This window comes from Bifidobacterium sp. LH_730, assembly GCF_056355835.1.
In genome coordinates this window covers 1-57,671 of sequence record NZ_JBKETB010000009.1, presented here as the reverse complement: position 1 = coordinate 57,671, position 57,671 = coordinate 1, and the positions used below count along the sequence as shown (strand labels likewise).

Sequence of the window (57,671 nt, the reverse complement as noted above, 5' to 3'; positions counted from 1 at the left end):
CGTCATTGCTGAAGGTGAAGCTGCCGAAAGCGGCCGTACCGTCAGTATCAGCACCGACAATGGCCACACCATCTTTATTGAGCGTGAGCATGCCGGGAAGAGGCATATTCTCAACCGCATCCGCAGAGCTATCGTTATCAACGCTTACAGGCTTGAGTGAGAACTGGAACTTATCTTTTTCGTTCTCGTTGGTGCCCGACGCGTTGTTGTATACCTTCGTCACATTGAGAGGTTCCGATGCGGTCTTCTCGGTGAATGTGTTCGTGATAGTGGCGGTCAGAGTACCCGTGGTCGTGGGGGTGTCCAGCACGGAACCGTTCTCACCAATAAACACAACGCTGCCGGTATTCACAGGCGTGAACGAACCACCAGTAGTATCACCAGCCGTCTGCCGCATGACAACGCTCTTCACTGCCAGCTGGCTCTTACCAAGGTCCACAACTGTGACTGTGACTTTATAATGCGCGTCGGAATAAGCCATACCAGGAACGCGGTCGCCCGTATCCGGTGTGCGCTCGAAGATGTTGTACACGTAGGTGCCAGGCTTGGAATATTCCAAACCGGAGAACGTCACCTTGTGGTCGTTGGTGCCGGACGTAATGGTCGTCGTGTACTCATGCTTTGAGAAGTCGTACCCATTGCCAGCAGGCAACGGCACTTCGTCCTTAGCGTCCTCCGAATTGTTGTAGCTCACAGCCTGAAGCACCATTGTGAAGCTATCCGCATCCGTCCAAGTGCCACCAGTGCGCCCAGTCAGTTCCTTCTTCACCGAGAAGTTCGCAGCGGAAGGAAGCGTCACGGATGAAGCCTCATAGGTATTCACGAACTCAAGCTGGTTGGCCGAGGCCACCGCCTCCTGACCCGTCTGATCGGCAATGATAGTGCCAGAGATGGTGTCATTCGCAACGTCAGCCGCTTCGTACTTCTGACCGCCAACCTTACGCTCAGTAAGCTTGAACCCGGCAGGCATCACCGAGGTTTCGCCAGCAAGCAATCCAAAGAGATTGGACAGACGCGGAGTTTCGGCCTGCGTGCTCACTTCCTGAACAGAATATGCGGCACCATTCTTAAGACCGTAGACGCGGATGGTCTGGCCATCCTTGATCTTGACCTCACTGCCATTCGCAATCGGCCACTCGGTCTCGCCATTAAGCGTCACAAGCTGTTCGCTACCGCTCTCGCCTTTTTCATAGATGCGATAGGAATACTTGCCGTCCGCAGGCAGCGTGAACTTGAAAGTGAACTCGGCATCCGGGTCAGGGATCAATCCCTCCGCATGCTTGACCGTCTTGGTCACCTGCAAACGTGCGGTGGGCTCATCCGTGACACGCACGCAAGTGGAGCCGGAGAACAGCGGATTGAGATTCCTGCCTCCAAGATCGGTGTAGACACCTTCAGTATCCGCTTCCGGTCGATCATCCTGCTGAATGCCCAAGCGCAGCCAACCAGTGTCCGTTTCAAGTGAGACCGGCTCTCCTGCCGTGCGCGGACCGTATTCCAGCAACGCATCATTCGCGCCGTAGCTGAGATGCAGGGTCTTGATAGCGGCGTCCGCCGCGTCTTCCCACTGCAGTCCGTTCGAAACCTCAGTGCCAGTCTGCGCCGTGCCCTTGATGTAGCTAAGCGTCGCGTTGATTTCGTTCTGCGCGGCGAACTGGGCCATCGTCTTCACCAGACGACCGACACCCACCATCGTGGACACGCCATCATCCGTCGAACCGGCGTCCGCGTACACGCCAGTATCATCCACGATGACTTTAACCAAGGTGTCGTTGATCTCGTAGCCGTCCGGTGCTTTAGTCTCCTTAAGCCAGTAGGTACCTTTATCAAGCCTCTTACCCTCGGAGGGGAACTGCGCGGCACCTTCCAGATCAGGCTGATTCTCACCGTCAAGCTTTGCCACAGTCGTGGCAGTATCAATGGGCTGAGTGTTCTTATTGAGAGTAGCCTTACCGTCATCATTAACAGTCACGCTATTCTCATCGTAGAGCCCAAACTCAGCTCCGGCGATATAGTTGCCAGCCCCATCATCCTTCTGCACATACAGATAGTTGTAGGTGTTCGGCACATACAGGCGCGAGGAGAACTGTCGCGTGAAGTTATCGCCCCAGAGACGGTGAGTATCGTTCAGCTGGGCCGAGGCTAGAGAATCAGCTTCTGTGTAATAGAAACCGACGGCATACTCAGTCTGGTCTTTCTCGTTATTTCCAAGGATGTAGTAATACTTCTGAATGTCGCCAGGAAGTTGGGCAATCTCCGTCTGATACTGTCCGCTGGTGTTGAGCTGAAGCACGTAGTTGCTTGTCTTAGCGGCGTTGAGGACATCCGCCATGTCAACGCCATTCTCGACTTTATATCCTTTCAGAGGATCGCCGGAAATGGCATGCCAAGCAGCACTGTCATTCAACCCCTTAGACATGTCTCGCTTGAGAATGACGGCAAAAATGATCCCTACTTTATCCTCATCGACCTTCTCACCGTGGGCCGTACCATCTCCGGGAAGATATAGCTCTTTCATGGACGGAGCAGTCAAGGTCTCACGCGTGGCAGTGAAAGCGCCATTTTGCCAGACAAAGCCATTGTCAGTCGTGCCACCAGCATCAGTGATGATGCCGCTCTCGCCCGCACGCGGCGTGTAAAGCAAGTGCATCGACATATCGGTGTTACTCAGACCAGTTCGGTACCCCTTGGGAACCTTAGTTTCCTTGAGCAGGTAATGCGTGGAACCATTATCTTCGGCGTAAAGATCGTCAAAGTTGATGATCGAGTTGTCGATGACACTGGTCAGATCCAGTTGACCATTCGCGTCCGTCGTGCCTTTGGCGATAGCCTCGCCTTGGGCCTTGTAAACACCATCGGCCTTGTACAGTTCGAAGGACGCCCCTTCAACCGCTTCGCCATTCTGATTAACCTTGAGAATATCGCTGGCCGGAATCGTCACGAGGTTGTACTTAAGCCTCATGTTGGAATCGACATTGCCGCGTTCAAGGTAGAAGAAGTCAAGCTTATGCTGTGTGCCGTCGGCGAAGGTGTTCGGACGATCAGCGTCCCAAGAAGAGCTGACACCGGCAGCGTCAAAGCATTCTTTCAAAGTCGCGCGCGTCACCTGATCTGTATTCTCATTAATGACGATATTGCCATTCTGGAAGTCGATCTTGAGGCTGGCAGCGCTGTGGTTACCGCCCAAATCGCCAACCAACACGCCGTCCACAAACACCCACACGTCATCGTCACCGGAGAACTCGAAAGTCATCGGCTTCTTATCGTTTGTCAGACCATTTTCTGGCTGCACGAAACGAGACGACATCGTAAGGCCAAAATAATGGTTCGTGGGATCGATGATTTGATCGTTGGCTTCGTTACGTCCACCTGCATCGATTTCTTTAGCCGTCAGCTGTCCACGACTTTCGTCAAACACCTGATCCGCCGAATAGAAGGGGAAGAACTGTCCCACTTGCCCGCGGAAATTGTTGTTCTGATAGATGGCAGGTTTGTCATACACGGAGAACGCCTTGGTCTCTGTATTGAATGACGCAAAGTTCTCAGTGCTGTTGTATTCGTAATATCCATCCTTGACTTGCAACAGACCAGTTGCGCCAAGATACGAGGCCTTACCAGCCTGCGAACTGGAATCAAACAGATATGCAAGGGATTCGTCCCGACTGATGCCAAAATTCGCATCCTCATTACGCTGCAGCTCCGGATAACCATCAACCAGCGTGTTCTTCACCATGCCGGAACGAGGCTTAATACCCAGCGCAGGATGCGATTGTCCGTCCACGAATCCCGTCCACTGATTAATAAGCGAGCTTCCGCCTGGGGTAAATTGCAGTTGATGGTCCGTATTGATCCCCGTCGTTCCATCAACAGCCGGGGGATAATTCTCAGCGCCATTCTTGAAGGCAGCGTCATTGGCATCCTGCTGCGTAATCCAGTAATCGAACATATTGATGGTCGTGCCCGCAGGCGACACAGTATCAACTGTGTGGCCATCTCCCACTGCCGCCACCGCGGCGGGCGCGGCGACGCCGGAGACGAGGGCAGCGGCCAGGATCATGGCCATGCTGACCAGTGTGGCGGCGAGTTTCGTCTGGAGGCTCTTGAGGCCCTTCTTCGCACTGCTCATTGCGTTATGCATCGGTATTCCGTCCTTCTCGGGGCATGGTTGCCCCTGCATACCGACGAATCGTAGGGACGGGAAACGCGGCTTCACCCCCGTCTCGACCCTCGAAAAGACGTGCCCAAAAGACACCGCATATGCCCGATTCAAGGGGAATGAGACACTTCCCATACCCTCATCGCACGCCCGTTACCCCCTAAAGTGGCGAGTTCATATTCACCCGCCGAACGCAAGGAACCGGCCCCGGGAACATCCCGGAAGCCGGTTCCTATCAAACCTTCGCGTCGAGCCTCGGATCCGCGCCCAATGCTTGCCATCAGCGCAATAGTTTCTGCACCAGTCGCTCAAGCTCATCGATGCGCAGCGCCTGACGGGCGATGAGCATATCGCGGCTGTCCGCGCCAAGCTGCGCCTCGGCCGCCTCCGACAGCGAACGACCACCCTCGGCCAGCAGCATCTCGGAAGGCGAGGGCGTATCTTTCGCATTGACCAAAGCATCGGAGCCGTCATCGGCAAGCCCCGCGCCAATACCGGAGCCGTCATCGGCACCGCCGACATCGCCGACGCCACTGCCGACGCCCGCTCCAACGGGCGCCATGACCCTCTTCGCCAAGCCGCGCATCGCCGCATCATCGCCACCGACGGCCGCACCACCACGCCGACGCCCCACAGGCAAGCCCTTGCTGTTTTTCTTCCAGCGCGCGATGCACCGTTCGATGCGCTTGTATCCGATCAACCTCGGGTCCAGCCCGGCTCCGCGGAAGATCGCCGCCGGCGATTCGCCGTCCGCATACCGCACCATGCATTCGATGCGGAACTGGTCCGTGTAGCGGATGCGTTGCGCGCTGACCTCCGCCACCGCGGGCAGGCTCATCAGATACGCACGTTCCTTCGCGGTGAATTTGCCATCCCTCATCGCGACCACGCTCCCCGGCCGAGTGAGGAACAATCATCCCCGCTATTCGCGCTCACGGAGGAAAGGCCTAGAATGCAAGCCCCCCCCCCATCGACAAAACGCTAGGAGCATCCATGGCACACCCCTTCATCACCGATAGAGAATGTGCTCTAGTTTATGTTCTCCGTGAGCGAAAACACCCCCGTTGCTCACCCCACGAATCCCTCGTCATGCCCCTTTCGCATGCATGCGCGCGGAATTCGGGGATGATGGATGAAAGTCAAAAATGAAGATTACGCCATGCCGGCGCACACATTACCTGCGAATCCCCTCCATCCCCCCTGACGGTTCGGCGTGTCATATCGCCGAACGAGAAAACGGGGGCGGCGACACCCCCACGGCACCAAGAAATATGAGCAATCGGGAGCAGGCGGCCTCATCGGCACGCCAAAAATGACGATGCCGACGAAGCCCCCAATCCCCTGCCCGCGCAGACGACGACCCCGCCGTCAACGCGCCAATTGCGCGGCGAACCAGCCGGTGATCGTCGTCGGATGCGTGATGGCCGTGCCGACCACCGCGGCCCAGGCGCCCTCTTCCATGACCTGCCGCAATTGCTCCGGCCGATGGATGCGCCCCTCGCAGAGAACGGGAACATCGGGGAACGCCCGAACCATTTCACGCAGCAGCGCGAGATCCGGCCCATCGGTTGTGGGACGTTCGCCGGTGTATCCGGCCAAGGTCGTGGAGATCAGGTCGCTGCCCGCGGCGACCGCCTGTTCCGCGTCGCCCATGCTGCCGCAATCGGCCATCACCATGATGCCGTCCTCATGCAACGCGGCGACGGTGTCGGCGTAGGACAGTCCGTCCGGCCGCGGCCGCCGCGTGGCGTCCAATGCCACGATATCCGCGCCGGCGTTCGCGCAGCATCGCGCATGCCGCAACGTCGGCGTGATATACACGCCCGCGTCGCCCTCCTTCCAAATGCCGATCACCGGCACGCTCACACGCCCCTTGATCGCCGCGATATCGGCAAGTCCTTGGCATCGTATGGCGCAGGCGCCGCCCCGCTCTACTGCCGCCGCCATCTGCGCCATGGTTTCCGGGGTGCGCAGGGGCTCCCCCGGATACGCCTGACAGCTGACGATCAGACCGCCTTTGATGGATTCCACTATCGGATGCATGGCATGCTCACTCTCTATTCGTTTCTCGATTCGTTGCTTTCCGACGTGCGCCGATCCGCGCCGCTTCTCCGGAAGGAGTCGACGGCGACGGCGGCGCCGATCAACGGGGCGTCGCCGCCCAGCGCGCCCGCAAGCAGAGGTGTGGCCCGCACCAGCGGCAACGCTCCGTCGGCAAAACCGTCGCGCAGCGCCTGCCACCACAACTCGCCGCTGTGCGCGACGGATCCGGAAAGCACCACGGCCGCGGGGTCCAGAAGATTGCAGGCACCGGCCAAGCACTCGCCAAGCGCATGCGCGCTGGCTTGCAAAGTCGAAACGGCCACGTCGTCTCCGGACCGGGCGAGGGCGCTGACCGCGGCACCATCCGCGGCAATCCGCCGATTCCCAGCAGCCCCTTCGCCTCCGCCCAGGCGGACGTAGAGCGCGCCCAGGCCGCTTCCCGACGCCACCGCCTCGATATGTCCCTCGACCGCGCCGCACGAACAATGGAAGCCCGACGCAAGGCCATGCGGCATATGCCCCACATGGCCGGCGACATTATGAGCGCCCGCCAAGGGAACGCCATGGTCGATGATCGCGCCTCCGATGCCGGTGCCGACGCCGACGCACAGCACCAGGCCGTATCCGCGCCCCGCTCCGAAATGCGCCTCGCCCAAGCCGTGCGCCACCACGTCTCCGACCATGCGCAACGGCAGATCGCAGAACTCACCGAAGGCCTCCGCCACGCGCTGCCCGGACCACCCCGGAATCAGATCGGTGGCGGAGAGAATCATTCCCCACTCGCTATCCACGACTCCGGCGGCGCCAATGCCGATGCCCGCCACGGGGCGGCCGTTCCGGGAACACTCGTCCAAACGCTCCCATCCCAGCCGCGCCAATCGGGCGAGCACATCGGCGCCACCCCGCTGGGGCTCGGTGGGAATGGTCCGCATATCCTCCACCACGGCACGCCGGCCTCCACATCCCTCCGACAGACAGACCAAGCCCGAGGCGATCTTGGTGCCTCCGACGTCGAAGGTCAGGTATCGGGTCTTCGTCTCATCGACCATGGGCGTTTCCTCCCGATGCCTCAGACGCTGGCCGACAGAGACCGCCGGACCCGCATATGCTCGCGGAAGAAGGCCGCCATGGAGTCATTGGCCAAGGCGCTCTCCGGATCCCATGTCATCAGCGGATAGTCATGTGGCTTGCGCCGCCCATTGACGGCGCGCCAGTCGACGAGTTCATGGTCGCGGTTCATCCGGCGCAGGGCCACGGCGGTCAGCAACGTGTCGGTCTCCAGGAAATCGTCCGTGCTGGTCGACAGCCATGTGGGCGGGACCGTGATCGAGGAGAGCAATCCCTCGCTGGTGTCGAACGCGCTCCCCTCGAACCGCTCCACCAGGCGGAGGAACGCCGGACGGAGGATGTCAAGCATGCCGCTTGCATCGGGCTTCGCGCAATCGAACAGATGATCGTAGACCAGCATGCCCGACACGAATCCAACGGATTGGAACGCCGTGCCGAGGGATTCGACGCCCAGCCGCGACGCCACCTCGGCGTTGGCCTGCGCGGCAAGCAGCAGCAACCCAAGCAAGGCGCCGGCAGAATCGCAGGCCAGGAACAGCTGTTCGTCGGACAACTGATATCGGGCGCCCTGCCCGCGCAGCCATCCCAACGCACCGTTGACGTCCTCCAGCATCGTCAGCACGTCGCCGCCCGGCGCCAGCGTGTAGTTGGGCACGACCACGGCGAAGCCGCGCCGCGCCAGACCCGCGGCATAGGCGTTCTGAATCTCCTTGAAGGAATAGAAGAACGCTCCGCCGTGGATGTTGAATATCGTGGGGATATCCACATCGCCGCGCAGATACGCGGACTTCGGCAGAAACACATCAAGCCGGTGCGCGCGGCAACGGTCCGCGTCCTCGCGATAGGAGATGTCCGAGAACCGCACGACATCCTCCGGAAGCGCGCTGCGGAAGTCATATCGCCTCACATCGCTGGCGGCATAGCTGGCGCGATGGCGGCGGATATAGCCGACGAATTCGCGGTAGGCATCGTCGCGCTCGCGCAGGGCCTCCTCCCCGGGCAGATCCTCGTCCAAGTAAGTCCAGGTGCGCGCGAGACGTTCCTGAATATCGGTAAGGCCTCCGTCCGGGGCCTTCTCATACAGATCGGCCAAGGTATAGCCGTATTCCATGGATTCGTTCATCAGTTCAGCTCCGCTTTCATATCCTCGAGCTCGACGCCGCTGGTCTCCGGCAGGAACTTCACGACGAACACGAAGCCCAGGAACGCCATGACGGTGTAGAACCCATAGGTGAGCCCCAATCCCATGCCGTCGCGCATCGGCGGATAGGCGGTGGTGATCAGGAAATTGAACAGCCAGTTGGCGGCCGTGGCGACGGCGACGCCGCGGGCACGGATGCGGTTGGGGAAGATCTCGCTGATGATGACCCAGACCGCAACATTGGTCGTGGCGCAGCACACCAGGAAGAACGCATACGTGCAGACGATGCAGATCCAGGTCCACGCGATCGACAGGCTCAATGTGCCGTTGTCCAGCAGCTGGCCCTGGCTGAAGCCCACCGCCGTCACGCCAAGGAAGACGGTCATGATCAGCGCGCCGTATTTCATCAGATTGCGCCGGCCGACACGGTCGATCAGCACCATGCCCACGACGGTGGCGACGGCCGCCAGCACGGCGCGCACCACGGCGATGCCCAGGGAAGCCTGCTCGCTGAAGCCCAGCATGTTCCACAGGCTGGAATCGTAGAGCATGATGATGTTCTGGCCATTGGCCTGCGCCAGCAGCACGAAGATGATCGCGACCCAGACGACGCCCTTGAGTCCGAAGGTGCGCCCACGCAGCTCCCTGAAGCTCACCTTCTCCTCGCCGCGGAAGGTGTCGCGGATCTTCGCGATGGTGGCGTCCGGATCCTCGTCGCCAATGACATCCACCAATATGGCGCGCGCCTTCTGCTCATTGCCCTTCATCACCAGATATCGAGGCGTCTCCGGCAGGGAGAAGCACAGGAAGAACATGATGACGCCCGGCAGCGCGGTGGTGACCAGCATCCAACGCCACGCGTCGAGACCGAACCAGAGCGGCATCGCGGCACCGCCGGCGATCGAGGTGTAGATGGCGTTCACCACCAGCGAGGCGATGATGCCCAGCGCGATGGCCATCTGCTGGAAACTGGTGAAGAATCCCCTTCGCGCCGCCGGGGATATCTCGGAGATATAGGCCGGGCCGATGGCCGAGGTGAAGCCGACGCCCAGGCCTCCGACGACACGGAAGACGATGAACAGCGGGAAGCTGGTGGTCAGGCCGACAAACAGCGAGGAAACCACGAACAGCACGGCCGCCATCTCCAGCACGCGGATGCGGCCCATTTTGTCTGCCAAGGCACCGGCGAACCACGCGCCCAGCACGCATCCCAGCAGGGCGCTGGACACGGAGAATCCGCTCATCGTGCTGGTCAGGCCGAATCCCGAATCGGCGTCGGCGATGGCCGTCACCGCGCCGTTGATCACCGATGTGTCATAGCCGAATAGGAAACCACCCACAGCGCCGATTGTGCAGACCGCGATAAGCCGTCCTTTGAGCCTGGGGTTCAGGGCCGCCTGCCCTGTCGATTTCGCAACGCTCATAGCTCTTCCTCCTTTGTAAGACCGCCGACAGCCATTGTCGACGGCCCGCTCATTCTATGGGCGCGGGCCATGGCCCCGCATTCCCGAACGGCATCACCGTGTGATGGGAAAGCACGGATATGTGATGAAGGCAATGAGGGCTGCGACCACTCGCCGCATTCATCGGCGATGATGGAGATGCGTCCCGCTGCTGTTTGGAGGAGAGCATATGCGATATGTGGATGACAGCTATCAGGAAATGCTGACGCCTTCCCCGCAATTCCCTGCCTTGGTCATCGCGCACCAAGGATTCGACAGAGCGCGCATACATTGGCATGAGGGACTCGAGGTGCTTTATGTCCGACGCGGCCAGGCAAGCATAGTCCGCAATGGACGAAGATCGATGCGGCAGCGAGGCGATGTGACCATCATCCGTCCGAAAGTTCTGCATAGCATCGAATTACTGGCGTCCGCCGACGGCTCCGAGATTCCGCAGGCGTTGTCCGTCACCCTGGATCCCATGCAATTGCTGGCCATATGCCCCGATATCTTCCGCATGCAGCAGTCGGTGGATTATGGATCCTTGGAAACCGAGGGCATCGCGAGGCTGGCGCAATGCTGCGAGCATATGTTCGCAGCCATCACCAGTGGGAAGGGCAATCGTTTCTTCGAGGCGAACGCATGGTTCTATTCCATGCTGGCACACCTATTCGCCTCGGCGCCATCCTCCCTGAGGAACAGCCCGACCGCCGGGATACCCACCGGAATATCTGCCGACGACGAACGCATGGCATATCGTCTGGAGGCCTATGTCAAAACCCACTATCTCGAACCACTGACGGCGACGCAAGCGGCGGCGGCATTCGGCTATTCGCGCGAACACTTCTCGCGCCTCTTCCGCCATTATTTCAACACTTCGTTCACCGAATATCTCAGCCGCATGCGTGTGCAGGCCGCTTGCGAGCTATTGTCCGACACCGATCGCAATGTCTCGCGGATCGCGCGGGACGCCGGTTTCGCGAACACCCAAGCGCTGCGTCATGCCTTCAGACGGGACCTGGATTGCACGCCGCTGGAATATCGTGCCAACCTAGCCAAGTCGTAGAATGGTCCGCCGGATATGGACGGATAGTTCGCCGGATCATCGGACGGACAAGCCGTCTCACAGCCCCCATACGACGACGGATTTGGAGCGGGAGTCGGGCGTGGTTTCCCTTCCATCCGTCCGCCCTGGCAGGGCCAGGGACTGGGTGCGGATGGCGCGGCGCCACATGCGCGCACTGTTGGAACGGCGCATTTCGACGATGTCGCCGTCGCGCCCAGCAGCGAAGACGCTGTCCTCGGACGCGCTCTGCAAGCGGCGCACCTGCCGCCGCAGCTGGCGGTTCTCCTCCTGCAAGTCGAGGATGCGGGTCACGCCGGAAAGATTGATGCCCTCCCCTTGGCTGAGTCGCTGCGCCTCGGCCAACCGTTCGACATCGCGCAGGGAATATCGCCGCGCGCCGCCTTCGGTGCGCTGTGGGCTGACCAATCCCAAGCGGTCGTATTGCCGCAGGGTCTGGGGATGGATGTCGGCGAGTTCGCCGACCTGCCCGACGGTGAAGACGGGCAGGTCGATGTCGAAGCCGGCTTCGTCGGCCCCGTCGAGGTCGGCGCGGCCGAGGACCAGCGCCGTCGCGCACATCGCATAAAGCTGCCGCATCTGCTGGGCCACCCGTGCCATGTCCGCCTCCCTCGATTGCATCGGGCCGTCATGCTCGCCATGCCGGCCGCTAGTTCAACTACTCAATCACCGTTCCGCGGCGAGATCGCCGGGGAACGAGCCGGATTCCTTGTCGAAATCCTTCGCCGCGCGCTTCAAGCCCAAACCCGGCTTGGCGGGCACACGAATCTCGACGCGACCAACCAGATCGCCCGGTTCGTTGCCGACCTGCACGCCGCGGCCCGCGACTTTCACCTCGGCGCCACACGACGAGCCGGCGGGCACTTTGAACACGACGGGATTGCCGTCGATATCCTTCGTCTCAACCTTCGCGCCGGCCACGGCCTCGCCGACGGTGACCGGCAGCGGCATCACCAGGTCACGCCCGCGCATCTCGAAGCGCGGATCAGCCTCGACGGACACCTGCAGATACAGGTCGCCCGCCTTGCCGCCGTTCTTGCCGGGCTTGCCCTTGCCGGCGAGACGGATTTTCTGCCCGTCGCGCACGCCCGCGGGGATATGGGTTTTGAACTTGGTGCCGCCGGCGCTCAGCGACACGGTCGCGCCCTTGACCGCCTGACGGAAGGTCAGGGCGATCTTCGAGGTGCGGTCCTCGCCGTCCTCGGGGCGCGGCGAGGCCTGCCGATGGTCGGCATAGTCGCTGTAATAGCCTCCGCCGGGCCGGCCGCCGGCCGCGCCACCGAACATCGAGAAGATGTCGTTGATATTCTGCGGTCCGCCCGCGCCGCCGGTTTGGAAGCGGATGCGCGAGCCGCCGGGCCCGCCCATGCCGCCGCCGAACATCGATCCGAAGATATCGGAGAAGCCGGAGGCGTCGAATCCGCCCGGGCCTGCGCCGCCGGCGAAACGTGCGCCGCCCATGCCGAATTGGCGGATGGCGTCGTATTTCTGCCGGTTCTCCTTGTTGCTCAGCACATCGTAGGCCTCGGAGATATCCTTGAATTTCTCCTCGGCTTCCTTGGTTTTGTTGACATCGGGATGATATTTGCGTGCCAGCTTGCGGTACGCTTTCTTGATCTCGTCATCCGATGCGTCCTTGGAGACACCAAGGACCTGATAGAAATCCTTGTTCAGCCACTCATTTTCAGCCATATGCGTGTCTCATTCCTTGATGTAAAAGTCGTCAGCCATCCTAAACGGAAGGAACAGCCCCTCCCCCTGTCATCCTGAGCGAATGGCGCAGCTTCCCTTGTCATCCTGAGCGGAGGGCGAAGCCCGGAGTCGAAGGATCTCCACAGCTTGTCCGCAGAGATCCTTCGACTCCGCTGCGCTCCGCTCAGGATGACAGTAAGGGGCTCGTGACCTCAGCCCGCGTCAGGCCTGCGGGGAGGCGACGACCACACGGGCGGCGCGGATCACGCGTTCGCCGATGCGGTATCCGGCCTCCACCACGGTGTCGACGGTTTCCTTTTCGGCCTCGCTATCCGGCTTGTGCAGGATTGCGTCATGCTTGGTCGGGTCGAAGTCCTCGCCGGCCTCGCCGAACTTCTCGACGCCGAACTTCTCGAAGGCCTTGTCGATCTTCGTGGCGACGGCCTTGAAGGAGTCATCCATCTCGGAGTTGGCGCGGATACGGTCGATATCGTCGAGGGCGGGCAGCAGGGCCGTCAGCACATCGATGATGCCGTGCTGGCGGAAGCGCTCTTGTTCCTTCTGCGCGCGGTTGCGGTAGTTGATGAACTCCGCGCGTTCGCGCTGCAGGGCCTCGAGATAGTCGGCGGCCTCTTTCTTCGCCTTGCCCAGCGGGGTGAGGGTGTCGTCGGTGCTGTCGGCGGCATCCGCAGCCCCCTCCTTGTCATGCTGAGCGGAGGCATCAGCCGGAGTCGAAGCATCTTCCCCGGCGGCTTCGCCGCCGAGATCCTTCGGCTCCGCTTCGCTCTGCTCAGGATGACCGGAAGCGGAAGCAGAGGCTTCGGCTCCAGCCTGGGCCATCCCAGCCGCTTCGTCCGCGTCAGGCAGGTCGTTGAGGTAGTCGTCCTTGTTGAACTCAGCCATGGCGGGTGACCTTACTTGTTGTCCTTGTCGTCATCGTCCACGACCTCGGCGTCCACCACGTCGTCATCGTCGCCATTGGAGGCGGCACCCGACGCATTGGAAGCGCCCGCACCAGCGGCACCGGCAGCGCCGGCCGCATCCGCGGCGCCCTGCTGGGCGTAGAGAGCCTGGCCGATCTTCTGCGCGGAGGTCATCAGCTCGGTCTGGGCGGTCTTGACCTTCTCGATGTCGTCGCCCTTGAGGGCTTCCTTCAGCGCGTTCACCTTCTCGGTGACCTCGGTGGCCACCTCGTCGGAGAGCTTGTCCTTGTTGTCGTTGACAAGCTTCTCGGTCTGATAGGCGAAGGACTCGGCCTGGTTGCGGGTCTCGGCGTCCTCGCGGCGCTTCTTGTCGTCCGCCTCGTGGGCCTCGGCCTCCTTGACCATGCGGTCGATCTCGTCCTTCGGCAGGCCGGAGCCGCCGGTGATGGTCATCGACTGCTCCTTGCCGGTGCCCTTGTCCTTGGCGGAGACGTGCACGATGCCGTTGGCGTCGATGTCGAAGGTGACCTCGATCTGCGGCACGCCACGCGGGGCCGGCGCGATGCCGGTCAGCTCGAAGGTGCCCAGCGGCTTGTTGTCGCGCGCGAACTCACGCTCGCCCTGGTAGACCTGGATCAGCACGGAGGGCTGGTTGTCCTCGGCGGTGGAGAACACCTCGGAGCGCTTGGTCGGGATGGCGGTGTTGCGGTCGATGAGCTTGGTCATGATGCCGCCCTTGGTCTCGATGCCGAGCGACAGCGGGGTGACGTCGATGAGCAGGACATCCTTGCGGTCGCCCTTGATGACGCCGGACTGCACGGCGGCGCCCACGGCCACGACCTCGTCCGGGTTCACGGACTGGTTCGGTTCCTTGCCGCCGGTGAGCTCCTTGACGAGCTCCTTGACAGCGGGCATACGGGTGGAGCCGCCGACCAGCACCACGTGGTCGATCTCGGACACGGAGATGTTGGCGTCGGCCAGCACGTTGTTGAACGGCGTGCGGCAACGGCCCAGCAGATCGGAGGTCATCTCCTCGAACTTCGCGCGGGTCAGTGTCTCGTCGAGATGCACCGGGGTGCCGTCGGGGGTCATGGCCAGATACTGCATCGAGATGGAGGTGCTCATGGAGGAGCTCAGCTCCTTCTTGGCCTGCTCGGCGGCTTCCTTCAGACGCTGCAGAGCGATCTTATCCTTCGCCAGATCGACGCCGTACTTGTTCTTGACCTCGCCGACCAGCCAGTCGATGACCTTCTGATCCCAGTCGTCGCCGCCCAGGTGGTTGTCGCCGTTGGTGGCCTGCACCTGGATGGTGGAGAAGCCGTCGTCGTCCTTGCCGATCTCCAGCAGGGACACGTCGAAGGTGCCGCCGCCGAGGTCGAAGACCAGGATGCGCTCGTCTTCCTTGCCCTTCTCCAGGCCGTAGGCGAGGGCCGCGGCGGTGGGCTCGTTGATGATGCGCAGCACGTTGAGGCCGGCGATCTTGCCGGCGTCCTTCGTGGCCTGGCGCTGGGCGTCGTTGAAGTACGCCGGGCAGGTGATGACCGCGTCGGTGACGGGCTCGCCAAGGTAGGCCTCGGCGTCGCGCTTGAGCTTCATCAGGATCTGCGCGGAGATCTCCTGCGGGGTCCACTTCTTGCCGTCGATGTCGACGGTCCAGTCGGTGCCCATATGACGCTTGACGGAGGAGATGGTGCGGTCGACGTTGGTGACGGCCTGACGCTTGGCCACCTCGCCGACGAGGATCTCGCCGGACTTCGAGAACGCGACCACGGACGGGGTGGTGCGCATGCCCTCGGCGTTGACGATGACGGTGGGCTCGCCGCCTTCCAGCGTCGCGATGCAGGAGTTGGTGGTTCCCAGATCGATGCCAACTGCACGTGCCATGTTATGTGCTCCTTCTTTGTCTATGTTCGGTTACGTTGTCCGCCCGAGTTTCTTCAGTGTCCCTCGGACCTTCCAAAACCTGAGCCTACATCACTCAACTTTGCTTCGTCAACTTTTATTCCCGATTTCGCCACAAAAAGTTGAGTTATTTCGACTCAAGTTCTCTCCGACGCCCTCTTTTGATATTTTTGAAAATTTTGATATTTTTGATTTCACCAGCGGACGCACTCGACAAGGAGGGAATATGCCGCGTATCAATCCCTTCAAACCCACGGCGGGCGGCGAACCGCCGTTGCTCATCGGACGCAGCCGCGTCATCCGCAACTTTGAAAAAGGACTCGACAACGGCGTGGGCGCCCCAGGGCGCATCATGATCATCACCGGCGCACGCGGCACGGGGAAAACCGTCATGCTCACCGTGCTCGGAGACAAGGCCCGGGCGCGCAAATGGGGCGTCATCGAGGAAACCGCCTCAGCCGGGCTGTGCGAACGGCTTGTGAGCGAATTGCGCGCACCGCAACGAATGCTGGACCGATTCACACTCAAACCCGAGCTGAACATCGCAGGCACCGGCGTGAGCCTCGGCGAAGCCGAGCTCTCCCCCAAGCGCATGCCGGAGACCCTGCGTAATGCTATGGCCGATCGACTCACCGCGCTGGCGAAGCACGATGCCGGTCTGCTCATCTCCATCGACGAAACCCAGGCCGCTGACCGTTCCGATCTCATCGCCATCGCCACCGCCGTGCAGCACCAGATCCGCGAGCGCCGCAACCTCGCCATTGTGTTCGCAGGACTCCCCCAGATGCTGTCCGACCTGTTCGACGATGAGGTCATCACCTTCCTGCGCCGCGCCCAGACCAACACGCTGGGGGACGTGCCCATCGCCGATGTGCGCAACGCTTTCGCCAAGACTTTCCGGGATTCCGGCATGGCCATCAGCGAAACGCAACTTGGACGCGCGGCCGAGGCGACCTATGGCTACCCCTACATGATCCAGCTGGTCGGCTATTACATCTGGGATGCCGCCGACATGCGCGATTCCTCGACCATCAGCGACGCGGATGTCGAGGACGGCCTCGCCGAAGCGCGCCACGATCTGGAGAACGCGGTCTGCGCACCGGAACTGCACTCGTTGTCGCGCAACGACAAGGCGTATCTCAAAGCCATGGCGCAATCGGACGGTCCGGTCGCCACTGCCGAAGTCGCGCAACGCATGGAACAGGAGGAGTCATACGCGGCCGTATACCGCAAGCGCCTGCTGGACGCCTACATCATCCGCCAAACGAAACGCGGCGAGGTCGATTTCGCCGTGCCGTTCCTACGCGAATACCTGCGCTCGCACTGACGTCATCCTCCCCGCCATCCGAACAGATAGGCGCCGGGAACGGGAGGGATGACGACAAGTGGATAAGATATGCGTGGCATAAACGTCAAAACACCCAAACAGTGCCATAAGTGTCATATGGAAAAACGAGAAGGAGCCACCATGACGCAACCATTCACCCCGCCCGAAGTCACGATCGACACGACCGCCGACGACGATGTGCTGCTGGTCATCCACGCCGGCGCCGGCAGCCGCGGCAAGCGCAGCACGCCGGAACGCATCGCGCAGGTCGAGGCCGACCTCAACCGCGCCCTCGACGCCGGCTACGCGCTGCTCAAGGCCGGCGCCCCCGCCGCCGACGCGGTGTGCGCGGCCATCCATGTGATGGAGGACGCCCCCGAATTCAACGCCGGCCGCGGAGCCGCCCTGACCAGCGCAGGCACCGCCTCGACCGACTCCTGCCTGATGACCGGCGACGGCGAAGTCGGCGCCGCCGCGGGCCTGACCACCGTGAAGAACCCGATCGACGCGGCGCGCGCCATCAAGGAGCGCACCAAGCACGTCCTCTTCGCCGATCCCGACGGCTCGTTGCTCGAGGACTGGGGTCTGGAGACCGTCGACAATTCGTATTTCGTCACCCCCGATCGGCAGCGGTCGCTGGCCGACGCGCAGGCCAACGGCGACGAGTGGGAGAAGCACGGCACCATCGGCGCCGTCGCCCGCGACGCACAGGGCCATATCGCGGCCGGCACCTCCACCGGCGGCATCACCAACCAGATGGTCGGACGCGTCGGAGACTCCCCGCTGCCCGGCTGCGGCACCTACGCGAACGACGAGACAGTGGCCGTCTCCTGCACCGGCATCGGCGAGGCCTTCATCCGCGAGGTCGCCGCCCACGAGGTCTCCGAACTCGTGCGCCTTGGTGGCCGCACGACCGAGCGGGCCGCCACGGAGGCGTTGGACGGCGTCGCCCGCCATCGCGGCGACGGCGGCATGATCGTCGTGCCGGCGCACGGCCACGGCGTCATCGCCTACAACAGCGAGATGATGAACTACGGCTATATCTCGGACTCGGGCCGCCACGCGCAGGGCTGAGCCGCGACCCCGCATACGCATACATACGCAGACATATGAAAAGGCCTGCGGTCTCACCGGATCGGATTCCGGAGGAACCGCAGGCCTTCCTTATGAAGCCGCGTCAGCGCATCACTTCGTGATGGTGTAATACGTGGGCATATTCGTGTAGTCGAAATCGACGTTCTTCACGTTCTTCGCCGAAACCGCCGCGACGTTGCTGCACCACAGCGGAATCGACGGCATGTCCTTGAACAGCTGCTCCTGGGCCTTCTGGAAGCCGGCGGTGCGCTTGGCCTCGTCGGTCTGGGAGAGGGCGTCGGCCAGCAGCGCGTCGAATTCGGAGCTCTTGTAGTCGCCGTCGTTCGAACCGTGGCCATCGGCCGCGCTCGAGGCATACAACGGCGTCAGATAGTCCTCGGCCGAGGGATAGTCGAGCATCCAGCCGTTGCGGAAGGAAGTCTCGATGGTGCGGTCGGTGATGCGGTCGCGCACATCGGCGAAGGTCGGATACGGATCGCCCGCCGCATCGATGCCCAACGTGTTCTTGATCTGGTTGCACACCGCGTCGACCCACTCCTTGTGGCTGCCGTCGGCGTTGTAGGCGATCTTGAAGGAACCGGACCACGGCGAGATCTTATCCGCCTTCGCCCACAGCTCCTTGGCCTTCGCCGCATTGTGCTCGAGCACCTCCGAGCCGGGCAGGCCCTTGGCGTATTCGGAGACGACCGGCGAAGTGAAGTCGGTGGAGGGCGTCACGGTGCCGGAGTAGACCTTGTCGGCGATCTGCTTGCGGTTGATGGCCATGGAGATGGCCTGGCGGCGCAGACGGCCTTCGTCGTCATTGCCGAAGTGCGCGAGGCGCTCGGGGATGATGACGTTCTGATAGGTCGAGCCGGTCTTGGTGTAGGCCGTCACGCTCGGCTCGTTGCGGAAGGTCTTGCGCACGGAGGCAGGCACCTCGTCGAGCAGATCGAGGTTTCCGGAGACGACGTCACGGTAGGCGGAGTCATCCTGCGTGTAGACGCGGTATTCGATGCCGCCGTTGCGCACCTTGCGCGAACCCTTGTAGTCGGGGTTCTTCACCACGGTGATGGACTGGTTGTGCTTCCATTCCTTGAACTTATAGGGGCCGTTGCCGACGGGCGCCTGCCCGAAGGCCTTCATGTCCTTGAATGCCGCGGAGGGCAGGGGGAAGAACGACTGGTGCGCGACCTGCACGGGGAACACGGAGTCGGGCTGGTTGAGGGTGACCACGAAGGTGTGGTCGTCCTTGACCTCCAGACCGCTCAGCTGCGCGTCGTCGGCGACATTCGGGTCCTGCAGCTCGTCATAGCCCTTGATGACGGACATGCGGCTGCCCTGCTTCTGCGCGTGCTTCACGTTCGCCGCGTAGCTCCACGCCTTGGTGAAGGATTCGGCCGTGACAGGCTCGCCGTTGGTGAACTTCCAGCCGTCCTTGAGCTTGACGGTGAACTGGGTGGCGTCGGCGTTCGGCGTGATGGATTCGGCAACCTCGTAGTGCTGCTTGCCGTCCGCGTCGTAGCTCACAAGACCTTCGAAAATGAAGCGGATCACACGCCCGCCGCCCATTTCGTTGGTGTCGGCCGGCACGAGGCCGCTTTGCGGCTCGTTGTTGTTCACGGTGATGATCTGATCGGCCGGGTCGGTCTGCTGCGCGCTGTCATTATTGCTGCCGCCGCACGCCGCCAGCGACATGGCCATCGCTCCGGCCAGGCAGGCCGCAAGCGCCTTGCCCGCCATGGAACGTCCCATATGCATGGCTTTCTCCTCTGCTCATGTGATGACGCGGGGTCTCGGACTCGCCGAAACCGCCTTGACGCGCCCCACACCCCGCAGATATACGAAGGGCAGAATATCCGCCCCATGTCACATTCCGCCGCGCAATCTCACTCTGCAAACGTTTCGCCGGGCCGGCGCTCAGCAATTCCAGTGGACGATGACGTTGTCGCCCTTGTATCGGCCGAGGACGGAGTAGTGGGCGGTGTCGAGGCGCAGCAGACGCGCGAAATGCGGGTCGAGGCCCAGCCATTGCGAGGTCAGGATGCGCAGCACATGCGCATGGGCGACGAGCAGCACGTTCTGCCCGGCATCGAGCAGCGGGCGCACCTCCCCGATCGCGCGGCGCGTGCGGGCGGCGACATCCTCGACGCTTTCGCCGGGACCGGCGTGCACATCCACCTGATCGCCGGAGGGCAGCGTCTCGACCCAGTCGCCCTCCAACGAGGGCGTCAGCGCGGCCGGCCCGTCGCGCCACACATCCCATGCGAAGCCGCTGGCCTCGCTCACCTGCCGGCGCGTGCGCCCCTCGGCGCGGCCATAGTCCCACTCGGCGATCTCATCGAGCGTGCCATGCGCGCCATATCCGGCGAGCGCGGCGGTCTGCTGGGCGCGCTTCAACGGACTGACGAAGATATGCGCGGGATCGAAGCCGTCCGGGAACGCGGCGCGCAGGCGTTCACCCGCGGCCTTCGCCTGCCGCTCGCCCTCCTCGGTCAGCGGAATGTTCGTGCGCCCGGTGTGCTGCCCGGACTCGCTCCATGCGGTCTGGCCGTGGCGCAGCAGCACCAGGCGGCCGGCGGCCTCTTCGCCGCCCGTCATCGTATGTTCCATAGTGCATACTGTAGTACCACTACACTGGGTGGCATGACCGACAGCGACACTCACGGATACGACGGGGCATCGTCGGCGGACCGAACCGTCGCGATGTTCCGCCGCATCGACGGAAAGGTGGACGCCATGCGCGAACGGCGGCTCAACGACCCGGATTCGCTCGGGGACAAAATACTCAAGGCGGCATTGCCCGCGCTGACCGGACTGGTCGTCGGCAAGATCTTCTCCGGCGCATGGAACCGCGGCGCGGCCCGGCGCAACATCCGGCTTGGCCGCGAAGCCGACGCCGACCAGGGCCTGTTCATGTCCCTGGCCTTCGCCGCCGCCTCGGCCGCCATCGGCGCCGTCGCATCCAAGCTCTCCGACCGCGGCTCGCAGGCCTGGGTCAGCCGCCGTCACCGCCGCCGCTCAGGCACACGCTGATTTCCGCACGGATCACGTGAGCGGCGACCTCGGATCAGGGGCACGCCTCGAATGGCCGCGCCCCGCCGCTCACGCCTCCGGCACCAGCGGCAGCAGATCGCCGTATCCCTCGGCGGCCATGGCCGAACGCGGTACGAAGCGCAGCGCGGCGGAGTTCATGCAATAGCGCAGACCGCCGCGGTCGGCCGGGCCATCCTCGAAGACGTGTCCCAGATGGATCTTCGTGTCGGCTGTGCGCACCTCGATGCGGGGGCGGCCGGGGATGCGGTCGTCCTCGTGCTCGGTGAGCAGCCCCGGCTTGATCGGGCGTGAGAACGCGGGCCAGCCGCAGCCGGAGTCGTATTTGTCGGTGGACAGGAACAGCGGCTCGCCCGAGACGATGTCCACGTAGATGCCGGGTTCGAACTCGTGGTCGTATTCGTTGACGAACGGACGCTCGGTGGCGGCCTGCTGGGTGACGGCGAACTGTTCCAGCGTGAGGTCCCAGATCCGCTCGACATACCGCTGGCGATCGCGCACGCCCGCGATGGCCGCGAGCGGAATATGGCAATATCCGCCGGGGTTATGGATCAGATAGTCCTGATGGTTGTCCTCGGCGGGATAGAAATTGCGCAGCGGCTCGACGAGCACGGCCGGCCGGCGCGGCTCGCGGTCGACGAGCTGTTCGAGGGCGGCGATATAGACGTCGCGCTGGGCTTCGTCGAGGAAGAACATGCCGGTGCGGTATTGCCGCCCCTCGTCATTGCCCTGCCGGTCCACGGAGAACGGGTCGATCACCTCGAGGAACAGCAGCGCCAGCGTGCGCAGCGTCACCTTCTCCGGGTCGAAGACGACGCGCACGGTTTCGGCCGCGTCGGTCACCCCGGAACAGACCTGTTCGTAGGTCGGGGACGGGGTTCTGGACTGCGCGTATCCGACCGTCGTGTCGGTCACGCCGTCGACGTTCTGGAAATACCGTTCCAAGCCCCAGAAGCATCCGCCGGCGAAATATGCGGTGACGGCCGCGTCGTCGACGGAGGTTTCGGAATCCATATGCTGCGTTTCGCTCATGCCTCCAGTATGCCGCACCGGCGGCACGCCACGGACGTGCGGCGCACCGTGCGACTCACCGCACGCCCTCACCGCACAAGGAAGACCATGGCGAGGATCATCGCGAAACCGGCCAGATCGGTGGGCGCGAACACCGCGCCGGTGAGGATGACGGCGGAGATCGTGGCGGTGACGGGCTCGGAGGTGCCGAGCATCGTGGCGCGCATCGCGCCGATCCGGACCACGCCGGTCATGTAGAGCCAGTAGGCGCCGAAGGTGCCGAGCACCACGGTGAACACCATGAACGCGATGCCGGTCGCGTCCAGCTGCGGCGCGGTGGCCCATGGCCGCACGAAGGGGCACAGCAGCAGGCCGGAGATCAGGAACATCCAGCCGTTGACCGGGAAATTGCCCCAGCGGTTCATGGCCTTGACCGGCAGGAAGGACATGGTGGCGGTGGCGATCGCGTTGATGATGCCCCAGGCCAGACCGATCAACGGCAGCTTGAGCGTGGTCAGGTCGCCGCCGGTGGCCAGCAGCACCACGCCGCCGAAGGCCAGCGCCACGCCGACCGATTCGCGCGGGCCGGGCAGCCGCCGCCCCTTGAGGCACACCCAGAACAGCACGAAGAGCAGATTGAGGCTTTGCAGCACGGTGGCGGTGCCGGGATTGGTGAAATGGATCGACTTGAGATAGGCGACCTGCGTGGCCATCACGCAGACGACCGCGCCGATCAGATACACCGGGTAGGCGCGTCGGTCCTTCAGCGCGCCGACGAACATCCGCGGTTTCGTCGCGGCGGCGAGCGCCAGGAACAGCAGCCCGGCGAAGACCTCGCGCACGCAAGCGATCCACAACGGATCGACCCCGTAATTATTCATCAGCAGCTTCGATATCGTGGCGTTGATGCCCCACAGTGTGCCGCCGGCGAGCGTGATGGCCACGCCGACGGCAAGCGAACCGGGGGTGCGTTCGAACGTCGCCTTTTTCACCGCCATCATCCAGCCTTCCGTGCTTCGCCCGCGTTCCAGCCGCAGGCGATTCTACCGCAGCCCGTCCCGTTGGAGTACGTTTCTTCGCAGTCCCACGAAGGGTATGCGTAAAAACGTACGTTTGGCGCGGCTATCTGTACGTTTCTGCGCAGCCATTCCGTCGGCCTGCGAAAAAACGTACTCTCAGCAACTCCATCCGTACGATTCTGTGCAGCCCACCCGTCAGAGTGCGTAGAAACGTACGCGGATATGCAGAGAAATACGTGCAGAAGGAACGGACGGCGCGGCATGTCACGGCAGTTCAGCCCGAATATGCAAAAGCCGCGCCGCTGCGCAGGGCAGAGGCACGGCCTCAATCGCATGCCGGTCGAGTATCCGGCGTGACGTCGATCAGATGGACGGCACCGTCAGGGTGGGCGATGCGGACGGAGCGGCACCCGGAGCGGAAGCGGCGGCCTCGGCGGCGGCAACCATCTCGGCGGCAGCCGGAGCGGCGCCGGCGTTCGCCTTCTTGAGCTCGTCGCGGATCTCCTGCAGCGTGGCGAGAGTCTGCTCCTCGACGCTCGGACCGGCGGCCTCGGCCTGCGCGGCCTCCTCCTCGGCGACCAGCGCGCTCGACATATCGCGCAGCTTGTTGATCGGCAGGATGATGCAGAAGTAGACGGCCACGCCGATCAACAGGAAGTTGATGATCTCGTTGAGGATCGCGCCGAAGGACACGGTGGCGCCGTTGAAGGTGATGTTGAGCAGGTCGGACATATCCGGCTTGCCGCCGATCATGGCGATCAACGGGTTGATGAGGAATTTGACGATCGCGTTGACGACCGCGGTGACGGCGGAGCCCATGACGACGCCGACCGCCATGTCGATCATCGAACCGCGCGAGATGAATTTCTTGAAACCGCCGAGCGGCCCCTTGTCGGTGAGCGCCGCCAGCTTCTTCGCTGCCGTACCGGCCCCGTCGAGCGCCCCTCGGGCGATGTTCTTGTGGTCAGCCATAAGACTTCTCCTTAGCCCCGCCGCACGGCGCGGCGGCGTATCCTTCAATATTGCCCCTCGCGGGTAAAGTCGGCAAAAACATATCGCCGTTCCTATGCCCGAAAAGAGTACAAAACCATGACCGATTCCAGCGAGCGCAAGGATTCCGAGACCACTGCGGCGCCGCGCCCCCATCCCAATATTCCTCTGATCATCGGCGTCATCGCCGTGGCCATTATCTGCGCGCTAGCGATCGGCTTCGCCGTCAGCTGGGGACTGGCCGTGCTGTTCCTGCTCGTGCTCATTCCCGGCGGCGTCTCGCTGATCATCATCGCGCGTCACCCGGAGCGCACCGGCAACCAACAGATGTTCGGCGTCTCCGATCCCAAGACGTTGCTCGAACCGTTCACCGGCAGGCGCGGTGGCGCGAACTAAAAACGGCGGGTGGCGTTCCGCTGGGCCTTTAACCAGCTGGACGCCACCCGCCTATGTTTGTCTTTGCTGAGTAGCGATCCTTCGCTGCGCTCAGGATGACATAAAAAGGCATTCAGGATGACACGAAGAACGCTCAGTCCACGAACACGTATTCGCTGAGCCTGCGCATCGCCTCCTCGATGCGCGAGCGCGGCGACGCCAGATTCACACGGATCGAATCGGGCCACTGGAACATGGTGCCGTCCTGCCAGGCCACGCCCACATCCCAGCCGCGTTTCTCAAGCTCGGCCAGCGTCACGCCGTGCTTCCGGCACCATTCGGCGCAATCGAGGAACAGCATGTAGGTGCCCTCGGGCTTGGCCACGCGGACGCCCTCGAAATGGCTGGTGATGTAGTCATAGGCGTAATCGACGTTGCCGGTCAGCGTCTCCAGCAGCTCGCCGAGCCATTCCTGGCCCTCGGGCCGGTAGGCGCCCATCAGCGCGTGCATCGACAGCACGTTCATGTCGTTGTAATGCGCCTTCGAGCCCTTGGCGACGATGCGGTCGCGCAGATACTTGTTGTAGATGATGTGGTAGCTGCCGACGAGGCCGGCGAGGTTGAAGGTCTTGCTCGGCGCATAGAACGCGGCCGTGCGGTTGCGCGCGTCCTCGCTCACCGACTGCGTGGGGATGTGCTTGTGGCCGGAGAGGATGATGTCGGACCAGATCTCGTCGGAGATGACCAGGAAGTCGTTGGCGCGGTAGATCTCCATCGCCTGCTCGATCTCCCAGCGCTCCCACACGCGCCCGCAGGGGTTGTGGGGGCTGCAGAACACGGCGACGTGGATGTTGTGCTCCTTGATTCGCCGGTCCATATCCTCGAAATCCATGCGCCACACGCCCTGCTCGTCGCGCTTGAGCGGGCTGTGCACGATGTGGTAGCCGTTGTTTTCGATCGAATTCGTGAAGCCGATGTAGGTCGGGCTGTGCAGCAGCACCGCGTCGCCGGGCGCGGCGAAGGCGGTGAGCGCGGCGATCACGCCGCCGAGCACGCCGTTCTCGTATCCGATATGCTCGCGGCTCAGGCCGGTGACGCCATTGCGCTGCTCATGCCAGCGGATGATCGCATCGTAATACTCGTCGGGCGCTTCGAAATAGCCGTAGGCCGGGTGCTTCGCGCGTTCGATGATCGCCTCGGACACGGTCGGCACGGTCGGGAAATTCATATCGGCGATCCACATCGGGATCACGTCGAAGCCCTCGCGCGGCCCGGCGGGCGCGGTGGCGAGGACGCCGGGGCCGTCCACGGCGATGGCGTCCCGTCCATGCCGGTCCATGATGGAGGTGAAATCGTAGGTCATCGTCGCGTTCTTCCTTTCCGCACCTATGTTTTTCGTATATCGCCGATGAGACCGTTCCTTTATACCCGGCCGACGCATGGCGACGCGCCGTTATCCGTCGGGGATGGTGGAATGGCGGCATATACCGATCCGCGAGGGAGCAGAGGAGCATGATGACGCAAGCCACGGCACGCACGGCGCCGCCGAATTACAACCGCACGATGATCGCCTGTTTCAACGGATACATCACACAGGCGGTGATCAATAATTTCATGCCGCTGCTTTTCGTCACCTTCGCGGCGACGCTGGGCATCGATATGGCGCGGCTGAGCGCGCTGGTCACCGTGAATTTCGCCACCCAGCTGGTGGTGGATGTGCTGGCCGGGCGATATGTGGACCGGATCGGATACAAGCGCTGCATCATCGCCGCGCATGTGGCGGCCGCGGCCGGCCTGCTCACGCTCGGCCTGCTGCCGGGGCGCGTGGCGGATCCGTATTGGGCGATCCTCGCGGCCATCATGCTCTATGCGGTCGGCGGCGGTCTGATCGAGGTGATGATCTCACCGATCGTCGAGGCGTGCCCGAGCGAGCACAAGGCGAAGGCGATGAGCCTGTTGCATTCGTTCTACTGCTGGGGTCAGCTCGGAACCGTCATCATCTCGACGCTGTTCATGTGGGTGTTCGGGGTCGGTTCTTGGCCGGTGCTGGCCTGCCTGTGGGCGCTGGTGCCGCTGGCCGGCATCGCGATGTTCGCGGGCGCGCCGATGCCCCGCATCGTGCCGGATGGCGTGGCGACGATGCGCTTCAAGGATCTGGCACGCAAGCCGATGTTCTATGTGTTCTTCCTGATGATGCTGTGCGCGGGCGCTTCGGAGCAGGGCATGAGCCAGTGGGCAAGCGCCTTCGCCGAATCGGGCCTGGGCGTGACCAAGGTGGTGGGCGATCTGGCCGGTCCGGCGGCTTTCGCGCTGATGATGGGCCTGTCGCGCACGATCTATGGCACGCTGGGGCACCGGCTCAATCTGACGGCGTTCATCGCCGGTAGCTCGGTGCTGTGCGTGGCGATGTATCTGGTGGCGGCTCTGAGCGCCTCGCCGGTGCTGGCGCTGGCGGCCTGCGCGCTGACGGGCTTCTCTGTGGGCATCATGTGGCCGGGCACGTTCTCCCTGGCCGCGGAGGCGATGCCGGGCGGCGGCACGTTGATGTTCGCGCTCTTCGCCGTGGCCGGCGATCTGGGTTGCGCCGGCGGGCCTGCGCTGGTTGGCTTGGTGGCCTCCGCCAATGGCGACAATCTCAAGGATGGCCTGCTGTTCGGCACGCTTTTCGCGGCCGTGCTGCTGGTCTGCGTGTTCATCGCACGCCAGGTGCGTCACAAACGCGGGTGAACCACCAACAGTTGGCGGATTGAAGCAACAGTTGGCGGGTTGAGCGGCGTATGCATCTCGAAATTCCTGTGATTTCGTGGCGTATACGTCACAGCATCCGCCAACTGTTGGCCCAATCCGCCAACTGTTGCCTCCACTTAGGCACGGGATAAGGTCATCCCCGTTTCCCCTGCCATCTGAGGGCGTGTTCCTGCCAGCCTGAGAGTGTTCCTGTCATCCTGAGCGAGCGAAGCGAGTCGAAGGATCTCGATGGACAGCAGGCTGAGATCCTTCGACTCCGGGCTATGGCCCTCCGCTCAGGATGACAAAACCGCACCCGCTCGGGATGACAATGGCGGATTACAATGTGCCGACGGAAGGGTCGGCGTAGAAAGCGAGAATCTGCTCGAGATAGGGGCCGTAGACCGCGTTGGGCATGGAGAAAACCTCATGCTGGGACTCGTCGATGCGCACGAGGCGCGCGTCGCATCCGCCGTCCTGCACGCGGCGGATGAACTCATTCTGCGGGCGGTTGCGCACCCACACGTCATGGCCGGCCTGGAACAGCAGAATCGGGGTCTCGACCTCGGCGCAGGCCTTGCGGTCAAGCACGGCACGATTGAGCCGCATCGCCTGACGCACCCAGTCGAAGGTGGCGCAATAGGTCTGGTAGCCGGTCTCGCCGCAGCGCAACTGGTGATACCACCGTTCGCGCGCCTCACTGGACAGCTCGTATTGGCTCAGATCCAGTTCGCCGGTGAACGGCTTCTGCCCGAAGACGCGGCGGCGCCCCAGGCCAAGCGCGCACATGAGGTTCACCAGCACGCGTGTCAGCCACATCGGCATGCCGGTGCGCGGCGCGATCATCGGCGCGGAAAGCACGGCCTTGTCGAATAGCGTCGGATATCGCTCGAGCACAGCCGCGCCGATGCCGCCACCCATCGAGTGGCAGAACAGATTGAGCGGCTGGTCGCCGGCATAGTTCTGGCCCACGGTCTGCGCGAACGTCGCGAGGTCAATCGCGTAGCGCCGCCAATCATCGATCCACACGAGGCTCGAATCATCGACGTCGCGCGCGGAATGGCCATGCCCGCGGTGTTCGAGCACGCACACCGAATATCCGGCCATGAGGAAATAGAACACGAGTTCGTTGTATTTCTCCGCGAATTCGGTGAAGCCGTGGCTGATGACGATGGCCCCGTGGAAGCCGCCGGTGGTGCCCTCCTCCCGATGTTCGTCGAAGCGGGTGGCGTCGTAGCACAGGTAATGCAACCGACCGGGGTTCGGCAGCGCAGGCACCCCATCGATGGAGGCCGCTTCCATCCACCCCTCCTCGCGACAGGCGGCGAGCGCCGGGAGGACGCGGGCATTCATTTCCTCGGCGTATCGGGATTCGTCAAGAAGGTTCATAAGGGACACACTACATCCAACAAAGATCGCTTATTGGGCGTGGCGGAATCAAGCCATGCCCAATAAGCGATCCCTGGGGGATGCGGCGCGTTCAGATCCGATTATCAGGCAATCGCCGAATGGCGGAGCCTATGGTCGGCCGCAGAGCAATCCGATGCCGCCATGCCGGGAACGGACCTCATGACCGTCTCTCCCTGACGACATGTCACAGGTTCTCTTGCAAAAAATCGCGCTGCAGCAGCAACAGGTTCTCGGCCACCCGCTCGTCGTTGGTCATATGCGTGATGCCGACCAGCGGCAGGAAGGTGTGCGGACGGCCCGCGGCCATCAGCGCCTGCGACAGGCGCAGGGAGTGGGCGATGGTCACGTTGTCGTCGGCGAAACCGTGGATGATCATCAGCGGGCGGCGCAGCTTGGGCGCGTCGGCGACGATCGAGTCGTGCTCGTAGACGGCCGGATCGAGGCCGAGATACCGCTCGGTGTAATGCGTGTCATAAAGCGTCCAGTCGGTCGGCGGCGCGCCGGCGCAGGCGGCCTTGAACACATCGGGCGCGTCGAGCACGGCGAGCGCGGAGAGGAAGCCGCCATAGGACCAGCCAATCATCGACACACGGTCGAGGTCGGGCAGCGGCGCGCGCCGATCCTCCCCCGGCACAGGGTCCGCCGGGTCGGGGAAGGCCCCTGCGACCGGTCCATGCTCCGGACGGCCCGCGAACAGCCGCCACCAGTCGGCGCCGCCATCGCGCCCGGCCAGTGCGCGCACGCCTTCGACCGCCTCGATCTGATCGGCGAGGGTGACGTCCTTCATGTTCTCGAAGATCTCGCGGTCCCATGCCGGCCCGCGGCCGGTGGTGCCGCGGCCGTCGGCCGTCACGACGATGAAGCCCTGGTCGGCCCACCACTGCGAGTCCCAGTGCCGCGCCGCGTTGAAGACGACCTCCTGATGCCCGGGGCCGCCATAGGGCTTCATCAGCACGGGCAGCTTGTCGGCGTGCACATATGGGCTGGAAGCGCTCGGCACAGTGATGGCGGCGAGCAACCCATGCTCGCCGGGCAGCGTCACGAAACGCGTCGTCAGCGCGAAGCCGGGGGTCGCGGAATGGTCGGCGATCACGCCATGCCACTGCTTGCTGGGGTCACCGTATTCGTCCACGGCGAAGGTCACGTCGTGGATCATCACGCCGTTCGGATTGGTCATCGAATGACCGCTCATCACCACGCCCTTGCCGGCGCGCGAGGCGGTCCACACGCCCACCTTGTAGGTGACGGGCATCATGCCGCCGTCATAGTCGAAGCGCACCACGGCGAAGCAACGCGCGTCATAGAGCCGGCCCATCGAACGCCACGCGGGATGCACGCCGATTTCATCGCGCGCCGGGTCGCGCTGGATCACGCACATCACGTCCGTGTCGCTCACATCGAGCACCTGCCGCACATTCCATCCCGCCGGAGTGAACGGCTTGCCGTCGACGGTCAGACGGTTGGTGTCGGCCTCCATGTCGTTGAGCGCGCACACCAGGCGCCCGCCGGGGGCGAAGGCCGGGGTTCCGTCGATGATGTCGATCCACTGGTCGTTGGCATGCTCCTCGAGCACGCGGGTGGAGCCGTCGACCGGGTTGACGACGAGCACTTGGTCGCGGGTCTGGCGGCGGTTCTGCACCAGCAGCAGCGGGTCGTGCCCGTTGGCCCAGGAGACGCGGGCCACATATTCATAGGCCTCGCGGTCCCATTCGATCGCCCGTTCGCGGGCCTCGCCAGCGGCGTCGAGATCAAGCAAGCCCAGCGTCACCTTCGCGTTGTTGGTCAGGGCGCGGGCATACCGGCGCGCGCCGATCGACGCGGTGGCATGCGGATCGTCGGGCGCATAGGGATAGGAGAAGGGCTGCGAGGGGTCGGCGATGGTCCACAACGGCTCGTCGCAGGAGTCGAAGCGTTCGACGATGGCGTGGCGCGAATCCGGCGCCCACCAGAAGCCGTCGTATCGGTCCATCTCCTCGCCGGCCACGAACTCTGCCAGACCGATGCGCTGCGTGCGTTCGTCGCCCACGCCGGCGACCTCGCGCACCGCGCCGTCCGCGGCGTCGGCCGCGATCAGCCGGGTGCCGGTGGTGTAGAGCACGCGCTGCCCATCGGGGCTGACGCGCGGGTTGAGCACGGGGGCGCAGTCGCCGGTCAGGCGGCCCGCGGCGATTTCACGCACCGTATGCTCCGGCTCGCCGGTTCCCTCCCCCAGCTCGACCATGAACAGACGCCCACCCAAGGTGAAGACGATCCGACGACCGTCGGCGCTGACGGAATACGACACGATGCCGGCGCCGCCCTCTCGGGCGCGTTCGCGGCGGGCCCGCTCCTCGGCGGGCACATCCTCCTCGCCGCCGCCGAGCAGCGCGGCGGGGTCGGCGAGCAGGGTCTCATGGTGCGCGCCATCGGCCGAGAACCAGCTCAGCCACAGCGCGTTGGCCAGTTCCTCCGGCCCTTCGGAACGCAGGAACAGCGCGCGTGTTCCGTCCCCGAGGGCACGCGCCGAGCGCGGTGCGCCGCAGGTGAATCGCAGGGTGCGCGCCTTGGCGCGCGGATATTCGTCGATGGCCGAGACGGCCGATTGGGAGGCTTCCTTCATATCGCCATATGCTACGCGAGCCCCGCGCCACGCCGCGAACGGACCGTCACTCCTGGATGCGCATATGGAATCGTGCGGCCAGGGCCGGGACATCGGGGACGCCGTATTGCGCGACGAGGTCGAGCCAACAGCGCTTGTTGTCCTCGCCGAAGCGCGCCGCCTTGGCCGTGTAGGCGTCGACGGTGAGGAACTTCGGCGGAATCGACTTGCTGTTGTATTTGTCGGCGACCATCACCGTTTCCTGCTCAAGGTTCATCGGCACATAATCATCGGGCGGCAAAGGCAGATCCTGCCGTTCCACGGCCTCGCGCGTGAGTCCGACGCCGGTGTGGTTGCGCGCGAATTGCGCGATCGACTCGTCCACGCCTTGTTCGAGCAGCCACTCGTAGCCGAGGATGCCGTGCTTGATGTAGTTCGGGCCGTCGAATTTCAATGGCTTGCCGTCGGTGCCGTCATGCTTGAGCACGCGGTAGGTGCCGATGTCGTGCAGCAGCCCTCCGATCGTGACCATATGCTCGTCGACCAGACGCGGCGGAATCGTGCCGCCGGTCACGCCTTCGGTGGGCGGCACGACGGGTTGGGCGATCGACGGCGCAGCGGCTTCCCGTGAAACCGCGTCCCCACGCTCCGGCGCGTCGGCGGGCAATGTGCAGCGGCGCATGAACAAGGCGTTGCGACGGCGCGCCAGCTGCCGCGAGATCGTCGCCACGACCACGCAGTGCCCGTGGATGAGGTCATAGGCCGCCTGCGAGGGCGCGGCGCGATGATGCAGTTCGTCGATCTGGTCAAGGGTCGGAATGAAACCGGTCATACCGCCCATTCTAGGTGTGCCACGCCGTCCCAGCGTTACCAGCACGCCATCAACCGGCGCCGGAGTAACGCTGGGATACCCCTCAGCGTTACCAATACGCCAATTACAGGAATCTACGTAACGCTGAGGCGCGTCAGCGTTACCTCCGCGCCAGCTTGCGGTCCGCAAGTAACGTTGAGGGCACCCTCAGCGTTACTCGCATGCCATCAACCGGCATCTAGGCAACGCTCGGCAACGCCGAGCGCGCCTCAGATCCCGCGCACCGACCATTCCCCGGTGCGGTTCGAGGCGACGATCATATGGTCGTTCTCCAGCTCGCGCCACCCGTCGGCCTCCGACTGGTCGAATCCGGAGGAGGCGACGACCACACCCGCGGGCGCGCCGAAATCATCCTTGAGCCCGCGATATCGCACCACGCGATAATCGTGCGCATGCTCCGCCTGGCCGTATTCCTCGTAGACCTCGACGATGCGCGACGACACCTGCTCCCGCCCGGCCGCACGCAAGGCGATGAACTGGTCCGTGGACTGGATCATGCAGTTGTAGCTCGAGCGCGGATAGGCCTGCCGCAGCTCGCGCACGGCCTGCGCCACGGCCTCGGACAGCTCATATCCGAAGCCGATGTATTCGAGGATCACGGCGAAGAATATCGCGGAATCCGAGCGCCCGCCGGTGGCGAGGAAGGTGCTGTGCTTGACCGGATACTGCTTGTTGGTCACGATGTTGCGGCCATGCGAATCGGAGATATCGCCGTTGTGCACGAAGCTCAGCCCATTGCAATAGAACGGCTGCTGGTTCTCGAGGATCAACGGCAGATTCGAGGAGGCGAGACGCAGATGCCACAGCGCGCCGCGCGCCGGCACCGCGGCGAATCCGGGGAACAGCGCATCATGGCGCGCCGCGATGGTGGTTTTGTAGAGCGCCGTGCCGGTTTCCGGGCTGGGTGCGCCGCCGTCCTCGACATCGGATTGTTCCACCGGCTCGCGCACCGTCGCGCAACCCCAGCCATCGTTGTGGATCTCGCTGATCGCGCGGAATGCGGCCACGCGCTCGGCCCCCAGCACATCGTTGAGGCTGAGGTTGATGCCCGAGGTCGCATATCCCAGTAGTCTGCACATAGTACGCCACCGTACCGCGTCGCGGATTCGACGCGGCGGACCGGCTATAGACGCTGTCTATACCGTGTGCCGCGCGCCACGATTCCCTCAGATGCCATACACCTCACGCGTGGTGCGGCGGGTGGCGCGCGCGGCGTCGGCCAGCGGCATATCGAGCGCGTCGGCGAGCGCGCGCAGCGTGTACGGCACCATATACGGCGCGTTGGTGCGCCCGCGATACGGCATCGGCGTCAGATACGGCGCATCCGTCTCGACCATGCAACGCGAGGGCCCGACGATGCGCGCGGAGGCGCGGATGCCGTCGTTGCCCTTGTAGCTCACGGTGCCGGAGAAGCTCAGATACCAGCCGTTCTCGCGCGCGATCTCGGCCATCTCGGCGTCGCCGGAATAGGAATGGAACACGGTGCGCGCGGGCGCGCCGTCGGCCAGCATCGTTTCGATGACCTCGCGGTGCGAATCGCGATCGTGAATCTGCATCGGCAGATTCAATTCCTTGGCAAGCGAAATATGCGCGCGAAAGGCCTCGCGCTGCAGTTCCTTCGCGCCTTCGCCGGTGCGGAACAGGTCCATGCCGGTTTCGCCGATGGCGACGACCTGCTCCGGGTAGGTCGTCGCGAGGCGATGCACCTCGGCGAGCGCATCCTCGAAACTCGTGTCGTGCCAAGGCTTGTAGGTGACCGGCAGCCCGTCGGGGCCAGGCACGGCGCGATGGCCGTGGCGCACGGCTTCGTTGGGGTGGATGGCGAGCGCCGCATGGACGTTGTCGTGCTCGCGCGCCATATCGACGGCGGTCATCAGATTCGGCAGTTCGCAGCCGCAATCGATGATGCCGCTCACCCCAACGGCCGCGGCCTGCGCCAAATGCTCGTCGACGCTGTAGACCGGCACAGGCTCCTGGCCCTTCTCGACGGCCTCGTGGCTCACGGCGCGCGAGAACGGCACGACGGAGGCGACATGCGTGTGGTTGTCGATGATCTGCGCGTCCGCTGGCAGCGCCTCGGGTGCCGGCGCCCAGCTGCGGTCGCGGTGCTTGTGCTTGCTCATGCGCCCCAGCCTACCCTTTCGTACAACGCTATAACCAGGCCAACTCCAAAACCGCAATTCCCCAACAACGCCCTAGGGCGGTTGGTTATAGCGTTGTAAAAATCGACAACGCTATAACCACCCCGACTTGACTCACGTTGGAATTTCAACGATTTCGCACGTCGATATCCCATGAATGGTTATAGCGTTGCACGGATCATCGCATACTGCGACTCATAGAGCCGCCAATACGCCCCGCGCGCGGTCAGCAACGAGGCATGGTCGCCGCGCTCCACGATCTGCCCCTGGTCGATGACCATGATCTCATCCGCGTTCTCGATGGTCGAGAGCCGGTGCGCGATAATGAAGCTCGTGCGCCCCTTGAGCAGTTCGTTGAGGCCGGCTTGCAATGCCTCCTCGGTGCGCGTGTCGATATTCGAGGTCGCCTCGTCGAGCACGAGGATCCGCGGATCGGCCAGCAGCACGCGTGCGAAGGCGATGAGCTGGCGTTGCCCGGCAGACAGCGTGGAGCCGCGTTCCTCGACCACCGTGTCATAGCCATCGGGCAGGTCCATGATGAAACCATGCGCGTGCACGGCGCGCGCCGCACGTTCGATCTCGTCGTCGGTCGCGTCGAGCCGGCCGTAGCGGATATTCTCGCGCACAGTGCCGGAGAAGATGAAGGTGTCCTGCAGCATCACGCCCATCTGCCGGCGCAACGAGGCAAGCGTCACCTCCCGCACGTCGCGGCCGTCGATGGTCACCGACCCCTCGCTCACGTCATAGAACCGCGAGAGCAGGGAGACGATGGTGGTTTTGCCCGCGCCCGTCGGCCCGACCAGCGCGACCGTGCGCCCCGGTTCGATGTGGAAGTCGACGAGGTTGAGGATATTGCGCCCGTCCTGTTCATACCGGAACACGACGTCGTTGAAGTCGACCCGCCCGCGCACGGCCGGCAGCTCGCGCGCGCCGGGCGCGTCCTCGATCTCGGGGCGCACGTCCAGCGTTTCGAAGATGCGCTCCAAGTAAGCCGAGCAGGTGATGAGCTGGTTGTAGAAGTTGCCGATGTTGATGACCGGATTCCAGAAATTATTGAGATATCCGATGAACGCGATCAGCGTGCCGGTGGTCACCTCCACGCCGCCGAAGCCGGTGACGCCGAGGAAATAGATCAGGCAGATCGTCATCACGGAGATCGTCTGCACGCCGGGCCACATGAGGAACTGCACATGCACGGCGCGCATCCACGCGGCACGCACCTCGCCCTGCTGCTGTTGGAAGGTGGCGAACTGCGCGTGTTCCTGCGCGAAGGCCTGCGTGGTCTTCACTCCGGCGATCGACTCATGGATATAGGCGTTGAGATTGGATTGCTTGTTCGACAGCCGTTGGTAGGCGCGCCGCTGGAAATGCTGCAGGGTGAGCACCCAGGCGATGAGCAGCGGGAACAGCGCGAGGGAGAACAGCGCGAGCCGCCAGTCGACCGCGAACATGACCACAAGCGTGAGCAGGAAGGTGAACACGTCGGAGATCACGGTGATCAGTCCGCTGGAGAGGGTGTCGGAAAGCGTGTTCACATAGTTGACGACGCGGATGAGGATCTTGCCATGCGGACGCGAGTCGAAATACGAGAACGGCAGCGTCTGGATATGCGTGAAGATATCGCGGCGCATGTCTTTGAGCATGAGCTGGCCGACGCGCGTGATTTCGACGGTGCGATACCGCAGCGCGAATTCATAGATCACGATCAGCGCCGCCAATAGCGCGGCGAGCGCGCCCAGCAGTTTCAGATCATGGTTCGGAATGGCTTGGTCGATCATGATCTTGGTCAGATAGGGCACGGTGACCAGGATCGCGCTCATGGAGACGACGACGGAGAGGATGCGCACGACGCGCGGCAGATAGGGCTTGAGATACCGCCCCACGCGCGCGATATCCCTCAAGTTGATCCGCTCCTGGAGCTCCTCGTCCTCGCGGAAGGTGTTGCGTTGCGCCATCAGTACTCCTCCCCGAATCCGTGGGCCGCGCCGGCCGCCATGCCGAGTTGGCGCCGGTAGATGTCGTGATATCGCCCGTGGGCCGCGACGAGTTCGGCGTGCGTGCCGCGTTCGACGATGCGCCCGTGTTCCAGCACGAGGATGAGGTCCGCGTCCTTGACCGACGAGATGCGGTGGGCGATGGTGATGATGGTTTTGCGCTCGTCCATCTCGGCCAGGTGCCGCTGGATCTCGGCCTCGGTCTCCATATCGACGGCCGAGGTGGTGTCGTCCATGATGAGGATGGACGGATCGTCGGCGAGCGCGCGGGCCAGCGAGAGGCGCTGTTTCTGCCCGCCGGAGAGGCCCACGCCGCGTTCGCCCACGACGGTGTCGTAGCCCTCGGGCAGCGCGGAGATGAAGCGATCGGCGCCGGCGATGGCGGCGACGCGGCGGATATAGTCGTCGTCGAGATAGCGTCGGTTGCCATCGGCGCCATCACCGACGTCGGCTGCCGCATTGTTGTCGGCGCCGAAGGCGATGTTGCCGCCGATGGTGTCGGAGAAGAGGAAGGTGTCCTGCGCGACGATGCACACCTGCGCGCGCAATGCGGCGAGCGGCCAGTCGCGCGCGTCGCGTCCGTCGATGAGCACGCGCCCCTCGGTCGGGTCGTAGAAGCGCGAGATGAGGTTCACCAGCGTGGATTTGCCGGCGCCGGTTTCGCCGAGGATGCCGAGTTTGCCGCCGGCCGGCAGCGTGAAGTCGACGTCCGTGAGAATCGGCGTGTCCGGATCGTCGGGGAAGGCGAAGTCGACGTGTTCGAAGCGCACGTCGCCGCGCACGCGCTCGGCTTCCGGCTTGCTGGCGGCGGGCTCGGCACCGCCGCCGACAGCCTCGTCGAGATGCGATTCGGCCGTGAGCAGACGCCGGATCTTCACGCAGCTCGCGTTGAAGCGCTGCCAGTCGTTGATGAGCCAGCCGGACTGGCGCACCGGTCCGTCGAGCATCCACAGGAAGGAGTTGAAGCTCACCAGGCTGCCGAGCGTCATGCGCCCGGTGATCACCAAGTAGCCGCCCAAACCAAGTGTGATGAGTTGCAGCGAGAAACCGATGCCGTCCATCCACGGCATGTATCGGCGCGAATTGTAGGCCTGCGCCATATTGCGGGCCATATAGTCCTCGTTGTGCTCGTCGAATTTCCCGGTTTCGTAGGGCTCGCGCACGAAGGCCTTGACCACGCGGTTGCCTTCGATGTTCTCCTCGACCATCGAATTGAGCCGGGCGAGCGAGTTGCGGATCGCCAGGAACAGCGGCCGAGCATGCCGCGACAGACCGCGCGTCAGGAGGAAGAGGAACGGCGTCGTGGCCGCAAGCGCCAGGGCCAGCCGCCAGTCGATCGAGAACATCACGGCCAGCGCGCCCACGAACATGACCACGCAGTCGAGCGCGTTGTAGCTCACCCAGCTCAGCGCATGGCGGATCGCATCGGTGTCGGAGGTCATGCGGCTCATGATGTCGCCGGTGCGCGTGTGGTTGAAGTAGGTGAAGTCAAGTTTGTGGAGCTTCTCGTATTCGTCGCTGACGAGCCGATAGATGGAGTTCTGTCCGAAGCGCTCCATGAACATCACGTAGCCGTAGCGCGAGGCCACGCGGATCACAGTGAACAGGATGATCATCGCGCACAGCGTGCCGAGCAGGCTCGCCTGCCCGCCGACGATGACCTTGTCGACCACCGCGCCGTAGAGCAGCGGAATGGTCAGCGCCATCGTGTCGTTGACGACGAACAGGGCGAGCGCCCCGCCCACGCGAGGCATGTCGGGCGTGCAGTACGGCATGATCCACTTGAGGTTGCCGGCGTCGCGGTTGCGGCTCGGATCGACATACATGGGAGCACTTCCTGGGATTCACAACGGCGCGGCGCTTCCGCGCACAATAGCAGTCATTGTAGGCTCCCGGCGGGATGCCGACCGGAAGGCCCGGGACCTGTAACAACAGCGATATATGACGCGGCCGACTGACTCCGAAGAACCAGTCGGCCGTTTATATCGGTTCAGCTGTCAGTCAGTCGATCGCGCGATCAGCCGACGGACTTGCGGCTGGTCTCCGGTCCAAGCACGCCGATCACCACGGCCGCGACCGCGGCGGTGACGGAGATGGCCACGAAGATCGAGGTCGCGCCCCATGCGGTGAGCATATTGGCCACGATCAGCGGCATCAGCACGGTGAGCAGCTTCGCGAAGGCGTTGGCCACGCCGGTGCAGCGGAAGCGCACCTGGGTCGGGAACAGCTCGGGCGTGTAGACGGCGATGACGGCGCAGAAGGTCACATAGAGCGAGGTGGTGAGCACGATGCCCACGATGATGGCCCATACGGTCTGCGTCTGGGCCGCGTAGAGCAGCCCGAACACGGCGGTGACGATGAACGCCGGCACGATGGTGCGTTTGCGCCCGATGCGGTCGATGAGCACGGCGCTCAGGATGCATCCGAGCGGCGCGCCGAGCAGCATGACGGTGCTGATCCACAGCGAGCCGGACAGGTTGATGCCCTTCTTGACGAGCAGCGTCGGCACCCACGAGGTGAAGGTGTATTGGCACACATTGGTCGCGCCCACGGCGATCAGTGCGACGAAGAGATACAGCGCCACCGACTTGGCCACGCCACGGCGGCCGCCGGCGGAGGCGGCGGCATGCACGTCGGCCACGGGCGCGTCGTCCGTGCCATTGGCCTCAAGCGTCTTCACGATGGACTCGGCCTCGGCCATGCGTCCGTGCAGCGCGAGCCAGCGGGGCGACTCGGGGATGTCGCGGCGCAGCCACCACACCACGCCGGCGAGCACGCCGATCGCCACGAACATCGGGCGCCAGCTCCAGCGCGGCACGATGAACGCGCATAGCAGCATGGTCACGGGCGCGGCCGAATTGGCCAGCACGGAGATGATCGCGCACCATTTGCCGCGCGAGCGGGCGGGCGCGAATTCGTTGACCATGGCGTATCCGGTCACGATCTCGGCGCCCAGGCCGATGCCCGCGCCGAGACGGCACACGGCAAGGAAGACCATGGAGGGTGCGAAGGCACCGAGCAGCGTGAAGCCGCCGAAGAGCAGCAGGTTGAGCTGGTAGGCGACGCGACGGCCGAACAGGTCGCCGATGAAGCCGGCGAGCAGCGAGCCGATGAGCAGGCCGGCGAAACCGGCGGACATGAACCAGGAGTTCTCCTGCACGGTGGACCAGTGGCTTTCCAGCGAGCTGGAGGCGACGGTGGAGGCCATGTAGACGTCGATGCCGTCCAGCAGCATGCCGGCCGCCACCAGGGCCACGATGCGTTTGAGCGTCGGGGTCACCTTGGTGCGATCAATGCGCTTGACGATGGCCGACACATTGTCGGCGGAGGATTGCGGGGTATTCGATTCGGACATGATGACGGGGCCCCTGCCCCAGGCGTGCCGCCGGGCGTTCCCATGCGCGATGGCGGCTTATGGCCTCCCCCACGCCGCCCTCGGCCACGTCATTGCATTGCGTTGACGTGAATATGCTCGGCGTTGTGCGCCGACCGAACGGCCATTCTAGGTGCGCCGCATGCGGATACATGCCCCGTGTCACATACTGGAAACGATTCCGAGATGCGGGGCGTGCAACCGCCGCATCCGTATGGAAGCCATCACCATCCCTCACGGAATACGGAACTCCTCGGGGTTTGTACGGAACTCCGCCGGGTTTGTGACGCCAGATATCACAGACCCGGCGCAGTTCCGTACAAATCCGGCAGACATCCGTACCAGCCCAGCGGAGTTGCGTATGGAACCGGCAGCGTTACGAACAAATCCCGCGGAGTTACGAACGAACAAAGACGGTGAAAAAGAGAAACCCGGCGGGGAGAAAACCGCCGGGTGAGAGAGAAGAGAGAAGAAGGGTTCAGTTATGGGGCTCCTGATGGAACCTCGCCGGCGGGGCTTCCCGCTGACATGTTCCATATAACCGCGGCTTTCTTGGAGGAACGATGCGCATTCCTGAGAAAACGCTATGAATATCGCAAAGAATGTGCGGAATATACGCGCACCCCGCCGCGTCCGGCCATATCGCAGACCAGAGATTGCGGGCGGGGCGCGTTACACAACGAAATCCGACGGGCTCAGGCGCCAAGCTTGGCCTTCTCGGCGGCGAGACGCTCGGCCTCGGCCGCGCGACGGGCGGCAAGCGCCTCGTCGAAGCGGGCGAGCTCCTCCTCCACGGCCTCCTTGGGGATCTTGGCGAAGATCGGGGTCGGCTTGGCCACCGGCGTGCCAACCGCAATCGGTTCGCTGGCCCACGGGTGCACGGTCTCGCCGAGCTTATAGTCGCCGGTGATGATCGGATAGCTGAAGCCGGGCTTGTCGAGGTCCTCGACCTCCTCGAGGCGAGGCAGCGGCGAGAACACACCAGTGCCGCCCAGCGCCTCCCATACCTTCTGCGCCGCGTGAGGCAGGAACGGGGCGAGCAGGTGGTTCGCGTCGGAGACGGCCTGCGCGGCCACATGCAGCACGGTGCCGAGGCGCGCCGGATTGTCCTTGATCTTCCACGGCTCTTCTGCCGAGATGTATTTGTTGATATCGCCGACGATGCGCATCGCCTCGATCAGCGCGCCCTTCTGGCGGTGGGATTCGATGAGCCCGCCGACCGTGTCGAAGGCGGCGCGGGTCTCGTCAAGCAGCGCGCGGTCCTCGTCGGTGACGCAGGCTTCGTCGAGCGCGGGAATCTCGCCGAAGTTCTTGGCGATGAGGTTGGCCACACGATTGACGAGATTGCCCCACGAAGCGGCCAGCTCCTCGTTGTTATGGCGCACGAACTCGGCCCACGTGAAGTCGGCGTCGGAGGATTCCGGGCCGGCGATCGAGATGTAGTAGCGCACGGCGTCCACCGGATAGCGCTCGAGGATGTCCTTGACGTAGATCACGATGCCGCGCGAGGAGGAGAACTTCTTGCCCTCCATCGTCATGAACTCGCTGGCCACGACCTGCTCGGGCATGTTCAGCGGACCGAGCTCGCCGGCCTCGCCGCCCTTGGAGCCGGCGCCGTTGTAAGCCAGCATCTCGGAGGGCCAGATCTGCGAGTGGAAGGTGATGTTGTCCTTGCCCATGAAGTAATAGCCGGGGGTGGAAGGATCGGTCCACCATTCGCGCCACGCCTCGGGCGACGAGCCGAAGCGGCGCGCCCACTCAATCGAAGCCGACAGGTAGCCGATCACCGCGTCGAACCACACGTAGAGCTTCTTGTTCGGGTTGTCGATCCAGCCCTCGACCGGCACCGGGATGCCCCAGTCGATGTCGCGCGTGATCGCGCGCGGCTTGACCTCCTTGAACAGGCCCTTGGAGAAGTTGATGACGTTGGTGCGCCAGCCCTCGCGGGTGTCGAGCCAGGCGAGGTTGGCCTCGGCCAGCGCCGGCAGGTCGAGGAAGTAGTGCTCGGTCTCCTCGAAGCGCGGGGTTTCGCCGTTGATCTTGGAGACGGGGTTGATGAGTTCGTCCGGATCGAGCTCGTTGCCGCAGGCGTCGCACTGGTCGCCGCGCGCGCCGTCGGTGTGGCAGATCGGGCATTCGCCCTCGATATAGCGGTCGGGCAGCGTGCGCCCGGTCGACGGCGAGATGGCGACCTGCTGGGTGCCCTTGTAGATATATCCGTTCTTCAGGCACTGGGTGAACAGTTCCTGCACGACCTTCTCATGGTTGCCGGTGGTGGTGCGGGTGAACAGATCGTAGCTCAGGCCCAGATCGCACAGATCCTTGGCGATGACGCGGTTGTATCGGTTGGCGAGCTCCTGCGCGCTCAAGCCTTCCTTCTCGGCCTCGACGAGGATCGGGGTGCCGTGCTCGTCGGTGCCCGAGACCATGAGCACGTCGTTGCCCTTCATGCGCTCGTAGCGCGCATAGACATCCGACGGCACACCGAAGCCGGCGACATGTCCGATATGGCGGGGGCCGTTCGCATACGGCCATGCGACATTCACCAGAATATGACTCATAGGGCCCGATTATCCGGCGCGGCGGGGACAGTGCCGGGCGTGCGCCATCCACCGAATCATCCACATAATCCAATGAATTTACTTAAGTTATGCACTTATCCACCGTTTCCCCGGAACAGCTGGCGGACGAAACCGTCGCTTCCTATGGTCGGGCCGCATGGACATATCAGGAACCGCCACCGTCGCGGAGATATATGAACGCAGCGCCACCGGCACGCCACCGCTGCTGCAATCGCAGGACCTTCCCGGCCCGCTCAGCCTCAACCGACTGGCCCAGATGGGAATGGTCCGCAAACTCGACGAATTGTGCGGATATCCGTCGGAATACGCCGACACCCTCTACGGACGGGCCTCCATCATCGGCAAGATCGCCCCATACGGCACCTGCGCCTGTTCCGCGACGGCCCTGTGGATATGGCTTGGCGGCGATGATTTCCCGCGGACCATCGACGTGCTGTCACGCTCTCATTTCCGCACGATCATGCACGGACGACGCATCCGCACCTTCAGCCGGCGCACCTCCGACCGGCAGATCATCACCATCGCCGGGCAGAAGCTCACGACGCCGATACGCACGGCCTGCGACCTGGCGCTGCTGCCGATCAACGAGATGTCGCCGACGCGCGTGCTCGACACGGTGGCGACGCTAATGAGCCGCTTCGGCATCGAGCCCGAGGACTGCCTCAAATTGCTCGACGACCTGCGCTTTCTGCAACGCGCCCCACAGGCCCGGGCGCTGTTCCGTCGGCTCAAGCAGGCCGACCCCGGCGAATGGCGTGTGCCAGTCGACCCGGATGACAGCGAGGCGCCGGACGAAACGGCCGCTGGCCCCGACGCCGACGACAGCGGCAGACCCCGCCTCGCCGTTCCCGTGGGCGCATCCGGGGGTCTGCGATGAACGCGCGATCGGCATGGTCCGCCGGCCGAGGACGGGATGACGATCGACACGGCGGCGACAAAGCGCCGAACCGGGATGGCGCCCACGGGAGGAATTGGCGCGATCGATGGGGACGCGGCGCCGTGGATTTCGGCGTCGTCGACCGGCTCGACGCGCTGCCCGGTGCGGACGAACCAATCCTCGCAAGGCAGCCCGGGCGTCGGGAGCGGACGCCGCCTTCGCCGCCGCTGGCGCTCACCCCACTGGTGGCCTGCGACCCGGACACGGACCCACGGGTGCTGTGGCATATCGCGCGCGAAGTGCCGCGGCTGCGCCGATGGCTGGTGGCCAATCCCTCCGCCGACGCGGAACTGCTCGAATACCTTTCCCAAGCCGGCGGCCCCGGTGTGCGCGAGGCCCTCGAGCTCCTGCTTGACTCAATGGAGCCCGAAACGCCTCGGAAGCCCCTCAGCCCTTGAGTTCCAGCACCTTGGCATAGATCTGCTTGCGGCTGGCGAAGGAGCCGTCGGCCAGCGGATGCTCCTCCACGACCTTGCCGATCGCGTCCTTGATGCGCATCCCTTCCCCGCGCGCGCGGTCGATGGCCAGCAGCGCCATGTCCTCGATGGACAGCGCCGCCGGCTCGGCGGCCGCGGCCTCGCTCTCGGAGGCGCCGGCGATGACCAGCACCATCTCGCCGCGCGGCGGGTCGGCGATCACGCCGTCTCGAATCGAACCGATCGGCCCGCGCCGGATCTCCTCATAGTCCTTGGTCAGCTCACGGCACAGCGCCATAGGCCGTTCCGCGCCCAGCACCTCGAGCAGGTCGTCCATCGAGTCGGCGATGCGGTGCGGGGTCTCGTAGAAGACCATCGTGCGCCGCTCGGCCTTGAGCGCGCGCAGATGCTGCACACGTTCGCTGTGTTTGCGCGGCAGGAAGCCCTCGTAGCAGAAGCGGTCGGTGGGCAGTCCGGACAGGGCGAGCGCGTCGAGCACGGCCGAGGGGCCAGGCGCGCAGGTGACCCTCAGTCCGCGTTCGATGGCGCGGCGAACGATCGCAAGCCCCGGATCGTTGATCGTCGGCATGCCCGCGTCGGAGACGACGAGCACGGTGGCCCCCCGCTGTTCCACGGCGTCGAGCAGACCGTCGGCTTTGTCACGTTCGTTGTGGTCGTGATAGGCGACGACGCGGCCGTTCACATGCACGCCGAGCCGGTTCGCCAGATCATACAGACGGCGCGTGTCCTCGGCCGCCACGATATCGGCGCGTTCCAACAGCGCCATGAGCCGCGCCGAGGCGTCCCCGACATTGCCGATTGGCGTCGCCGCGAGCACCACGGCGCCGGCCGGTATCTCGACAGCCATGCCGCCGCCGATCGCCGTCCCGGCGCCGGCATTCCCGATGCCATCGGTTCCGTCTGCCAACGTCATATCCTCGCCATCCATCGCTGCGTTCATATTCCCCAGTATCCCACGCCCCGCTTTCCGCAAACTCCTGTTCCATTCTGCAAACGTATGCACTACCGTAGGTAGGCAAGACCATAACAATGACGTATCGCACCGAGGGGGACCATGAGCAAGGCCGACATCCACGACGTCGCCAAGGCGGCGGGAGTGTCCATTTCGACGGTTTCCCGCGCCTTCACCCGCCCCGATATGGTGTCCGAACGCACGCGCCGCAAGGTGCTGGACGCGGCCGCGCGCCTCGATTACACGATCTCGCGTTCGGCGGGTTCGCTCAAAACCGGGCAGGCCAACCGCGTGGCGTTGTTGATGAACGACACGATCTCCAGCTGGTTCAATGTGCAGGTCTTCGCCGGTCTCAACGATGTGCTGCGCGACGAGGGCTATGACATCGCCGTCTACGACCACATCGACACGGCCGAGATCCGCCGCGAGTTCTTCACCACGATGCCGGTGCGCCGCAACGTCGACGCCGTGGTCGTGGCCTCCTTCGCCATCGACAAGGGCGAGGTCGAACAGCTCAAGGGCATCCATGTGCCGCTGATTGGCATCAACACCTCGGCTTCCGACAGCCTTGACGCTTCGATCGGCATCGACGACGAGGAAGGCATGTGCGCGGCGGCGCAGCATCTCATCGGGCTGGGGCACCGGCGCATCGTCTACGTCTGTTCCGCCGCCGCCGAAACACTGGGCGCCAGCGTCGACGACCGCGGCCGTGGATTCATCCGCGCCTGTGAATCGGCCGTCGCCGCCGGGCGCGAGCTTGATTGGCAGGTCATCACAGTGCCGCGTGGCCCCGGTTTCGTCGACGCCGCATTGGCCGCGCTGCTGGCGTTGGAGGATTTCCCCGATGCGATCTGCTGCCAGATGGATATGCTGGCCGTTCCGCTGGTCACCCGTTTGGCCCGCTACGACCGCATCACGCCTCGGGATTATTCGATTATCGGATTCGATGACATGCAGCACGCGGATTGGGTGAATCTGACGACCATGCGCCAGGATCCGCACACCATGGGCAAGAAGGCCGCGCACAAGGCCTTGGGTCTGATGCGCGGCGAGACGCTTGCCGAGCCTCATGAAATCGTCCGTGCCACGCTGACGATGCGCGGCACGGACGCTCCGTTCGTGGCTGCCTAGGCGCGCCTAGCTGCGCTCCCCGCGCATCACTGCGGCCAATGCCTGCACGCGCGGGCGGGAGAACACCTCATCCGTGGGAACGACCTGCCCGTCGGAGTCGGCCAGCGGCATGCGCCAGTTGGGATATGCCCAGCTGGTGCCGGGCTGGTTCTGGCTGCGCCGCTCGCCCACGCCATCGACCAGCGAAGCCTGGTGCAGCAGCGAGGGCGTGGCGACCAGCATCGCATGCATGGCCTCGACGATGCCCTGGATATGCTCGTCCGGATCGGCGGCAGCCTCGGCCGATAGCCATCCGCCCTCCTCCAGCATCCGCAGCATCGCCTCGCGCTCGGCGCGGGCCGAGGCCATGAATTCCTCGACGGGGCCGTCCAGCAGCTGCAAACGTTCGCGCAATTCGACGTGTTCGAAGGCGAGATATCCGGCCGTGGGCGGCAGATCATGCGTGGTCACGGAGGCTAGGGCCTGACGGCGATAATCCTGCGGCGGCTTGTAGGGGTCGCCGGCGTTGGGCGAATCGTCCACGCGCGCGAACCATGAGACCTCGGCGCCGAGCACACCTCGCTCGGCCAGCACGCGGCGCACATGGGCCGGCACGGTGCCCAGATCCTCGCCGATGACCATGCCGCCGGCGCGCGAGGCCTCGATGGCCAGCACCGACAGCATCGCATCATGGTCGTAGGTCACATAGGCGCCGTTCTTCGCGCCCAGCCCGGCGGGAATCCACCACAGGCGGAACAGGCCGAGCACATGGTCGATGCGCACGGCGCCGGCATGGGCGAACATCGCGTGCACCATATCGCGGTAGGTCGCGTATCCGGTTTCCTCCAGATGGCGCGGATGGAAGGGTGGCTGGCCCCAATCCTGCCCCTGCTGATTGTAGAAGTCGGGCGGGCATCCGACCGTCACGCCGCCCAGCGCGAAGCGTTCCGGGCTCCACCACACGTCGGCGCCAAGCGCATGCACGCCCACGGCCATATCCTGCATGAGGCCGAGCGCCATGCCGGCCTCAGTGGCAGCCGTCTGGGCGGCCGAAACCTGCTCGTCGGCGATCCATTGCAGCCAACGCTCGAAGTCGAGGTCGTCGGCGTGCCCGGCGGCGAGCGCGGCCACCTCGGGCGAGGTGCGGTCGAAGTCATGGAACCAGGTCGTCTCCCACGGCGCGCCCCAGGTCTCGAAGGCAAGGCACCACATCGCCCACGCCTCAAGATCCTCGCCGGCCGCCGTCACGAAGGCGCGGAAGTTTGCTTCGCGCGGCGTGGAGCGCCCATGGTCGAAGATGATGCGCAGGGCCGCGCGCTTGGCATCCCATGCCGCGTTGATATCCATCGGGGAGGCGTCCATGTTGCGCGGCGCGACCGAGGCGTGCAGCCGGTCGACCTCGGCGCGTTCGGCATCGCTGAGCTCCTCATATTCGGCGATGTCCTGCGGACGGATATACGTGACGTTGAGGAAGCGCCGGGATTCCGGCAGATACGGAGAAGGCTCCAGCGGGGTGACAGGCGCGCAGGCGTGGATCGGGTTGATGAGCAGGAAGTCGGCGCCGGTTTCGCTGGCCGCATCGGCCGCCAGCCGCTTCAGGTCGCCGTAGTCGCCCACGCCCCACGATTCGGCGGAGCGCACGGAATACATCTGCGCCATCCAACCCCACCGGCTGTGCTCGCGCACCGCCTCGGGCAGCGGGATGCGCCCGGGCGCGCAGATCAGGGTGGCCGTGGCATGGCGGTCGCCGACTGCGATATCAAGTCGGTGATATCCCATCGGCAGATCGGCGGGCAGTGTGAGGCTCAGGGCGCCGTCCGCGGCTTCCTGCGGCGCGGGCAGCGGCTGACCGGTCTGGGCGCCTTCGAGCGTGAGCTCGGCGCACACCGCCTCCCCGGAACGGACGTTCAGCGGCACCGTCGTTTCCTCGCCAAGACGGACGACGAGCGTGGGCGGCACGATGCGCGCCTCCATGGCACGCTCATGCGCCGCGAGGGACGCCTCGATGACAGCGTCATCGGCGGCATCGACGCCGAGTGCGGCCAGCACGCCGACGATGGCCTCGTCGCTGTTTTCGACATAGGTGCCGAGCTGGTCGATGAAGGAGGTGTTCACGCCATGCGCATGGGCCAGGCGGATCAGCGGGCGGGCGAGGCGTTCGGGGGATTCGCAGGTCATGACGGGGCTCCTTGGGAACAGACGGAGTGGAGTGGGAGGTGAGTGAAAAACGGAATATCGGGAAGGCTCAGATCAACCCGAAGACGAGCAGCAGAGCCGGGTAGAGCAGGTAGAACAGCCACTGGATCCACGGGCGCGCGGCGCGGTCGTATCCGAGGCTGCCGTTGCGATAGTGCAGCACCGCCACGCCGACGGCGGGCAGGATGCAGAAGCAGGCGCCCATCAGCGCGGCCGTGAGCATCATCGTGTTCTCGCGCGCCGCCAGATAGCGGAATACGAACACGAGCGCGAGGATCAGCACGCCCTCGTTCATGATCTGCTGGCGCAGGCCGATGTGTCCCAATAGCATCCAGGCGAGCGCGGCAAGCGCCACGACCACGGCGATGATGCGGCGCACGGCGGCCGGGCGGTCGCGGAAGGCCTCGATCAGGCCCATGGCCACGACGGCGATGGCGAGCGCGAACACCGGGTTCTGCGAGCTCCAGTCCACGGCCGTGCCCGTGGTCGCCAGGTCATAGGGTACTTCGGCGATAACCGCCAGCACGCCCAGCCGGGCGGCATAGGCCCATACGGAGCGCGTGTGACGGTAGCCGTCGACCAGCAGCCAGGCGTAGATCGGCACCGCCACCCACGACACGGCCTCGCACACGACGGCAAGCGTGAGGTCGCCCATATTCACGTCGGCCGCATCCAGCCCGCCCAGACCGGCGGGGAACACCAGTCCGGAGACGCATGACAGCGCCACGAGGACGATGCCCACGATCTTGAGCTTCAGGTTCGACAGGCCTCGCGTGGGCTGGCCGGGCTGCTGCTGGTTCATCTCGCTGCCTTCCTATTCGTGCATTGCTTGCGGATTCGATACGTGCGGCTTCACTGCTTGCGGCGCCAGATGGCGAAGGTGTGGGCAGGCAGCACGATGCGTCGGTTGGTGGGGGCCGCCGGGGCCTCGCCGCCCGCGCAATATGCGCATTCCCATCCGTTGGGCGCGATCTGCGACACCTCGTCGTACGGCCCGGTGACCTCAAGCGGCTCGGTGGCCTGTTCCAGCGTGCGGCCGGTCGGGTTGATGGCGATGCAATCGTTGCCGACGCGGAACACCACGGCCTCGTCCTCACGCGGCACCACCATGCGCGCGCCGCCGAAATACGCCGGATTGGCTTGGCGCACGGCGATCAGCGTGCGGTAGTGCTCCACCAGATCGGAGAGCCGCTCGGCGCGTCGCCAGTCGAGCTGGTTGAGCGCGGCCGGACTGGAGAAGGAGTCGGAGACGCCGTGCTTGGTGCGGGCAAATTCCTCGCCCGACAGCAGGAACGGCACGCCGGCCGAGGAGAAGACGATGCCGGCGGCCAGCAGGTTGGCGGCCATGAGATCGGCGCAGCCCTCGCCTTCGGCGGCATAATCGGCTTCGGTGGGCATGCGCCGGGTCGCGGCGCACATCTTATCCCACAGGGTCAGGTCATCGTGCGCGGAGACGTATTGGATGACCTGCCCCACACTGGCCAACTCGCGCGAGGTGCCGCGCCAGGCGTCCACAGCCGAGCGGATATCGGCGGCATAGTCGGCGGCGGCGCCGGTCAGATAGCCGGGCACCCACTGGTAGAACACATGGCCGCGCACCGCGTCGCGCGTCGAATCGCAGAACGCGCCGATGCGAGGGCTCAGTCGCGCCAAGCCACGCTTGTCGGCCAGCGCCACGCCAGCCGCCGGGTCGAGCGCGGTCTCGCGCGCCGCCCACGGCTCGCCGTGCATCAGAATCGACGCGCCGCCGGGCAGCTCGTCGAGCGAGGCGCGGATCGCGTTCATCGTCTCCACGTCGATCAGGCCCATCAGATCGAAGCGGAAGCCGTCGATATGATATTCGCGCGCCCAGTAGGTCACCGAGTCGACGATGTATTTGCGCATCATCGGATGCTCGGAGGCCACGTCGTTCGTGCAGGCCGAGCCGTCGGCGAAGGAGCCGTCGGTCTTCCGTCGCAGCGCATAGCCGGGGATCATCCGCTCGAACCAGTTGTCGGTCGAGAACAGGTGGTTGTAGACCACGTCCATGATGACCTTGATGCCGGCGGCGTGCAGCGCTTGGATCATGCGCTTGCATTCAAGGATGCGCACGCCTCCGTCGAAGGGATCGGTGGAATAGGAGCCCTCCGGCACGTTGTAATTGACTGGGTCATACCCCCAGTTGAAGGGGCGGTCGGGGGCGGTGAGGGGCACCGTCTCGTCCACCGAGCCGTAGTCGTAGAACGGCATGAGCTGCACGGCGGTGACGCCCAGATGCTTGAGATAGGCCACGCAGGTGGGGAACTTTCCTTCGCCGTCCACGCTGGTGTCGTCGTGGGTGAAGGCGAGGTATCCGCCCCTATGCTCGGCGGGCACTCCGGAATGCGGATCGTTGCTGAAATCGCCGATATGCGTCTCCCAGATCACCAGATCATGGGAGGCGACGCGCGGACGGCGATCAAGCGACCATCCCTGCGGATCGGTCAGCTTCAAATCGACGACCATGGAGCGCCGGCCGTTCACGCCGGCAGCACGCGCCCACGGATCGGCGGTGCGGCGCACGGCGCCGTCGGGGAAACGGACGAGATAGTCGTAGTAGACGCCGTGGCCGATGCCATCGCAGCGCACCAGCCATGTGCCCTGCGCGCCGGGCGTCAGCTCGTGGCATTCCTGCGGGTCCACGCATTCCTCGGGACTGCCGGCGGCGAACAGACGCAGGGTCACGCCCGAGGCCGTCGGCGCCCACACGCGGAAGGTGGCGCCCTTGGCGTCGGGGAAGACGCCGAGGTCATCGTCGCCGTAGACCGGCAGGTCGGGGCACGGCGCCGCCACTTCGGCCGGAGTCAACTCGGCCAAGGCCAGCGCGGAAATCGATTCGGTCACGACAGTTCCTTTCGATTAAAGATTATGTATCCGCCTCGCTCAGGCGGCGCCTGTGGGAGAGCCCACCGGGCTCTCCCAGTCGGGCCGCCCGCGGAGCGGTCAGCCCTTGACGGCGCCGCCCATGCTCTCCTGGTAGTAGCGCTGCATCACGATGAAGAGGATCGCGATGGGGACGGAGATGATGACGGCGGCCGCGGCGAAGCGGGCGAACCAGTCGTTGAGGTATTCGCGGCTGAGCATCTGGTAGAGGCCGAGCGCGACCGTGTAGTTCTCCTGCGTGCGGGCGATGGCCTTGGCCATCACGAAGTCGAGCCACGGGCCGAGGAACGCGGTGAGCGCCTGGTAGACGAGCATCGGCTTGCACACGGGGATGATGATCTTGGTGAACACCTGCCAACGGGTGCATCCGTCGAGATAGGCGGCCTCGTCGAGCGACATGGGGATCGTGTCCATGTAGCCCTTCATCACGTAGAAGCCCGCGCCGGCGCCGGCCGAGTAGACCAGGATAAGCGCCACCGTCACGCCACGCCCTGCGTCAGTCCCAGGGACTTGAGGATGAAGTAGATCACGACCACCGACATGATGCCCGGGAACATGCCCAGGATCAGCACGATGTTCATGAACGACTTGCGGAAGCGGAAGCGCATGCGGCTCATGCAGAACGCGACGCACAGCACGAAGAACACGTTGATGACGCACACGATCGTGGCGATCACGAAGGTGTGCATGAACATGCGCGGGAAATCGAGGATGTGCTTGTCGGTGAACAGCTGCACGTAGTTGTCGAAGGTGTATTCCTTCGGGAAGAAGGTCTCGTTGTAGGGCCCGGGGTTCTTGTTGAAGCTCTCCAGGAACACCCACACGATCGGGATGACCCAGATCACGGCCAGCACGGCGAGCAGCAGGTGGCTGAACACATCGCCGACGATGCGGCGCTTGCGCTGGTCGTGCAGGAACGGAATCTTATCGTCGGAGCGAGTGCGTGATGTGGTGACGTTGCTCATCGGAAGCCTCCCTCATTCTTGTAGGATGCGCTGGAGCGGTAGGTGATCAGGGACACGATCGCCAGGGTGACGAAGGTGAAGATGCCGATGACGGCGCCCAGGTTGTAGTCGCCGCGGTCCACGGTGAGCTTGTACAGCCAAGTGATGAGCAGGTCGGTCTTGCCGGCCGTGTCGCCCACGGGCGTCGGATTGCCGCCGGACAGCAGGTAGATGACGTTGAAGTTGTTCACATTGCCGGTGAACGTGGTGATCAGATACGGGGTGAGCACGAAGACCAGATAGGGCATCGTGATCTTGGTGAAGGTCTGCCACCAGTTCGCGCCATCGATGCGGGCGGCCTCATACTGCTCGGCCGGGATATTCTGCAGGATGCCGGTGATCTGCATGATCGTGAACGGGATGCCGATCCACAGGTTCACGATGATGACGGTCACGCGCGCCCAGGTCGCGTCGGTGAAGAACGGCATCGCTTGGTCGATCCAGCCCCAGCTCATGAGCAGGCGGTTGATCGCGCCCTCGGGCTGGAGCATCTGGTTGATGACCAGCAGCGAGACTAACTGCGGCACTGCGATGGACAGCGAGAACACGGCGCGCCAGAAGCCCTTGAGGCGGGTGGTGCGGCGGTTGATGACCATCGCCAGGAACAGGCCGAAGAAGAAATTGAGGAAGGTGGCGAAGAAGGCCCACACAAGCGTCCAGATGAGCACGCTGACGAACTGGCTGGCGTTGACCTCGCCCGTGGCGCTGAACAGCTGGCCGAAGTTCTTGAAGCCCACCCAGTCGAACAACAGCACATGGTCGGAGTCGTAGTTCGTGAAGGCGATGCACATCATGATGATGGTCGGCAGCACCGTGAACACGAGGATGCCGATCACCGGCAGCGACATCAGCGAGACCTGGGCCTCGCGGTCGGTGATGTAGGACAGGTCCTCGCCCAGATTCGGAGCATGCCCGGTCTCCTGCGCGAGCTTCTGCGCCTTGTAGGCGGAGCGCACGGCGTAGGACCAGAACACCACGAACAGCACGGTGACGAACAGCGCGATGATGCCGTTGACGAGCACCAGCACAGAGTTGTCGCCGGCATCGTAATGCCAGTATCCATCGATCTTCTGCCTGGTCTGGGTGCGCCAGCCCAGCGAGGGCAGCATGCCCAGCGCGGGGCCGCCGGCCAGCACCATATAGACGATGTAGACGGCCTCGACGGCCAGGAACAGCGCGCCCTTGACGATCTGGCGGCGGGCGATGTTGCCTGCGCCCAGGATCAGGAACGACAGTCGGGTGAGGGCGTCGCCTTCACGGAGGGCGGCCCGCAGCGTATATCGCGAGGGCGGGATGAAGTCCGCGTTGCGGCGGACGGCGCGCCTGCGGCGCGGCGAAACGGTTGCTTCCATGTCTTCTCCCCTGCCTTACAGGATGCTCTTGTAAGAGGTCATCCACTGCTCGGTGAGCTTGGCCGAGTTGTCGTGGTTGACCTCGTTGTTGTAGATGGATTTGCCGAAGTTCTCGCACGGCACCCAGAAATTGCTCATCTCGGCGATGGACGGCTGGACCACCGAAGTGTCGGCGATCGTGTCCATCTGCGCCTGCGCCACAGCGTCCTGCTCGACCTCGGGGTCGGCAGCCAGCTCGGAATCCGAGGGGATCACGGAGCGCATCTCATAGTGCGCCTTCTGCGACTGCGTGCCGGAGAGGAACGCGGCGAACTGGTCGGCGGCCACCGGGTGCTTGGTGTAGGGATTCCAGCCGTAGACGGTGGAACCGGCGAAGGCCTTCATCTGGTATTGCGTGCCGTCGATCGTGAAGCTCGGCAGCTTGGCCACGCCCCAGTCGTCGCCCAGATTCTCGCGCACGGCGGCGGCGTCCCAGTTGCCGGTGAACACCACGTCCACGGCGCCCGACTTGAGTCCGGCCAGGCCGGAGCCGTTGACGTCGTTGACGAAGTTCGGATTGTTGCGCAGGTCCACGAGATAGTCGGTCACGGCCGCGCCGGTTTCGCCGCCGAACTGCACGCCGGCCTCGGCGTCGGTGCCGTCCTCGCCGAACAGCGTGCCGCCGGCGCCGATATAGAAGGCGGGCAGATACCACGAGTTGGTCAGCGGGAAGGAGACCTTGCCTTTGGCGAGCATCGCGTCGAGCGAGGTGATGTCCTGCTCGGTGAACTTGCTCTTGCGGTAATACATGAACCACGTGTTGCCGGCCAGCGGCACGCCGTAGACATTGCCGTCGGCGCCGGTGACGGTCTGCAGCATCGTCTCGTTGCCTTCCGTCTGCTTGGCCAGCTGTTCCATCGTCGGGTCGCTGACCTGACCGATGGCGCCGGCGTCGAGCAGCGTGCCGAGCTGGTCGCTGGCGAAGGTGAAGACATCGGCCGCCACGGTCGGGTCCTGCTTGGCGATGCCGGCGGCGTCGGCGGAGGCGACGACCTGGTTCTTCCATGTGATGTCATATTCGGGGTGCTGCTCCTGGAACTCCTGTTCCATCGTCTGCAGCCAGGAGTCGGCGTTGGCCTGGTCCTCCTGCGAAGCCCAGACGACCAGTGTGATGTCCTCGCCATCGCCGCTGGCCCCGGTGTCGCCGGGCGAGGAGCAGGCTGACAGCCCGCCGGCCAGCAGCGCGCATGCCGATAGGCCGGCGAGCGCTGTTTTCCATCGTGCGATCATCGTTGATTCCTTTCTTCACGACGCGGATCCATGTGGTGCGACTATGCCCCTATGTCCGTCATCGACAACTTGAATATACCAATTTCTGCGAACGTATGCAAATCGGTGTTTTCTGCTTGAAAATACTGGTATTTCAACGAATATGAGATATCTGAAATCTGTATTTTCGCAATTGATGACATCGTATTCATTTTTATTGGATATACTGTTCCCATCCAACGGAAAGGACCGGTGAGACCATGACCATCCCCAACCGTCCGCAATGGCTCGACGACGCGCGTTTCTATGAGATCTATCCGCAGAGCTTCGCCGATTCCAACGGCGACGGCATCGGTGACATCCCCGGCATCATCGACAAGCTCGATCATGTGCAGGCCTTGGGCTGCAACGCGATCTGGCTCAACCCCTGCTACGATTCGCCGTTCAAGGACGCCGGCTATGACGTGCGCGACCACACGAAGGTCGCGGCGCGATACGGCGCCGAGACCGATCTGACGCGCCTCTTCGACGAAGCGCACTGGCGCGGCATGCATGTGCTGCTCGACCTCGTGCCCGGGCACACCAGCGAGGAGCACCCCTGGTTCCACGCGAGCGCACAACCCGACCCCGCCGACCGCACGATTCCTACGCCCAACGGCGCCGAGAACGTGTCCGAGCGCTATATCTGGACGGATCTGTGGATCGCGGGAGCCGACGGTCTGCCGTTCATCGGCGGCGAGACCGAACGCGACGGCACCTATGTGCTCAACTTCTTCAAATGCCAGCCGGCGCTCAACTATGGCTTCGCGCACCCCAAATATCCCTGGCAGAAGCAGGTGCTCGGCCCGGAGGCTCAGGCCACCTGCCAGGCCATGCTCGATGTGATGCGCTTCTGGCTGTCCCGCGGCGCCGACGGCTTCCGCGTCGATATGGCCGACAGCCTGGTCAAGCATGACGACGAGGGCAAGCCGGCCACAATCCGTACCTGGCAATGGATCTTCGAGCGGATTCGCGCCGAATATCCGCAGGCGGTGTTCGTTTCGGAATGGGGACGCCCGCATGAGTCGATGGCCGCCGGCTTCGACATGGATTTCTATCTCGACTGGCGCTGGGGCGGCCATCCCAACGGATACAACCTGCTGCTGCGCAATACCGACACCCCGCTGGTGCGCGAGGGCGATGCCAGCTATTTCAACGCGGATTCGGGTGCCTCGATCGTGCCGTTCCTCGACCAATATCTGCCGCAGCTGGCCGATGCGGAGCGTGCCGGCGGCTGCTTCGACTTCATCACCTGCAACCACGACAGCCTGCGCCTGGCGCAGCGGTTGAGCGTTCGCGAACTCAAGCTTGCCTATGCCACGCTGTTCACACTGCCGGGCGTGCCGTTCCTGTATTACGGCGATGAGATCGGGATGCGCTATCGCCCGCTGCCCACCAAGGAGGGCGGTTACGTACGCACCGGCTCGCGCACGCCGATGCAGTGGAGTGCCGGCCCGAATCTCGGGTTCTCCGAGGCGCCAGCCGACAAGCTGTATCTGCCCGTCGATCCGGCCGCCGATGCGCCGACGGTCGAGGCGCAGGCAGCCGACCCCGAGTCCCTAATGAACTGGGTGCGTGCCGTGCTTGGGGTGCGTGCGGCCTGCGCGCCGCTCGCCGCACGGGCCGCGTTCCGGGTTGTCGCCGCCCCGCAGGACGGACGTCTGTTCGCTTTCGAGCGCTACTTGCGCCCCGGCGAAACCGATGAGGGGTCTGCGGACGTTGGGAACGACGAAATCAGCGTCGAAATCGACCACGTACTCGTCGCCGTCAATCCGTCGCGCGCGCCAGAATCCTTCTCACTGCCCGACGGTTACGATGCAACCCACACGTTGCTGTCGCTCGGCGACATACAATCCACCGGCGACGGCAAGCTCACCATGGGACCGCAGTCTTTCGCACTGTTGACCCGCAAGTAAGTCGTCTTGCTGGACGGCGAGTACTGCTAGCCATTCATCGACCGAGCCCGGCGACACTCGCCCCTCGGCGCAACACCGTTCCGGTCATGCCCGTCATCTGCGATAATGGCGGGCATGGTAACCAATGCAACTATTGAAACCCTGCTCAACCGTCGCTCGATCCGCGCCTACAAAGACGAGGCCATTGACGACGACACCATCGCCGCGCTGGAAACCGTGGCGCAGCACGCCGCCTCCAGCCAATTCCTCAACGACTGGTCGGCCATCCGCGTCACCGATCCCGCGATCAAGACCAAGCTTGCCGAAATCGCCGGCCAGACCTATATCGCCGACGCGCCGCTGCTCTATGTGTTCGTCGCCGATGAGCATCGCAATGCCCTGATTGCCGAGCGCAAGGGCGTGGACGTGCATTCCGACGATTTCACGCTCACCTCCAGCTACCGTTTCACGCAGGCGCATAACGACGCCGTGCTCGCCCTGCACGCCATGGAGACGGCCGCTTATTCGCTGGGCCTCGGCTGTGTGATCCTCGGCTCGCTGCTCAACGATGTGCCCGGTCTTGTCGAGCTGCTGCATCTGCCCGAATTCACCTACCCGGTGCTGGGGCTCGCCATCGGCAAGCCCGACCAGGAGCCGGCCATCAAGCCACGCATGCCGCGCGCGATGCAGTTCTTCGAGAACGGATATCCCGCGGACGCGAAGGCAAGCCTCGAAGCCGATCTGTCGGCCTTCGACGCCACCGTGCACGAATACTACGATCTGCGCAACGCCGACCGCCCTGTCGACGCCTTCAGCGACCAGATCGCCTCCGTCGCCACCGACCGCGGCGTGCTGTCAAAGTCCGTCCTTCCCCAGGCCGCAGCCCAAGGCTTCCATCTGGAGCACTGAACCGCACCTTGCTTCTCCCTTTTCTCGTGCTAATCGCACACTGCTATGAGAAAAGGGAGAAATCGAGTCACATTTTTCGTGCTTTTCTCGTGGCGATGTGCGGCAAGCACGAGAAAAGGGAGAATAAGATCCCTGTCAGCGCTGGCGCGGCTTGTATCCTTTCTTGCGGCTGTGCGGTTTGCGCTGCTGGTTGAGGGGGACGTAACGGTATGTGTCGTCGGGGTTGCGGTGGGTCAGATGCCAAGTGCCGCAGTATTCGCAGCGATACACCCACAGTTCGGCGCCGCGCTCCCTCAGCGATTGGTCGGCTGCGATCTGCGCCTGCCGCCGGTCGTGATACATGATTTTGTTGGATTCGGTGCAGCGCTTGGGAGTGAAGTAGTGCATGCGCCGGCTCCTCGATTTGCGTGGATATGGGAGGACCCCTCCGAGCTGTTGCTTGGAGGGGTCCTTGGTAAGTTGTGTAGCGGCGGCGTGCTACTCTCCCACACTCTTCCGGGTGCAGTACCATCGCCGTGCCAGGTCTTAGCTTCCGGGTTCGGAATGGAGCCGGGCGTCTCCCCTGGGCCATGGCCGCCGCAAATCTTCGATTGTTCGGTCGGAAAAGGTCTCCCTTATATCCGCCGGCATTCGTGGCGGTTCGGGGACCGGATGGCGGACGCTTCGCGCATGTTTCTGACGTTTTGTGACCCTTCCCGTGCTCCTTGTCGTCGG

Annotated in this window: 42 protein-coding genes, 1 rRNA gene and 2 pseudogenes (1 of these 45 running past the window's edge); 11 read left to right on the top strand and 34 right to left on the bottom strand. The window is 64.1% G+C overall.

The features are described 5' to 3' along the window. The 6 genes from AC1AUD_RS10315 to AC1AUD_RS10290 form a co-directional block, all read right to left on the bottom strand. A protein-coding gene (locus tag AC1AUD_RS10315) for a Spy0128 family protein (protein ID WP_476574283.1) crosses the window boundary here: on the bottom strand, positions 1-4,126 show its 5' portion. 3,443 nt of this gene lie to the left of the window's left edge; only the first 4,126 of its 7,569 coding nucleotides appear in the window; its start codon is at positions 4,124-4,126; the stop codon falls past the left edge of the window. Between the two features lie 310 nt (positions 4,127-4,436). Next, positions 4,437-5,036 (bottom strand): hypothetical protein, encoded by a 600-nt coding sequence (locus tag AC1AUD_RS10310; protein ID WP_476574281.1) that lies wholly within the window; start codon positions 5,034-5,036, stop codon positions 4,437-4,439. A gap of 488 nt (positions 5,037-5,524) precedes the next feature. Further along, positions 5,525-6,199, bottom strand: coding sequence for an N-acetylmannosamine-6-phosphate 2-epimerase (locus AC1AUD_RS10305; RefSeq protein ID WP_476574279.1), 675 nt, complete (start codon positions 6,197-6,199; stop codon positions 5,525-5,527). A 14-nt stretch (positions 6,200-6,213) separates the two neighbouring features. Further along, positions 6,214-7,248: an ROK family protein gene (locus tag AC1AUD_RS10300; protein WP_476574276.1), complete on the bottom strand. Its 1,035-nt coding sequence runs from the start codon at positions 7,246-7,248 to the stop codon at positions 6,214-6,216. Between the two features lie 20 nt (positions 7,249-7,268). After that, the gene (locus AC1AUD_RS10295; RefSeq protein WP_476574275.1) at positions 7,269-8,390 is read right to left on the bottom strand and encodes an alpha/beta hydrolase; all 1,122 of its coding nucleotides are present in this window, start codon (positions 8,388-8,390) and stop codon (positions 7,269-7,271) included. Then, the gene (locus tag AC1AUD_RS10290; RefSeq protein WP_476574274.1) at positions 8,390-9,832 is read right to left on the bottom strand and encodes a sugar porter family MFS transporter; all 1,443 of its coding nucleotides are present in this window, start codon (positions 9,830-9,832) and stop codon (positions 8,390-8,392) included. Before AC1AUD_RS10290 ends, AC1AUD_RS10295 begins: the two co-directional genes overlap by 1 nt. Positions 9,833-10,040: 208 nt before the next feature. Here AC1AUD_RS10290 and AC1AUD_RS10285 point away from each other — a divergent pair, with 208 nt between their 5' ends. After that, positions 10,041-10,916, top strand: a complete 876-nt coding sequence (locus tag AC1AUD_RS10285) for a helix-turn-helix domain-containing protein (protein WP_476574272.1) — start codon at positions 10,041-10,043, stop codon at positions 10,914-10,916. A 57-nt stretch (positions 10,917-10,973) separates the two neighbouring features. On the opposite strand, the gene AC1AUD_RS10280 is transcribed toward AC1AUD_RS10285, so the two are convergent. From AC1AUD_RS10280 to dnaK, 4 genes are all read right to left on the bottom strand, one after another. Further along, positions 10,974-11,534, bottom strand: coding sequence for a heat shock protein transcriptional repressor HspR (locus tag AC1AUD_RS10280; protein ID WP_476574270.1), 561 nt, complete (start codon positions 11,532-11,534; stop codon positions 10,974-10,976). Positions 11,535-11,600: 66 nt separating this feature from the next. Continuing rightward, positions 11,601-12,626, bottom strand: coding sequence for a DnaJ C-terminal domain-containing protein (locus AC1AUD_RS10275; protein WP_476574269.1), 1,026 nt, complete (start codon positions 12,624-12,626; stop codon positions 11,601-11,603). A 222-nt stretch (positions 12,627-12,848) separates the two neighbouring features. Next, positions 12,849-13,529 (bottom strand): nucleotide exchange factor GrpE, encoded by a 681-nt coding sequence (gene grpE / locus AC1AUD_RS10270; protein ID WP_476574268.1) that lies wholly within the window; start codon positions 13,527-13,529, stop codon positions 12,849-12,851. Positions 13,530-13,540: 11 nt separating this feature from the next. Beyond that, positions 13,541-15,433 (bottom strand): molecular chaperone DnaK, encoded by a 1,893-nt coding sequence (gene dnaK / locus AC1AUD_RS10265; protein ID WP_476574267.1) that lies wholly within the window; start codon positions 15,431-15,433, stop codon positions 13,541-13,543. A gap of 244 nt (positions 15,434-15,677) precedes the next feature. On the opposite strand from dnaK, the gene AC1AUD_RS10260 reads away from it, so the two are divergent. Beyond that, complete coding sequence (locus AC1AUD_RS10260) at positions 15,678-16,778, top strand: ATP-binding protein (RefSeq protein ID WP_476574266.1); 1,101 nt, start codon at positions 15,678-15,680, stop codon at positions 16,776-16,778. Positions 16,779-16,919: 141 nt separating this feature from the next. Beyond that, on the top strand, positions 16,920-17,852 hold the full coding sequence (locus tag AC1AUD_RS10255; RefSeq protein WP_476574265.1) for an isoaspartyl peptidase/L-asparaginase family protein: 933 nt from the start codon (positions 16,920-16,922) through the stop codon (positions 17,850-17,852). A 111-nt stretch (positions 17,853-17,963) separates the two neighbouring features. On the opposite strand, the gene AC1AUD_RS10250 is transcribed toward AC1AUD_RS10255, so the two are convergent. After that, positions 17,964-19,595, bottom strand: coding sequence for a peptide ABC transporter substrate-binding protein (locus AC1AUD_RS10250; protein ID WP_476574346.1), 1,632 nt, complete (start codon positions 19,593-19,595; stop codon positions 17,964-17,966). 177 nt (positions 19,596-19,772) lie between these two features. Then, on the bottom strand, positions 19,773-20,465 hold the full coding sequence (locus AC1AUD_RS10245; RefSeq protein WP_476574264.1) for a histidine phosphatase family protein: 693 nt from the start codon (positions 20,463-20,465) through the stop codon (positions 19,773-19,775). Between the two features lie 33 nt (positions 20,466-20,498). Here AC1AUD_RS10245 and AC1AUD_RS10240 point away from each other — a divergent pair, with 33 nt between their 5' ends. Next, entirely contained in the window at positions 20,499-20,888 is a 390-nt protein-coding gene (locus tag AC1AUD_RS10240) for a DUF4235 domain-containing protein (protein WP_476574263.1), read from the top strand. Between the two features lie 69 nt (positions 20,889-20,957). On the opposite strand, the gene msrA is transcribed toward AC1AUD_RS10240, so the two are convergent. The 3 genes and pseudogenes from msrA to mscL form a co-directional block, all read right to left on the bottom strand. After that, positions 20,958-21,938 (bottom strand): peptide-methionine (S)-S-oxide reductase MsrA, encoded by a 981-nt coding sequence (gene msrA, locus AC1AUD_RS10235; protein ID WP_476574262.1) that lies wholly within the window; start codon positions 21,936-21,938, stop codon positions 20,958-20,960. A gap of 68 nt (positions 21,939-22,006) precedes the next feature. Further along, the gene (locus AC1AUD_RS10230; RefSeq protein ID WP_476574261.1) at positions 22,007-22,918 is read right to left on the bottom strand and encodes a DMT family transporter; all 912 of its coding nucleotides are present in this window, start codon (positions 22,916-22,918) and stop codon (positions 22,007-22,009) included. Between the two features lie 483 nt (positions 22,919-23,401). Continuing rightward, positions 23,402-23,908: pseudogene (gene mscL, locus AC1AUD_RS10225) on the bottom strand (large conductance mechanosensitive channel protein MscL); the annotation flags it as partial. 117 nt (positions 23,909-24,025) lie between these two features. Between mscL and AC1AUD_RS10220 the strand changes: the two are divergent. Next, positions 24,026-24,322 carry a hypothetical protein gene (locus tag AC1AUD_RS10220; RefSeq protein WP_476574260.1) on the top strand — a complete coding sequence of 99 codons (297 nt, stop codon included), beginning with the start codon at positions 24,026-24,028 and terminating at the stop codon, positions 24,320-24,322. Positions 24,323-24,455: 133 nt separating this feature from the next. Here AC1AUD_RS10220 and AC1AUD_RS10215 read toward each other — a convergent pair whose 3' ends face one another. After that, a complete protein-coding gene (locus tag AC1AUD_RS10215; protein ID WP_476574259.1) occupies positions 24,456-25,664 on the bottom strand; it encodes a MalY/PatB family protein in 1,209 nt (402 codons plus the stop codon). Between the two features lie 149 nt (positions 25,665-25,813). Here AC1AUD_RS10215 and AC1AUD_RS10210 point away from each other — a divergent pair, with 149 nt between their 5' ends. After that, positions 25,814-27,028 (top strand): MFS transporter, encoded by a 1,215-nt coding sequence (locus AC1AUD_RS10210; protein ID WP_476574258.1) that lies wholly within the window; start codon positions 25,814-25,816, stop codon positions 27,026-27,028. A 339-nt stretch (positions 27,029-27,367) separates the two neighbouring features. On the opposite strand, the gene AC1AUD_RS10205 is transcribed toward AC1AUD_RS10210, so the two are convergent. The 9 genes from AC1AUD_RS10205 to metG all read right to left on the bottom strand — a co-directional run bounded on the left by AC1AUD_RS10205 (position 27,368) and on the right by metG (position 41,956). Then, positions 27,368-28,417, bottom strand: a complete 1,050-nt coding sequence (locus AC1AUD_RS10205) for an alpha/beta fold hydrolase (protein WP_476574257.1) — start codon at positions 28,415-28,417, stop codon at positions 27,368-27,370. 205 nt (positions 28,418-28,622) lie between these two features. After that, on the bottom strand, positions 28,623-31,037 hold the full coding sequence (locus AC1AUD_RS10200; protein WP_476574256.1) for a prolyl oligopeptidase family serine peptidase: 2,415 nt from the start codon (positions 31,035-31,037) through the stop codon (positions 28,623-28,625). A gap of 46 nt (positions 31,038-31,083) precedes the next feature. After that, entirely contained in the window at positions 31,084-31,848 is a 765-nt protein-coding gene (locus AC1AUD_RS10195) for an HD domain-containing protein (protein ID WP_476574255.1), read from the bottom strand. 248 nt (positions 31,849-32,096) lie between these two features. Beyond that, entirely contained in the window at positions 32,097-32,966 is an 870-nt protein-coding gene (locus AC1AUD_RS10190; RefSeq protein WP_476574254.1) for a class II glutamine amidotransferase, read from the bottom strand. 87 nt (positions 32,967-33,053) lie between these two features. Beyond that, positions 33,054-34,010 (bottom strand): TatD family hydrolase, encoded by a 957-nt coding sequence (locus AC1AUD_RS10185; protein ID WP_476574252.1) that lies wholly within the window; start codon positions 34,008-34,010, stop codon positions 33,054-33,056. Positions 34,011-34,189: 179 nt separating this feature from the next. Beyond that, positions 34,190-35,983 (bottom strand): ABC transporter ATP-binding protein, encoded by a 1,794-nt coding sequence (locus AC1AUD_RS10180; protein ID WP_476574250.1) that lies wholly within the window; start codon positions 35,981-35,983, stop codon positions 34,190-34,192. Beyond that, the gene (locus tag AC1AUD_RS10175) at positions 35,983-37,848 is read right to left on the bottom strand and encodes an ABC transporter ATP-binding protein (RefSeq protein ID WP_476574248.1); all 1,866 of its coding nucleotides are present in this window, start codon (positions 37,846-37,848) and stop codon (positions 35,983-35,985) included. The genes AC1AUD_RS10180 and AC1AUD_RS10175 overlap by 1 nt, the downstream gene beginning before the upstream one ends. A gap of 191 nt (positions 37,849-38,039) precedes the next feature. Further along, on the bottom strand, positions 38,040-39,377 hold the full coding sequence (locus tag AC1AUD_RS10170) for an MFS transporter (RefSeq protein WP_476574246.1): 1,338 nt from the start codon (positions 39,375-39,377) through the stop codon (positions 38,040-38,042). Between the two features lie 713 nt (positions 39,378-40,090). Continuing rightward, the gene (gene metG / locus AC1AUD_RS10165; RefSeq protein ID WP_476574245.1) at positions 40,091-41,956 is read right to left on the bottom strand and encodes a methionine--tRNA ligase; all 1,866 of its coding nucleotides are present in this window, start codon (positions 41,954-41,956) and stop codon (positions 40,091-40,093) included. A gap of 157 nt (positions 41,957-42,113) precedes the next feature. Between metG and AC1AUD_RS10160 the strand changes: the two genes are divergently transcribed. Beyond that, positions 42,114-42,854, top strand: coding sequence for a hypothetical protein (locus AC1AUD_RS10160; RefSeq protein ID WP_476574243.1), 741 nt, complete (start codon positions 42,114-42,116; stop codon positions 42,852-42,854). Continuing rightward, complete coding sequence (locus AC1AUD_RS10155) at positions 42,851-43,312, top strand: variant leucine-rich repeat-containing protein (protein ID WP_476574241.1); 462 nt, start codon at positions 42,851-42,853, stop codon at positions 43,310-43,312. Before AC1AUD_RS10160 ends, AC1AUD_RS10155 begins: the two co-directional genes overlap by 4 nt. Here AC1AUD_RS10155 and rsmI read toward each other — a convergent pair. Further along, a complete protein-coding gene (gene rsmI, locus AC1AUD_RS10150) occupies positions 43,302-44,291 on the bottom strand; it encodes a 16S rRNA (cytidine(1402)-2'-O)-methyltransferase (protein WP_476574240.1) in 990 nt (329 codons plus the stop codon). The two genes, AC1AUD_RS10155 and rsmI, sit on opposite strands and share 11 nt — an antisense overlap. A gap of 114 nt (positions 44,292-44,405) precedes the next feature. Between rsmI and AC1AUD_RS10145 the strand changes: the two genes are divergently transcribed. Beyond that, the gene (locus AC1AUD_RS10145) at positions 44,406-45,434 is read left to right on the top strand and encodes a LacI family DNA-binding transcriptional regulator (RefSeq protein WP_476574239.1); all 1,029 of its coding nucleotides are present in this window, start codon (positions 44,406-44,408) and stop codon (positions 45,432-45,434) included. Positions 45,435-45,440: 6 nt separating this feature from the next. On the opposite strand, the gene malQ is transcribed toward AC1AUD_RS10145, so the two are convergent. From malQ to AC1AUD_RS10115, 6 genes and pseudogenes are all read right to left on the bottom strand, one after another. Continuing rightward, the gene (gene malQ / locus AC1AUD_RS10140; protein WP_476574238.1) at positions 45,441-47,591 is read right to left on the bottom strand and encodes a 4-alpha-glucanotransferase; all 2,151 of its coding nucleotides are present in this window, start codon (positions 47,589-47,591) and stop codon (positions 45,441-45,443) included. 67 nt (positions 47,592-47,658) lie between these two features. Then, complete coding sequence (locus AC1AUD_RS10135; protein ID WP_476574236.1) at positions 47,659-48,411, bottom strand: TraX family protein; 753 nt, start codon at positions 48,409-48,411, stop codon at positions 47,659-47,661. 50 nt (positions 48,412-48,461) lie between these two features. Beyond that, on the bottom strand, positions 48,462-50,471 hold the full coding sequence (gene pulA / locus AC1AUD_RS10130) for a type I pullulanase (RefSeq protein ID WP_476574234.1): 2,010 nt from the start codon (positions 50,469-50,471) through the stop codon (positions 48,462-48,464). Between the two features lie 99 nt (positions 50,472-50,570). Then, positions 50,571-51,475: pseudogene (locus AC1AUD_RS10125) on the bottom strand (sugar ABC transporter permease). After that, on the bottom strand, positions 51,472-52,866 hold the full coding sequence (locus AC1AUD_RS10120) for a carbohydrate ABC transporter permease (protein WP_476574233.1): 1,395 nt from the start codon (positions 52,864-52,866) through the stop codon (positions 51,472-51,474). The pseudogene AC1AUD_RS10125 and the gene AC1AUD_RS10120 overlap by 4 nt, the downstream one beginning before the upstream one ends. A 15-nt stretch (positions 52,867-52,881) precedes the next feature. After that, complete coding sequence (locus tag AC1AUD_RS10115; protein WP_476574231.1) at positions 52,882-54,135, bottom strand: extracellular solute-binding protein; 1,254 nt, start codon at positions 54,133-54,135, stop codon at positions 52,882-52,884. Positions 54,136-54,374: 239 nt separating this feature from the next. Between AC1AUD_RS10115 and AC1AUD_RS10110 the strand changes: the two genes are divergently transcribed. Further along, positions 54,375-56,069, top strand: a complete 1,695-nt coding sequence (locus tag AC1AUD_RS10110; RefSeq protein WP_476574230.1) for an alpha-amylase family glycosyl hydrolase — start codon at positions 54,375-54,377, stop codon at positions 56,067-56,069. Between the two features lie 114 nt (positions 56,070-56,183). Further along, entirely contained in the window at positions 56,184-56,957 is a 774-nt protein-coding gene (locus AC1AUD_RS10105) for a nitroreductase family protein (RefSeq protein WP_476574229.1), read from the top strand. A gap of 135 nt (positions 56,958-57,092) precedes the next feature. Here the strand turns inward: AC1AUD_RS10105 and AC1AUD_RS10100 are convergent, their stop codons facing one another. After that, positions 57,093-57,344 (bottom strand): hypothetical protein, encoded by a 252-nt coding sequence (locus AC1AUD_RS10100; RefSeq protein ID WP_476574228.1) that lies wholly within the window; start codon positions 57,342-57,344, stop codon positions 57,093-57,095. A 77-nt stretch (positions 57,345-57,421) separates the two neighbouring features. Then, positions 57,422-57,538 (bottom strand): 5S ribosomal RNA (rrf, locus tag AC1AUD_RS10095). Positions 57,539-57,671: the final 133 nt, after the last annotated feature.

What these genes read in the sequence shown, in the direction of transcription:
- AC1AUD_RS10290 (WP_476574274.1), bottom strand. Translation starts at nt 9,832, where the DNA reads ATGAGCGTTGCGAAATCGACAGGGCAGGCGGCCCTGAACCCCAGGCTC.
- AC1AUD_RS10250 (WP_476574346.1), bottom strand. Translation starts at nt 19,595, where the DNA reads ATGGCGGGCAAGGCGCTTGCGGCCTGCCTGGCCGGAGCGATGGCCATG.
- AC1AUD_RS10185 (WP_476574252.1), bottom strand. Translation starts at nt 34,010, where the DNA reads ATGAGCAAGCACAAGCACCGCGACCGCAGCTGGGCGCCGGCACCCGAG.
- AC1AUD_RS10305 (WP_476574279.1), bottom strand. Translation starts at nt 6,199, where the DNA reads ATGCATCCGATAGTGGAATCCATCAAAGGCGGTCTGATCGTCAGCTGT.
- AC1AUD_RS10205 (WP_476574257.1), bottom strand. Translation starts at nt 28,417, where the DNA reads ATGAACCTTCTTGACGAATCCCGATACGCCGAGGAAATGAATGCCCGC.
- AC1AUD_RS10120 (WP_476574233.1), bottom strand. Translation starts at nt 52,866, where the DNA reads ATGGAAGCAACCGTTTCGCCGCGCCGCAGGCGCGCCGTCCGCCGCAAC.
- AC1AUD_RS10190 (WP_476574254.1), bottom strand. Translation starts at nt 32,966, where the DNA reads ATGTGCAGACTACTGGGATATGCGACCTCGGGCATCAACCTCAGCCTC.
- AC1AUD_RS10260 (WP_476574266.1), top strand. Translation starts at nt 15,678, where the DNA reads ATGCCGCGTATCAATCCCTTCAAACCCACGGCGGGCGGCGAACCGCCG.
- AC1AUD_RS10195 (WP_476574255.1), bottom strand. Translation starts at nt 31,848, where the DNA reads ATGACCGGTTTCATTCCGACCCTTGACCAGATCGACGAACTGCATCAT.
- AC1AUD_RS10280 (WP_476574270.1), bottom strand. Translation starts at nt 11,534, where the DNA reads ATGGCACGGGTGGCCCAGCAGATGCGGCAGCTTTATGCGATGTGCGCG.
- AC1AUD_RS10255 (WP_476574265.1), top strand. Translation starts at nt 16,920, where the DNA reads ATGACGCAACCATTCACCCCGCCCGAAGTCACGATCGACACGACCGCC.
- metG (WP_476574245.1), bottom strand. Translation starts at nt 41,956, where the DNA reads ATGAGTCATATTCTGGTGAATGTCGCATGGCCGTATGCGAACGGCCCC.
- msrA (WP_476574262.1), bottom strand. Translation starts at nt 21,938, where the DNA reads ATGAGCGAAACGCAGCATATGGATTCCGAAACCTCCGTCGACGACGCG.
- AC1AUD_RS10200 (WP_476574256.1), bottom strand. Translation starts at nt 31,037, where the DNA reads ATGAAGGAAGCCTCCCAATCGGCCGTCTCGGCCATCGACGAATATCCG.
- AC1AUD_RS10175 (WP_476574248.1), bottom strand. Translation starts at nt 37,848, where the DNA reads ATGTATGTCGATCCGAGCCGCAACCGCGACGCCGGCAACCTCAAGTGG.
- rsmI (WP_476574240.1), bottom strand. Translation starts at nt 44,291, where the DNA reads ATGAACGCAGCGATGGATGGCGAGGATATGACGTTGGCAGACGGAACC.
- AC1AUD_RS10210 (WP_476574258.1), top strand. Translation starts at nt 25,814, where the DNA reads ATGATGACGCAAGCCACGGCACGCACGGCGCCGCCGAATTACAACCGC.
- malQ (WP_476574238.1), bottom strand. Translation starts at nt 47,591, where the DNA reads ATGACCTGCGAATCCCCCGAACGCCTCGCCCGCCCGCTGATCCGCCTG.
- AC1AUD_RS10230 (WP_476574261.1), bottom strand. Translation starts at nt 22,918, where the DNA reads ATGATGGCGGTGAAAAAGGCGACGTTCGAACGCACCCCCGGTTCGCTT.
- AC1AUD_RS10220 (WP_476574260.1), top strand. Translation starts at nt 24,026, where the DNA reads ATGACCGATTCCAGCGAGCGCAAGGATTCCGAGACCACTGCGGCGCCG.
- AC1AUD_RS10115 (WP_476574231.1), bottom strand. Translation starts at nt 54,135, where the DNA reads ATGATCGCACGATGGAAAACAGCGCTCGCCGGCCTATCGGCATGCGCG.
- AC1AUD_RS10310 (WP_476574281.1), bottom strand. Translation starts at nt 5,036, where the DNA reads ATGAGGGATGGCAAATTCACCGCGAAGGAACGTGCGTATCTGATGAGC.
- AC1AUD_RS10155 (WP_476574241.1), top strand. Translation starts at nt 42,851, where the DNA reads ATGAACGCGCGATCGGCATGGTCCGCCGGCCGAGGACGGGATGACGAT.
- dnaK (WP_476574267.1), bottom strand. Translation starts at nt 15,433, where the DNA reads ATGGCACGTGCAGTTGGCATCGATCTGGGAACCACCAACTCCTGCATC.
- AC1AUD_RS10295 (WP_476574275.1), bottom strand. Translation starts at nt 8,390, where the DNA reads ATGAACGAATCCATGGAATACGGCTATACCTTGGCCGATCTGTATGAG.
- AC1AUD_RS10160 (WP_476574243.1), top strand. Translation starts at nt 42,114, where the DNA reads ATGGACATATCAGGAACCGCCACCGTCGCGGAGATATATGAACGCAGC.
- AC1AUD_RS10110 (WP_476574230.1), top strand. Translation starts at nt 54,375, where the DNA reads ATGACCATCCCCAACCGTCCGCAATGGCTCGACGACGCGCGTTTCTAT.
- AC1AUD_RS10100 (WP_476574228.1), bottom strand. Translation starts at nt 57,344, where the DNA reads ATGCACTACTTCACTCCCAAGCGCTGCACCGAATCCAACAAAATCATG.
- AC1AUD_RS10105 (WP_476574229.1), top strand. Translation starts at nt 56,184, where the DNA reads ATGGTAACCAATGCAACTATTGAAACCCTGCTCAACCGTCGCTCGATC.
- AC1AUD_RS10300 (WP_476574276.1), bottom strand. Translation starts at nt 7,248, where the DNA reads ATGGTCGATGAGACGAAGACCCGATACCTGACCTTCGACGTCGGAGGC.
- AC1AUD_RS10170 (WP_476574246.1), bottom strand. Translation starts at nt 39,377, where the DNA reads ATGTCCGAATCGAATACCCCGCAATCCTCCGCCGACAATGTGTCGGCC.
- AC1AUD_RS10285 (WP_476574272.1), top strand. Translation starts at nt 10,041, where the DNA reads ATGCGATATGTGGATGACAGCTATCAGGAAATGCTGACGCCTTCCCCG.
- grpE (WP_476574268.1), bottom strand. Translation starts at nt 13,529, where the DNA reads ATGGCTGAGTTCAACAAGGACGACTACCTCAACGACCTGCCTGACGCG.
- AC1AUD_RS10135 (WP_476574236.1), bottom strand. Translation starts at nt 48,411, where the DNA reads ATGAACCAGCAGCAGCCCGGCCAGCCCACGCGAGGCCTGTCGAACCTG.
- AC1AUD_RS10275 (WP_476574269.1), bottom strand. Translation starts at nt 12,626, where the DNA reads ATGGCTGAAAATGAGTGGCTGAACAAGGATTTCTATCAGGTCCTTGGT.
- AC1AUD_RS10180 (WP_476574250.1), bottom strand. Translation starts at nt 35,983, where the DNA reads ATGGCGCAACGCAACACCTTCCGCGAGGACGAGGAGCTCCAGGAGCGG.
- AC1AUD_RS10240 (WP_476574263.1), top strand. Translation starts at nt 20,499, where the DNA reads ATGACCGACAGCGACACTCACGGATACGACGGGGCATCGTCGGCGGAC.
- AC1AUD_RS10215 (WP_476574259.1), bottom strand. Translation starts at nt 25,664, where the DNA reads ATGACCTACGATTTCACCTCCATCATGGACCGGCATGGACGGGACGCC.
- AC1AUD_RS10145 (WP_476574239.1), top strand. Translation starts at nt 44,406, where the DNA reads ATGAGCAAGGCCGACATCCACGACGTCGCCAAGGCGGCGGGAGTGTCC.
- AC1AUD_RS10245 (WP_476574264.1), bottom strand. Translation starts at nt 20,465, where the DNA reads ATGGAACATACGATGACGGGCGGCGAAGAGGCCGCCGGCCGCCTGGTG.